The sequence below is a fragment of the Janthinobacterium sp. Mn2066 genome (assembly GCF_049319705.1).
Classification (GTDB): Bacteria; Pseudomonadota; Gammaproteobacteria; order Burkholderiales; family Burkholderiaceae_D; genus Janthinobacterium.
Map to the genome: position 1 here is coordinate 57,672 of NZ_JBMOUF010000008.1, position 55,868 is coordinate 113,539.

A 55,868-nucleotide genomic window follows, 5' to 3' on the forward strand; every position below is an offset into this window, starting at 1 on the left:
TTGTCGGTCAGCATGACTTCATCGGGCGGCTCTTCGCCGGCCAGGGCGCCGTCGATCAAAGGCAAGCCTTCGCCCTTGCGCATCAGCTCATCGCAGCGCTCATAGACATTCGGGCAGCCGGTGGCGGCCATCAGCGCCTGCACGATCGCCACTTTCCAGGCATCGACGCCGCCGGCGTTGAATTCGCAGATCAGGTAACCTTGCGCGCCGCCAAACAGTTGCACCACCAGCCCGGACAAACCTTCATCCTCGCCCTTGATCAGGGTCAATAGCTGGTTTTCACCGGCTTTCTTGATGGCCGGCAAACGCTTTTCGATGGCAGCCTTGACCCGGCGCTTGATCAGCGCGTGGTCGATCGGCTCATCTTCCCTGAAGCTCCAGATGCGGGCGCGGATCTGCGACTTCGAATTGTAGGCGGCGCGGGCAATGAATTGGCGGGACGAGCTTTGCACGATGGCCGTCGAACCGGGCTTCATTTTCTCCTGCGGCTTGCCTTCGACTTTATCAATCGCAGACGCATAGATAAACGATTGGCCCAGCAAGCTTTTTTCCTTGCCTTGTTTGATGGTGATGATCAGCATGTAATTCCAGTGTAGTGAGCGGCATGCGCCGGTCGTCATAATGCCCGCATGATACCTCATGCCAAGCTGTCGCATCAGCTTGCATTCTATGCCTCTCCCGTTGCAGTCTGTCGCAGTCGCGTAGCCACGAGTGTGCACTTGCCTTACTATCGGCTTAACAACTTAATCACAGAAGGAGTTTTTATGGTGCATACGATTTTCCACACCCGCATGTCCGCCGTGATACGTACCCTCCTGCTGGCCATCGGCATATGCGCCATGGCCGTGCCAGCCACACCAGCACTGGCCTCGCCTTTGGACTGGATCGCCGGCAGCAAGATCAAGGGCAGCGGCAAGTTGCAGAAACAGACACGTGAAGTGGGCAGTTTCAATGGCGTGGCGCTCAATGTGCCTGGCCATGTCGAGCTGCGCATTGGCAATACTGAAAGCATCACCATCGAAGCCGACGACAATATCCTGCCCCTGGTCGATACGGCAGTGGAAAATGGCACCCTGCGTATCCGGCCCTCAAAACGCAATACCAATTTCTACGCAACAACACTTAATATCGTCATCCAGACACGCCATGTGGAACGCGTCAGCGTCGGTGGTTCGGGCAGCATCGACGCCACCGGTTTGCGCGGCGACAGGCTGCGCTTCGATGTGGGCGGCTCGGGGACCATCAATGCACGCGACGTAGACAGCCGTAATGTCTCTATCAACATCGGCGGCAGCGGCAGCTTCCAGGTCAGCGGCAAAACGGATCAGTTCACGGCCTCGATCGGCGGCTCGGGCAATATCCAGGCAGGACGCCTGGCCGCCAGGGAAGTGCAAGTGAGCATAGGCGGTTCGGGTGAGGCGCAAGTGTGGGCCAAGGAAGACTTGAACATCAGCATCGGCGGCTCGGGCGAAGTGAGCTACTACGGCGATCCACGCGTCAGCCGGAATATGCGACGCCCGGATAGTGTGAAGCACCTGGGCAGCGCACCTAACTAAACCCTTCCCCATAACAACACAGCCCGGATCAGTCCGGGCTGTGTTGTTCACAAAGCGCGCTTAGCGGGCCGGCTTTACCGGTTCGCGGTCGATCTGCACCGTGGTCACGCTGTCGGTCAGCCAGATCTGGCCATCCTGTATCGTGCATTGCAGCTGCATGGTGCGCTGCGCCAGGCCGCTCATCTGCTGGGCTGCGTCGGAGGGCAGGTTGATCACGGTCAAGTTCTTTGCCCGTTCCAGTTTATTGGCGATCTGTTTCCACCAGATATGGCTGGTGGCGCCATAGCTGTAGACGATCACCTGTTCCGAACGGCCGCAAGCCTTCAGGATGCGTTTCTCGTCAGGTTGGCCCACTTCGATCCACAGCTGGATCGCGCCAGTGAGGTCTTTCTGCCACAAATCAGGCTCTTCCGTATCGAACAGCCCCTTGGTAAATGTCAGCGCCTCGTCGGCGTGGATGGCGAACGCCAGCAGGCGCACCATCATGCGCTCGTCGGTTTCGGACGGGTGGCGCGCCAGGGTCAGCGCGTGATCCTGGTAGTAATTGCGGTCCATATCGGCGATCTGCAGATCGGCTTTGAATATTGTTGCTTTAAGAGCCATCGTGTGTTTCTGTAGGTATAAGTGTAAATAAACAAAAAATTAGGGCAACTTACAACACCTGACAAAACCGTAGCGAGCGGAAGGGAGAGGTGGCTGAGAAGCGCAACCGTACTTTAGTACGGTGAGCATCGCAGGCCGCCTATACCGAGGCGCAGTAGGTTTGGTCAGGTGTTTTAGCGGAAGACGACCGTCTTGTCGCCATTCTGCAGGATGCGGTGCTCGACAAACCATTTGACGGCGCGCGCCAGCACCACGCATTCCACATCGCGGCCGATCGCCGTCAGGGTCTCGACATCCATCGCATGGTCGACCCGTTCCACGTCCTGCTCGATGATCGGGCCTTCATCGAGTTCGCCCGTGACGAAATGGGCGGTGGCGCCGATCAGCTTGACGCCACGGTGATGCGCCTGCGCATACGGCTTGGCGCCCTTGAAGCTGGGCAGGAAGGAATGGTGGATATTGATCGCGCGCCCGGCCAGGGCCTGGCACAGGCCAGGCGACAGGATTTGCATATAGCGCGCCAGCACCACCAGGTCGATCTTGTGCGTGTCCATCAGCTCGATGATGCGCGCTTCCTGCGCCAGCTTGGCCGACTCCGGGGCGCCCGTCGCCAGCGGCAAGTGGTGAAACGGAATATTGTAGCTGGCCGCCAGCTGGTAAAACTCCATGTGGTTCGACACGATGGCAGGGATTTCCACGTCCAGCAAGCCGCTTTTGTAGCGGAACAGCAAATCATTCAGGCAATGGCCGATTTTTGACACCATCAGCATCACGCGCGGCTTGCTGCGCGCATCGTGCAACTGGCCCTGGAAAAGGCCATTCAACTGCATCGCTTGCGACAGTTCGGCAAAGTCGGCACGCAGCTGGAGATCGCTGACAGCGCTCTCTTCCAGCGCGAAATGCACGCGCATGAAAAACAATTTTGATTCCGGATCGCCAAACTGGGCCGAATCGATGATGTTGCAGCCATGCTCGGCCAGGAAACCCGAGACACGATGCACGATGCCGCGCTGGTCCAGGCAAGACAGGGTCAGGATGTATTCAGGATGCATCATGGGTCGATCAAGGAAGTTGAAGTAAGGGCGAGGCCAGCTGCCGCGCAGCCCGATATTGTCGCACGATCAAGCGCCACCAGCCGCATTTTCCATCACCGCCCAGCGCCAGCGGCGACTGGCCGGCGATGGACTGAACTATTGATCTAGCACAAGACCCACGTATTTCCCCATCGCCCAAGGGCAAACATGCCCGATAAACCCGCGTGCCGCGTGGAACCTGATGGCGTATTCGGCGTCTATCTCTTTGCTTGTTTCATCCGTCGCATCCGCACACCGGGTGTCCCACGACCAGATTTTTATTGAGGTAGAACATGTTCCCAACCAGTATCAGCCCCGCCCTGAAATCCCATCTGCAAGCCCAGCTTGATTTCGCTGCCGACTTGTCCCGCAAACTTGTCGACACCGCACAGCAAGTGAGCGAACTCAATCTGCGGGCGGTCCAGGAAATGCTCGAAGAGTTCAACCAGACCCATCAGCAAATGCTGGCAGCGCGCGACCCAAGTGAATTCTTTTCGCTGGCCCTGAACCAGATGCAGCCAGCCGGCAAGCTGCAGCGCTATCAACAGCAACTGTCGCATCTGGTCGCCAATGCCCATGTCGAGATGAACCGCACAGCGGAAACCCATCTCCCTGAAACGAGCCGCACGGCGGCGGCGTTCGCCGACGAAGTGGTGCGCAAGACGGCAGAAGAAACGGAAAAAGCCACGCAGCGCCAGCGCGATCTGATCGAAAAAATGCACGCCGGCGTAGTCGCCGATGGCGTGAGCCATCAGGATGCGGGCAGAGATGCCGGCAAACGGGACTATCCAACGCATTGACAAGCTCGACACCCCGACTTATTCCAAATCAGTGATGTAATCGACAGCAAGGAGAACAACATGGCTAGCAATCAAGGTAATGACGGCAATCAAGGCAATCAAGCTAAAGGCACTGGCAGCAGCCAGAAAACGGAAGGCCAAGGCGCCCAGAAGGTGCCGGCCAAACGGGGTTTCGCGGCCATGAATGAAGAACAGCAGCGCGAAATTGCCAGCAAGGGCGGCCAGGCCGCGCATCAAAAAGGCACGGCGCACGAATTCGATTCGGAAGAAGCCCGTCGGGCAGGCCAGAAAGGAGGCGAAGCTGTCAGCCGCAACCGCGAACACATGGCGGAGATCGGCCGCAAAGGCGGCGAGAGCCGGCAATCGGCCAACCGCGACAATGAAAGCCGCGGCAGCTCGGCCAGCCGTGGCGGCGCGTCCGAGCAATCGTCCAAGGCTGGCCGGCAAGGCGGCAACAAAAGTGACGACAAGCCCTAGGCCTGGCCTGGACCCTGCTGCAAGGTAGCCAGCATGGTGGCATGCACGCCAGCGGGCGCCGCCAGCAGGCTGTGCGATGTCAGCTCATATGGCGCACCTTCTGCCGTCGTGACCAGACCACCCGCCTCGCGCACCAGCAAGGCAGGGCCGGTGCAGTTGTAGCCGTCTGGACCGTAGACCCAAAAACCGTCCAGGCGGCCACACGCTACATAAGCCATCTGCAAAGCGGTCGCCCCCAGGTTGCGCACGGCGATGGCGTGTTCCAGCATGGCGCTCAGCGACTGGCCCGCCTGGCGCAGCGCTTGCGGGTAGCGAAAGGCAAATGGCGGCTGGCTGCTGGCCAGGATGCCTTCATGAAAACTACTGCGGGTGTTGACCGTGACAGGCACGCCATTGCGAAAGGCGCCGCCAGCCGTACCGGCCATAAAAGCAGTGGCAGCCACTGCATGGAACAGTTCTTCATGCATGGCATCGTAGACGACAACCAGCAAGGGCTGGCCATCGCGCAGCAGGGTCAAGGTAGTGCACCATTGCGGAATGGCGCGCAAATACTGCACGGCGCCGTCGATCACATCGCATAGCCAGCAATCACCCACAGGCAGGGCAGCGCTGTCGTCCAGTTCGCCACCAGGCTCACCATCGAACCAGGCGATGGCCGGGTAGAGTTGCGCCAGGCGCTGGCGCAAATCCTCGGCCGCTGCGCCATCGATGCGCTTGAAGGTGGCAAACAAGGCTCCCGTTTCCGTCACCGGCGTCAAGGATTGGAATTGTTGCTTCAATTGCTGGCCTGTCAGGCGTACTTGTTGCAACACCATCTCGATATCGATCTCTGCGGTATTGGCCGTGCTCATTGCATTACTCACTGTATTGCTCACTGCATTACTCATCCTTACACTCCTCTGTCAGAAAAGTGCAGTGTCTCGCCTGCAGCGTTGGCGTGCTAACGCTAAAATGCCAGTTAATAATTGAATCGGGCCAATATCGGCACACCCCCATGACGCTTATTGCAAGCATCCCGGCGTTTCTTGAACGGCGCCTGACGAACGATGCGCCACTGCTGATCCTGCCGCAAACGGCGCAGGATGGCCGGGGCAAGCATTTGCACGTGCATCCGGAGGGTCAGTTATATGTGGCCTTGCAGGGCTTGATCGTGATCGAGGCCGGTGATGTACGTACAGTGCTGCCACCAGGACACATCGGCTGGATACCGCCTGGCCTGCGCCACGGCGCCAGCGCGCACAGCCAGCATGCGGTCGATAGCCTGGTGGGCCTGACCATTTACCTGGCGCCCGCGCTATGCCTGACGCTGCCAGCAACATCGCAGGCGTGGCGCATGACGCCGCTGGTCGAGGCGGTACTGGGCCGCTTGCGCGCACTACCGCCCCACGCCGCACCCGATGCGCGCCAAACACGATTGCTCGACGTCTTGCTCGATGAACTGGCCCATACGCCAGCCGAAGCGCTGCGCCTGGTGATGCCGCGCCACCCGCGGTTATTGCAGATGGCGGCGACCATCGCCCATGATCCGGCCGACGGACGCAGTCTCGACGACTGGGCAAACGCGCTGGGCCTGTCGCGCCGCAGCGTGACGCGCCATTTTCGTGAAGAAACCGGCATGTCGCTGATCGCCTGGCGCCAGCTGGCGCGCTTGCAAAAGGGCATGGAATTGCTGCATGCGGGCGAGACGGTCACCACGGTGGCGCTGGCCCTTGGTTATGACAGCGTCAGCAGTTTTATCGCCCTGTTCCGGCGCGTGCTGGGCACCACGCCAGCCAGGTTTGCCGGCCGATAGCCCACGCTGTGGTACATTCTCGCCTCGCCCCCTGCCCTCCCCGTCCCAGATGCAAGCACCCCTGAAATACCTGAGCGCCTATTCCGAGCAAACTTTATCGCAAGTGCGGCAGCTGATCGCGCAAGACAAGCTGGGCGAAGTGTTACTGAAACGCTATCCGAACGCGCACGATGTGCGCAACGACAAGGCGCTGTACCAGTATGTGCAGGATTTGAAGAATGAATTCCTGCGCAACGCCGAACCGATCAACAAAGTGGCGTTCGATAGCAAGATTCACGTGATCAACCATGCGCTGGGGCTGCACACCTCGATCTCGCGCGTGCAGGGCGGCAAGCTGAAAACCAAGCACGAAATCCGCGTGGCCACCATGTTCAAGGAAGTGCCGATGGAATTTTTGCGCATGATCGCCGTGCATGAATTGGCGCACGTCAAGGAAAAACAGCACGACAAGGCTTTTTATAAACTGTGCACGTATATGGAACCGCAATACCACCAGTACGAATTCGACGTGCGCCTGTATTTGACCCAGCTGGACCTGTCGGGCCAGCGCCTGTGGTCATGATGTAAAAAAGGCCACCCGCATCAACTGCGGGTGGCCCGTTTGCCGCCATCAGCGCCAGGCTCAGGGCGCAGTCTCCTTCAGGCGCTGCACCAGCGCGGCCGGATCGGCATCGGCGTTGAGGAAGGCGGCATGCTGCGGGCGGATAAAACCTTGCTCCTTGCCGTTTTGTACGAAGGCAATCAAGCCATCGTAGAAATGGTCGACATTGAGCAGGCCGATCGGCTTGGCGTGGATGCCCAGCTGGGCCCAGGTCAGCATCTCGAACAATTCTTCCAGGGTGCCATAACCACCCGGCATGGCGATGAAGGCGTCGGCCAGGCTGGCCATCATGGCCTTGCGCTCATGCATGTCCTTCACGACGAACTGGCGCGTCAAGCCCGTATGGCCGACTTCGCGCTCGACCAGCTGGGTGGGGATCACGCCCGTCACCTCGCCGCCCAGGCGCAGCACTTCATCGGCGATCACGCCCATCAGGCCGACCTTGCCGCCGCCATACACCAGCGCAATATTTTCCGATACCAGCACACGCGCCAGTGCACGCGCCGCTTGCGCATATTCGGGGGTCACGCCTGCATTGGCGCCACAGTACACACATAAAGCCTTGATCACAGCGATCCTTACTCTTTCAGTTCATCAATTGCAGCCTCAACTTCAAGGCGCTCCTTGGCGTCCAGCGCCACACAGTCGGCGGCTTTGCCGTACAAGGCGAGCACTTCCGCCAGTTTTTTGTTACCGTCGAGCATGTTCAATGCACGTCCATATTCGCTATGGGCCAGTGCCGAAGTGGGATTGAGCGCCAGCGCCGTCTTGAAGTGCTGGTAGCCATCGTCCTTGCTGGCGCCATAGGTCAGGCTGCCTATCATGCTGCCTACCTTGTCGATGATTTCCGTATGATAAATCCCAAACGCCACATGCGCCTCGGCGTGCAGCGGCGCCAGGGTCACGGTGCGGTTCAAACTATTGCGCACCTTGGCGCCCAGTCCCTGCGCCAGCGCCTTGACGACGGAAATACCGAGCGCATAACGGCCCAGGCTGTAGGCATGCCAGTAAAAGCCGGCCGGATTGTCGGGCTGTTCCTGCTGCTGGCGCTCACAGCGTTCGGCCACTTCTTCGTACAGGGCCAGCCTGCGGCCTTCGTCCATCTCCAGATGGGTGGCGTACACGCAGGTGGCCTTGTGCGCCACGGCATAACCGGGCACGCCGGCCGCCAGGCCCAGCTTGACGGCCCGCTCGAAATCGCCGGCATGGAAGGCGATCCAGGCCTGCACCAGCCTGTCTTGCTGGGGAAAAACCTCTACATCGCCGGTGTGCAAGCGCTTCCAGGCAGCTTCCAAAGTCTGTGGCGTATACACATACGCGTCATCGGGATACGGAAATTGTGTCCAGGCCATGCCGATTCTCCAGTCAGCGAGCGTGTGGTCCGCGTCCACCAGCGTGGACGGCCAGTCAATCGCTCTTCAGTTTAGTCACATACTCTTCAGACAACTTACGAAACAGCAAATGTGTTTCATTGCGTAAATAAGGGCCGATCAGCGACAGCACCTGGTAACAGCCGCGCGCCAGCGCATCGGACATCGACTGCTGCTCCGTGTACTTGCGCGGATTGCGCACATACTCATACGACAGCCAGTAGGTGGCGACCACCACCATATTAGTGGCCATGGCAGCAATTTCCATGTCCGATGCCTCTAGCGACTGTTCGCTGCGCAAATCTTCGCACAGCTGGGTGGCCACCTTGATCTTGTGCGCCAGGATCAGCTTGAAGTGCAATTCCAGCTTGCGGTTGCGCGACAGCAAATCGTTGAGGTCGCGGTAAAAGAAACGGTAGCGCCAGATCAGCTCGAACATCAGGTGCAGATACAGCCAGACATCCTCGATATTCGAGCGGCGCCCGTCCGGCACCGTCAGGATGCGCTCGATTTCCGCCTCGAACTGGACAAAGATCGAATTGACGATGTCATCCTTGTTACGAAAATGGTAGTACAGGTTGCCCGGCGAGATATTCATTTCCTCCGCAATCACGGTGGTCGTGATATTCGGTTCGCCAAACTCGTTGAACAAGCGCAGCGACAACTCCAGGATGCGTTCGCGGGTGCGGCGTGGTACTTTTTGTAGCATGGCGGGCAGTCTCTCTTTGTTCTGCCGCAAGCATACCATCTAAAATAGTTCCAATGAAACAGCACGCAGCGTCGGCACGCAGAAGCGCCAGATCCGCACGGTGGCGAAAAAAAAGCCTGCGCGGGCAGGCTTGGGAATACGGCGCGCTAGTCATCCGTCCCCTTCTTTCGCGCGGCAGGCTTGCTGGCTGGCCTGGCGCGCGCTGTCGCGGCGGGCTTGGTGGCAACCGGGGTCGCCGCCCTGGCGGCTGGCTTGCGTGCGGCCCTGGCGGCCGGTTTGGCGCCCGACAACGCCGCCACCTGGCGGCTCAGCTGGTCGATCCGTTCGTGCAGCGCGGCAATTTCGCCTTGCGTGGGCACGCCGATGGTGGCCAGGGCGCGCGCCACGCGCTCTTCAAATACTTGCTCCAGCTTGTCCCAGGAACCGCTGGCCTGCTTGCCGACGCCACCGGCAATCTTGCTGACAGTGTCGCCAACGTTGGCTGCCCTGGCCCCGGCCCGCTCTTGAAACGCCGTGCCTTCCTGGACCAGCCTGGAAAACACGCGGCCTCCTTCTTGCTGCGCCTTGGCGAAAGCGCCCAGTCCCGCCTGCCAGATCTGCTGCGCGGAGTTGCGCACGGCCTCCGCCAACTCGCTGTCTTCCGCCAGTTCCTTCAGTTTCTTCGCCATCATCGCCTCCTTGCATTCGACTGCCCACGGACACTACGGGCAATTTGATTGTAGTGAGCAAAACTAGAGCGAGGAATCTAATATGATAGAGCGCCGCCACTAAAACTGCGGCAGCTCAGGCGGCGGCGCGCACGGGGCCGTGCAGCAAGCCATGCAGGCGGAAGCCTTCGCGGATGTTTTCGCGCAGGACGGCGCCTTTCCACGGCTTGGTATAGAAGCGGTCGACGGCGCCGCGGTTGATCGCCGCCATGATCGGCGTCAAATCGGAATAGGCCGACAGCATGATGCGGAAGGTGTCCGGACACAGGTGCTTGACCCGTTCCATGAATTCCGTGCCGCTCATCTGCGGCATGCACTGGTCGCACAGGATCACCTGCACCTTGTGGCGCGCCAGGATATCGAAACCCTCGGCGGCCGTCTGCGCCGTCAGGATGCGGTAGCCGTCCTGGGCCAGGAAGTCGCTCAGCACATCGAGCATGAAGACATCGTCATCGACGATCAGCAAGGTCTGCTGTTCATCGCCCGCCAGCTCCTGCGGCGACGGCAGCAGCTTGCCGCCCGTGAGCATTTGCTCGAACTCGTCCTGCGGCACGGGGCGGCTGAAATAATAGCCCTGCATTTCGTCGCAGCCATGGCGCCGCAGATAAGCCAGCTGCGCATCTTTTTCCACCCCTTCCGCGATCACCTGCAGCTTCATGCTGTGCGCCATGCTGATGATGGCCAGCACGATGGCCGCGTCGTCCGGGTTGCTGGTCACTTCGCGCACGAAGGCGATATCGATTTTCAGCTTGTCGATCGGGAAGCGCTTCAGGTAGGCCAGGCTGGAATAACCGGTGCCGAAATCATCGATGGAAATCTGGATGCCCAGCGCCTTCAGGTTGCGCAACACGGCGATGGTTTCCTCGGCATTCGACATCAGCGAGCTTTCCGTCAATTCGAGCTCCAGCAGGTCGGGCGCGATATCGTATTTGCGAATCGCCTTGAGCACCTCTTCTTCCAGGCCACCGACGAAAAACTGGATGCCCGACACGTTCACCGACAGGTGCACCGGGCCGATGCTGGTCGCGCCCCACTCGCTGATCTTCTTGCAGGCCTCGTCGAGCACCCAGTTACCGACCCGCACGATCAGGCCCGTCTCTTCCAGCAGCGGGATGAACAGGGCCGGCGACACCATGCCGTGGCCCGGCCGGTTCCAGCGGATCAGCGCCTCGGCGCCGCTGATGCGGCCCGAACCGATATGCACCTTGGGCTGGAAGAACAGCACGAATTCTTCGTTGTCGATGGCGCGCCGCAGCGCGTTTTCCATGTCCAGCCTGGCCATCGACTGGGCATTCATTTCGGCCGTGAAGAAGCGGAACACGTCGCGGCCCGCCTCCTTGGCGCGGTACATGGCCGTGTCGGCATACTGGATCAGGATATCGGCGTCGCTGCCGTCGTCCGGGTAGACCGAGATGCCGATGCTGACCGTGACGGTCACTTCATGGCCCTGCAAGTCAAATGGTTTGCGCATCGCCTCGCGGATCTTGTCGACCACGCCCACCGCATGCTGCGCGCCTTCGGGCAAGACCAGGATGGCGGCAAACTCGTCGCCGCCAAAGCGCCCGATGGTGTCGCGCACGCGCAGGCATTCGACCAGGCGGCTGGCAAACTGGCGCAGCAGCTCGTCGCCCAGGGTGTGGCCCAGGGTGTCGTTGACATTCTTGAAGCGGTCGACGTCGAGAAACAGCACCGCCACCGCCCACTGGTGCTCCGCCGCCTGCGACAAGGAATGCGTCAGCGATTCATAGAACTGGCTGCGGTTCGGCAAGCCGGTCAGGGTGTCGAAATGGGCCAGCTTCAGCAGGCGCTGCTCGGCATCCTTGCGCTCGCTGATATCGCGCGCCACCGCCACCAGGATCCAGTTCTGGCCCGAACGCACGGTGCGCCGCTGCACTTCGACGGCCAGCCGCGAGCCATCCTTGCGCTGCAACTGCAATTCCGTCATCTGGCCGCTCTGGTCGCCGGCCAGCAGCTTGTTGTACAGCTCTTCGAGTGGTGCTTCGCCTTCGCGCACCTGGCCGGTGCGCAGGCCGAGAAAATCCTCGCGCTCGAAACCGAGCATGCGGCAGGCCGTCTGGTTGACGTCGATGAAGCACATCTCGGCGCGGTCGACCAGGAAAATGGCGTCGGCGGTGGCGTCCATCGCCAGGCGGAAACGGCGCAAATCCTCGTCCAGGCGGATGCGCGCCTCCATGTCCAGGGTCAGCTGCTCGTGGTGGCGCTTGATTTCATCGTACAGCAGCAGGTTGTCATAGGCGACGGCGATTTGCGCGGCCACGGTGGCGGCGACACGCTCATCGACCTCGGAAAACTCGCTGGCGCCCAGCTTGTCGACCAGGTACAGCCAGCCGTGGCTGCGTTCGCGCGAAGCGATGGCCACCCCCAGGAAGGAATGCACGGGCGGATGGCTGGCGGGCAGGCCCAGTGCGCCAGGATCGCCCTGCAAGCCATTGACGCGATATGGCTCGCGCTGTTCCAGCAGCCGGTTCAGGACGCCCGTGCGCGGCGCGTTGGCGATGTCGCCGATATTTTCCTCGCTGCCGCACGAGGAAAAATAACTGAGCTTGCCGGCGCCCTCGTCGAGCACGCCGATGCACGCATATTTGGACACGCAGATGTTTTGCGCCACCTTGCAGCCCGCGGCGATCAGCGCGTGCGGATCGCGCTCGGCGCCCAGCTCGATACCCAGCTCGATCAGCGCGGTCAGGCGCAGGCTGACCGCCTGCAGGCTGGAAAGTGAGCGCGACAGGCGCTCCGTCATGATCGATAAATCTTCCGGCACGGCCACCTGGCCCTCGCCCTGGCTGGCCAGCTGCGAGATCTGCTGGCTGCTCGATTCCAGTTCTTCCAGGTAGCCCGTCACCTGATGTTCGATGCCGCCCAACTTGCCCGGCGGCGTAGCGGCGCGCGGCCGCGACTTGAGCTGGCTCTCCGGCGCCATCAGGCCCAGCGCCTCGTTTACCGTGCGCACGATCACCTCGGGATCTGAGGGTTTCGGCAGCACCCAGCGCACGCCACAGGCCTGCGCCAGCAGGATCGCTTCCTGTTCGCGGTAGGTCGCCGTATAAAAGATGATGGGCACGTCGGCCAGTTCGGGGGTTTCATGCACGCGCGTGACGAATTCGTAGCCATCCATGTTCGGCATCAGGATGTCGGAGATGATCAGGTCCGGCCGCTCGGTGCGCATGATTTCCAGGCCTTCCACCCCGTTGGCCGCTTCCAGCAGGCGGTGGCCGCCATAACCGAGCAGCGCGGTGAGAAATTCGCGGTTCAGCACATGATCGTCAACGATCAAAATCGTGGCAATGTCGTTTTTAACGGGCGTCGACGGCGCCCCGATCAAAAAAGATTCAAGTTCCGCCACAAACAGGTCGGGCTCGATCGGCTTGCCGATATAGCCATTGAAGCCTGCTTCGAGCAGGCGCTCGCGGTCGCCCACCATGGCCAGCGCCGTCACGGCCAGCGCGGGAATCTTGCGCAAGGCCGGGTCTTTTTTCAGTTCCGCCACGACGCCATAGCCATCGAGCTTGGGCAGGTGCACGTCGCAAATGATCAGGTCAGGCACTTCGCTGCGCGCCATGCGCACGCCCTCTTCGCCGTCATAGGCGGCCAGTGGCGTATAACCGAACGCGCGCAACAGATACACCATCAATTCCATATTGGTGGCGTTATCTTCAATAATCAGGATCCGTGCAGACAATTAGCACTCCCACCAAAAACACCTACGATCATGAATGCCTGCCGCGCACTTTCCCATTTGTGCAAGCAGGCTCTACAGCATAACAATCCTACAACAGATTATCGCAAGCCTCAGTATAAATCGCATCAGCCGAATCCGCCGCTGCCGACGCTATTGCCGGCCTCGCCAGGCAGACGCATCAAGAGAAGCTGCTGCCACCAAGCTTAAACCAGTACGCGATTCGGAAATAGCCTTTTCTCCTGCTTGCCCTGTTAAAAAACAGCAACAGCAGAGTCAAGGCAGACACTCTTGCCACGCAGGCAAAATGCCTCAAAATTCAGCCTGAATGGATGCTGCAAACGCCGTTTGCGACTTCGGACACGATAGTGATTTCCTCCAGCACCCGCGCCAGGATGCGCGCATCGCTGGCCAGCGCCACATGGCCGATCCCGCCGAAGGCCGAATTGCGGGCGCCGGGCAGGCAGGCGGAATCCTGCGGCGCGACGATATTGTCGTGATGACTATAAATAGACGTGAAGCGGGCCCGCACTTCGGGTGACTCGCCGGCGGCCAGCTGCACCAGCCACGGAGACGGCTGTCCATGCGGGCGGCTCATCTGGCGCGCATTGCGTCCCAGCCCCAGGTTGGCCAGCGCCGTGCCATGGTGCGGCGTGCCCACCGTGATCACCCGCGCGATCTCTTGCACACCGTATTGGCGCAGATACGCGCGCGCCACCAGGCCGCCCATGCTGTGCGCCACGATGATGACTTGCTGCGCACCGGTGCGCGTGCGCAGGGCCTGCACGGCGCGCCGCACCTGCGGCAAAAAATCGTCGATGCCGGCGCCTATCGGTTCCAGGTCGAGCGCATCATGCACGATGCCGGCCTGCGCCAGCTGCCGGCTCAACTGCGTCCAGTAGCCGCGGTTGCACACATAACCGTGGATCAGCAGCACCGGCAAGCCGCAGGCCGACTGCGCGCCCGGCGGGGCCAGGCGAGGGCGCAGCATGCCCCACGACGAGGTCCGCAAGCCAGCCAGCAGCTCGCCGAAAAACAGCCGCGCGGCGCCAGCGGCATCGAGCCGGAAGGCGGGCGGCACCGGGCTGCCAAAGTGGCGGCTTTGCCAGAAGTGATGGAGCACCAGGACGGCGCGCGCAGCCAGCACGATGACCAGCGCCAATAACAGTGCCAGCCACGGCGCCACCGGCCACTGCAGCAGCAGCCAGGCCAGGCCCAGCACGGCCAGCAGCTGCAGCAGCATCACTGCCTTGAGGAGGCGCGCGATCATGGCCGCGCCTCGCCCGGTTTGTCCCGCCCTTCGCCCCGCATCCTGCCTCCTGATATTTTTGGCAAGTGTATGCCAGCGCGGGCGGCGACGGTAGTTGCACGGTAGAGTGCGGGGTCTAGTCACCTCGCCAGTCACGCCGCTGCGCCACAGGCTTACTTCTTCGCCACGGCCAGGATATGGCGCGCGATGCCGCGCAGGATGTTGACTTCTTCCGTCTCCAGTCCCGTGCGCGAAAACAGACGCTTCAGGCGCGGCATCAGCTTTTTCGGATTGTCGGCATCGAGGAAATCGATCGCCACCAGCGCCTGTTCCAGGTGCGCATACATGCCGTCGACCTGGGCCAGGCTGGCCGCGTCGCCATGAAAACCGATGGCGCTGGCGGCAGGCGCAGCATCCGACGCGTCGAGCGCCGCCATGCGGCATTCATACGCCACCACCTGCGCCGCCTGCGACAGGTTCAGCGACGAATACTCGGGGTTGGCGGGGATATTGATCAGCACATTGCACTGCTCGACGATCTCGTTGGGCAAGCCGAAGCGTTCATTGCCGAAGATCACGGCCGCGTGCAAATCCGTGCTGGCGGCCAGCTGGGTGGATAAAGCGCGCGGCGCCATGACCGGCGGCGAGAATTCGCGCAGCCGGGCCGACACGGCGGCCGCGTAATTGCAGCCTTCCAGCGCTTCGGCGATCGAGCCGACGATGCGCGCGCCGGCCAGGATATCCTGCGCGCCGCTGGCAAAGGCGACCGCTTCCGGGTCCGTCAAGGCGTCGGGAAAGCGCGGATTGACCAGCACCAGTTCGGAAAAACCCATCGTTTTCATGGCCCGCGCCACGGCGCCAATGTTGCCAGAGCGACTAGTTTCGACAAGAATAAATCGCAGGCGAGTAAAAAGAGACGCAAGAGACGTGTTGGTTTCGGGCAGATTCATTTAAAATAGCGCCATTGCGCGGTATCGATACAGGAAATTTCGGGAAGCGACGTCACACAACGCTGACGTCAGGCCGGGATTTTAACCATTTCGCCACCGCTACGCTCTTTAATTCATTCTTGCACACTTGCGCTCCGGTACTGAAAAGCACCGCTGGGCGCTCGCGTGCTTTTAACGGAAGCTCACATGCACCCAATGCTCAATACGGCGATCAAAGCCGCCCGCCGCGCCGCCACTGTCATCAATCGCGCCTCTTTTGACCTCGACCGCGTCGTCGTCACGGAAAAACAACACAACGATTTCGTTACCGACGTCGACCAGGCGGCTGAACAAGCCATCATTGAGGTGCTGTCCAAGGCCTATCCTGACCACGCCTTCCTGGGCGAAGAGTCGGGCGCTTCCGCCAACTCGCACGACGAGAATGAATATCAGTGGATCATCGATCCGCTGGACGGCACCACCAACTTCATCCACGGCTTCCCGCAATACTGCGTTTCGATCGCGCTGGCACAGCGCGGCGTCGTCACGCAATCCGTCATCTACGATCCGGTCCGCAACGACCTGTTTACGGCCAGCAAGGGCGCCGGCGCCTACCTGAATGAAAAACGCATCCGCGTCACCAAGCTCGACCGCATCGCCAACGCCCTGCTGGGCACCGGCTATGTGGCTGGCAGCGTGAAAGCGCTGGACGAATACCTGAAGATGTACCAGATCATGGGCGAACGCAGCCAGGGCGTGCGCCGCGCCGGCTCGGCCGCGCTGGACCTGGCCTATGTGGCTTGCGGCCGCCTGGACGGCTTCTACGAAAAAGGCCTGAAGCCTTGGGACATCGCCGCCGGCGCCCTGATGATCACGGAATCGGGCGGCATCGTCGGTGAATTCAACGGCGAATCGGACTACCTGTACAAGGGCGACATCATCGCCGCCAGCCCGAAAATCTTTGGCCAGATGATCACTTTGCTGACGCCATTCGCATAACTGCTGCGCATGTTGCACCCACAAAAAAACCGGCCCTGGCCGGTTTTTTTGCATTCCAACCCCTAAAGCGACCCTTCCAGCATCAGGCGCACGGTGCGGTAGCTGCCCGTATCGACCGTGCGCACGATGCTGCCGCTGCCGTCGGCATACAGGCTGCGCGTAGGAAACTTCTGCGCCAGCAGGTTGGCGCCCGAGACGCGCAGGCGCAGCTTGTCGCTGAACTTCCATAGCCCGTACAGATCGAGTTCGCGCCTGGTGCCCTGGTAACTCGATAGCTCGCGTGTATCGCGCGAGGCGCCGCCGGCCTGGTAATTGAGATTGCCGCCCAGCGTCAAGGGCAAGCCGGTCAACTGGTAATCGGCGCCCAGGTTGGCGCTCCACGGCAGCTGGCTGTCGAGCCGGTTATCGGGGCCGGGCACGGCATTCACGCGCGACCAGTTGCGCGCCAGGTTGGCCCGCAAGTCCAGCTTGGGTGCACCGGTCAACAGCGCCGTCAAGGGCAGTTTGGCTTCCAGTTCGACACCACGCACCTGCGCCGTGCCGTTGTTGAACGGCGAGCTGACCCAGCGTCCATTATCCTGGTACAGCTTGTCCATCATCACATCCGAGATGCGCCGCATGGTGGCGCTGGCGCTCAGCATCGCGCCTTCCGCCAGATAATATTCATAGGCCGTATCCAGGCCCCAGGCCAGTTCCGGGCGCAGCGCCGGATTGCCCTGCGTATCCGGGTTGGTGGGACTATTGCCATTGTCTATGGTGTAGGGACGCGGTATCAGCTGGAAAACCTGCGGCGCTTTATACGTGCGCGTAACGGCCAGCCGCAGCTGGTCCTTGCCGCCCAATTTCCACAGGCTTTGCAGCACCGGGCTCCACACTTGCGAGCGCACGTCGACCGCTGCAGCGTCACCGGTGGCGCTGGCCGTGCGCAAGGCTTCCCAGCGCAAGCCCAGGTACAGCGACCAGCGGGCCGAGATGTCCCATTCATCCTGCGCGAACAAGGCCAGGCGCCGCACCGTGGCGGCATAGTCTGTGTCATACAGCACCGGTAGCCTGCCCGGCACCAGCTGGCGCTCGCGGCGAAAATCCGCGCGCCGCCGGCGTTCCGCCTCCCAGCCCGCCGCCAGGGTGTGATGTTCGCCGAGCGGCCGGCGATAGGTGGCGCTGAGACTGGCGCCGATGTCGTCCACGCCCGAATCGACCAGGTGCGTGGTACTGCTCCCCGGGCCAGCGCCCTGGAAGGTGTAGTCGCTGCTGCGGTGGTTGTAGTTCAAGCCCAGCTTCAGGTCGAGACTGGCGCCGTGTTCCAGCTTGCGCAGCCATTGCAGGTCGCTGCGCACGGTGCTGCTGTCCTGGTTAAAGTAGGCGTCATTGTCCGGATAGTCGGTATTGCCGCCCAGGTAAGCGGTTTCCACCACATGGCGGGCGCTGGCCAGGCGTCGGAAACTGAACAGGTTTTGCCAGGACAGGCTGTCTTCACCGTCCAGTGCCCATTGCAAACGTGGCGCCAGTTCGATCGCGTCACTGCTCACGCGTTCGGTGAGCGGCAGATGGCGCACCACCGTGGGCCTGCCATCGGCAGCGTATTCGCGGTCCCATTCGTCCAGCAAGCCCTGGCGCCCCGTGTGGCTGAGCGTGCCGGCCAGCGCATACGACAACCGTCCATCCTTGTCGGACAACTGCATGGTGGCGCTGCCGGCCGGCATGCCATGGCTGTGCGATGCACCCAGTTTAAAGGTGCGCTCTGGCTTCCGGGAGACTTTTTTCAGGATGATATTGATGGAACCGGCAATCGCCTGCGCGGAAAATTCGGCCGTGGCGGCGCGCATGATTTCCACCCGCTCAACCAGTTCCGGATCGAGCGAGTCCAGCGAAAAGCCGGCCGGCACGGGCACGCCATTGAGCATGATCAAGGTATAACCCTGGCCCAGTCCCCGTAGCTGGATTTGCGCACCCTGCCCGTTACCCTGCGGCCCGCCGATGCTAATGCCGGGCAGGCGTTTCAGGGCGTCCGACAGGGTACGATCGCCCTGCTGGTTCAATTCCTCGTAGCCGACCACGATGCTGGCTACCGTATCGTTGCGCCGCTGCTGCAGCTTGCCGGCATTCACGGTCACGGAAGGAACGATGGCCTCGCTGGCATCCGTGATGACATCATCGGCATGGGCGTGCGCCGTCAACGGCAGCGCTAGGCTGCACAAAAATAAATTCAATCGCATGGGGGTTCCCGTAAAAGGGTAGTGGTTGCCGGGTTAGCGCTGCGCGCCAACCCGATATTCAGTCCAGGTGTTAAGGCCCAGGATTAGCGGCCAAACTGTGCGCGCCGCATGCGCAGGGCGCGCTCGCTGGCATTGGCGTCCAGGCCGGCCAGCCTGGTTTGCGGATCTTGCCGCTTGCCGTCCTGCCGCACCTGGAAGTGCAGATGCGGACCGGTCGCCGCGCGCCCTGTTGCGCCCACCGTGCCGATGGTCTGGCCCGCCTTGACGATGGCGCCATCGGCCAGCGCAACGCTGTCCAGATGGACATACCAGGATTCCAGCCCGGCGCCATGATCGATGCGCACCAGATTGCCCATCCAGTCATCGTGCGCCACCCTGGCCACGCCATCGGCCACCGCATGCACGGGCGTGCCACGGCTGGCGGCCAGGTCCAGTCCACTCAGCCCCTTGGGTGTAGTGGGACGCACCACGCCAAAAAAACCGGTGACGCGCATGCTGGCCAGCGGATTGCGCCAGGGAACGGTATTAGGTATTGCAGTAGCGGTTGCCGAGGCGGATGCAGCCTCAGCCGGAGCCCAGGCCAGCGCCGGTTGCAGGACGACGCTGCTCGCGCCCAAAGTGCCGAGCACCGTTATCACGGCCAGCTTGACGCCCCACGGCATGCTGCCGGACTGCGGGTCACGCATGCGGGCTACCCGGTCGGCCATGCCGCCGGGTTTGCCGCCAAAGGCCAGGCCGGCAGGAAAACAGGCTTGCACGCTCAACTGGCGCACCAGCGCGGCTGCATACTGTTGCCGCTGCTGCTGGGGACGGCCGGCCAGCACTTGCCGATCGCAGCCCAGTTCCTGCGCCCAGCCCAGTTTCTGGCCCAGCCAGCGCAAGGCCGGATTGAACCACAGCAAGGCATGCAAGCTGGCGGCCAGCAATTGCACGGCCGGATCGCGGCGGCGCGTATGCGTCAGTTCATGTTCGATGATCAATTGCTGCTGTTCTTGCGTGAAGTGCGCCAGATGCGCGGGCAACAGCAAACGCGGCTGCAGGGTGCCCAGCAGCATCGGCGAAATCGGTGCATCGATTTCCAGCACGGCCATGCGCCGCTGTTGCAACTGCTGCCGTTGCGCTTCCGTAAAAGCCCCGTGCGCCTGCAGGGTGGCCAGGTCCAGCGGACGCGCCGCCTTCAGCATCGCCATCACGAGGGCCTGGTTGCGCCGGTAACGCCAGGCCATGCAGGCCACGCCACATGGATACACCAGCAGCCAGGCCAGCGCCAGGCGCTTCAACCAGCTCGCATGGAAGGCAGTCTGCGCATCGTCGGCCGGTAATGCGGGCGCGAGCGTTGCCTGTGCCAAGGGCGTCGGCAGCGCCTGGACTACCGTCGTAGTCACCAGCAAGCTTACTTCCGGCACCACGCTGATACGCTGGCTGTGGGGCAGCAATGACAAGATGAATACCAAGGCCAGCAGCAGCTGCGCCCCCAGCCATACGCCGCGCTGGGCGGCCAGCACGGGCCAGCGCCGTTGCGCCAGGTGCAGCAGGCCCTGCAGCAACAAACCGGCCAGCAGGCAGGCGATGGTCGATTGCAATAATTTCAAGGCAAACAAGGTCATCGCTTACTCCTTGTTGTCGAGGGGCCAGTCGTGCAGCATTTGCTCCAGTTCGGCCAGTTCCTGCTGGTCCACGAGCTTGCTGCCCGTAAACATGCTTACCGGCAAAGGACTGTCGATTTCCATCACCCTGCGGCCGAAATCGTTGGCAAACGCGGCCAGGGTGGCCACCTTGTCCACATGCGCTTCATACACCAGCACGCCATGCAGGCTGCGCTGGGACAACATGCCTTTTTCCAGCATGCGCTCGACCGTCTTGCGGGTCGAGGAAAACGACCAGCCCAGTTCTTCTTCCACGCTGGCGTGCAATTCGCGCGAAGACAAGGGCTGCTGTTTCCACAGCGCCTTCAATAACGATAGTTCGGTAACCGATGGCGTACTCATGATTTTCCCCTTGCCGGATGAATGCGTGACGTTTAAAACAATTATGCGACAATTGTCACATGCAATGCAAGCAAAATTTGCGACAGTTGTCACATGAATTTTCTTTCATGCATCCTTTCATTTGTGAATCAATTGAAACGCTTTTATGCCAGGCTGTTATACTTCGCGTGTGCGGCACATATGACCAGTCCCCTTGCCGCTGTCTTTCGACCCCTAATCTGATTGCCTGCGACTGGCGCCTCACGATGGCGACAGGCCGATCTCACAATAAAGTTATCATGTCCTTTTCCTCCCTCGGATTGTCCGACGCTATCGTACGTGCCGTTACCGAACACGGCTACACCGTGCCGACCCCGATCCAGACGCAGGCGATCCCTGCCGTGCTGGCCGGTGGCGATTTGCTGGCCGGCGCACAAACCGGTACCGGCAAGACGGCCGGTTTCACCCTGCCCGTGCTGCACCGCCTGTCGACCGACGCGAATGGCGCGGCGATTACCAGCAACACGTCCACGCGCCCGATCCGCGCGCTGATCCTGGCGCCGACGCGCGAACTGGCGGCGCAAGTCGAAGAAAGCGTGCGCGCCTACAGCAAGTACACCAAGCTGAACTCGGCCGTGATCTTCGGCGGCGTCGGCATTAACCCGCAAATCAAGCAACTGAAGCACGGCGTCGACATCCTGGTCGCCACGCCAGGCCGTTTGCTGGACCACATGGGCCAGAACACGGTCGACCTGTCGAAAGTGGAAATCCTGATCCTCGACGAAGCCGACCGCATGCTGGACATGGGCTTCATCCGCGACATCAAGAAAGTGCTGGCCGTGCTGCCGCCGAAACGCCAGAACCTGCTGTTCTCGGCCACTTTCTCGGAAGAGATCAAGGCGCTGGCCGATGGCTTGCTGAACAAGCCCGCCATGATCGAAGTGGCGCGCCGCAATTCGACCGTGGAAGTGATCAAGCAAAAAATCCATCCGGTCGACCGCGACAAGAAACACCCGATGCTGTCTTACCTGATCAAGGCGCATAACTGGACGCAAGTGCTGGTCTTTACGCGCACCAAGCACGGCGCCAACAAGCTGGTCGAGCAACTGGGCGCGGACGGTATCGGCGCACTGGCGATCCACGGCAACAAGAGCCAGTCGGCCCGCACACGCGCGCTGTCCGAATTCAAGGATGGCACCCTGCAAGTACTGGTCGCCACCGACATCGCCGCGCGCGGTATTGATATCGATCAATTGCCCCACGTGGTGAACTACGACTTGCCGAACATTCCGGAAGATTATGTGCACCGTATCGGCCGCACGGGCCGCGCCGGCGCCAAGGGCGAAGCCGTGTCGCTGGTCTGCGTGGATGAGCACGAAATGTTGAAAGACATCGAAAAGCTGATCAAGCAAAGCCTGCCGCGCGAAGTCATCCCTGGTTTTGAACCAGACCCGACGGCACGCGCCCAGCCTGTGCAATTGCGCAGCGGCACCGGCGGCCACCGCAACAACAGCCGCGCGCCAGCTGGCCAGGTGGTGCGCGTCAAAACCGGCGGCAGCGGGGCCAAGCCACGCAGCGGCGGCCCATCGGGCGGCGGTAATCGTGGTGGCGGCAACCAGCCGCGCTCGGCAGCATCGCATCGCTCCGGCGGCCGCGGCCGCTAAGCCCTTCCCGGCCACCTAAAAAACCGTTCCAGGAATTGCTTCCGGAACGGTTTTTTTATGCCCGCCACTTTCCTGGAAATTGGGCTAGGATGGTGTTCAACGCTTCCTCATTTCTTAACCGCGCCATGCCCAATTTTTCTGCCAACCTCAGCTTGCTATTTACTGAACTGCCCTTCCTCGACCGTTTCGCCGCGGCCAGGGCCGCCGGCTTCGAGGCCGTCGAATTCCTGTTTCCGTATGCGCTGGAAAAACAGCACATCGCGGCGCGGCTGGAACAGCATCAGTTGCAGCTGGCGCTGTTCAACCTGCCTCCTGGCGACTGGGAACAGGGCGAACGGGGCATCGCCTGCGATCCGCGCCGCAATGAAGAATTTCGCGCCGGCGTGCGCCTGGCCATCGATTATGCGCTGGCGCTGGGCGCGACCCGGCTGCACTGCATGGCCGGTATCGTGCCCGCCGGCATGAGCCTGGAGCGGGCCCGGCAAAGCCTGATCGGCAACCTGCAATATGCGGCCGATGCCTGCCGCCCGCATGGCATCGAGGTCTTGATCGAGCCGATCAACCACTACGACATGCCCGGTTACTTTCTCCATCATAGCCAGCAAGCGGCCGACATCATCGCCGATTGCCAGCGCAGTAATATCTTCCTGCAATACGATATTTATCACATGCAGCGCATGGAGGGCGAGTTGAGCAATACCATCCGCACCTTGCTGCCGCTGATACGGCATATCCAGATCGCCGATACGCCCGGCCGCCACGAACCGGGCACGGGCGAAATCAATTACCGCTACCTGTTCAAGCTGCTCGACCAGGTCGGCTACAGGGGCTGGGTAGGCTGCGAATACCGTCCCGCCGGCGATACCCTCGCGGGACTGGGCTGGCGCACGCACCTGAGCACCGAGTAATAGTCCAAGCTTGCGCCCGCACAAGGCAGATCGCACAGACAGGAATAACAATACCTTTCCATACAGTATTTTCACTGTCGAAAGATATCGTGACTTCCCTTCCCAGCCGCCTGTGCCTTGTGTTCAGCCTGACCTTCACCCTGGCCGGCTGCGCCGGTACGCGCCCCGAACTGGCCCAGGTGCGCGCGCTGGCCGCCGAAGGCAGCGCCCTGAATGCCTTCAGTGAATTGTCGCAGCGCCACCTGGACAGCTACCGGCGCAGCCGCCCTTACCTGTCGCCGCAACAAGATACGCAGGCACGCCTGCTGGCTGCGCAAACGCGCGCCGCGCACGCCGACGTGGCCGCCATCGTGCAAGCCATACGCCTGTATCTGCAAGCCCTGGGCCAGTTGGCGCGCGACGACGCGTTTGACTTGCGCAAGGAGTTGAGCAGCGCCGGCAGCGCCTTGCGCGCCTGGCCAGACAACGGCATCGACGACCGCCACGTCACGGCCTATGCCGCCCTGCTGGGACAATTGTCGCGCCTGGCCGGCCGCAGCAGCCAGCAGATACAGCTGGCGCAAGTGCTGCACGATGGCGATGCCCCGCTGCAAGCCTTACTCGAAGCGCTCGATGGCTTGCTGCGGCTGTACGACAAGAGCGGCGACAACGAACGCGATATCGTGCTCGGTTTGCTGGAAGTGGAAATCGCCTACGCCGATACGCCGCAGCAACGCTTGCCGGCGGTGCTGGCGTCATCGGTACGGCAAGATAAAAGCGAAGAATACCGCTTATACGGCCTGCGCCACACCCTGGCGCGAAAACAGCTGAGCCAGCTGGCGCGCGAACATGGACGCCTGGCCATGGCGATTACTGACACAGCGGGAGCAGCACCATGATGGATACCGTCATCACCGAACGTCGTGAAGCCGCACTCAGCAGCGCCATGCGCGTCGAGCAACTGGCAGACAGCCTGTCGCAGGCGGCCGCCAGCCTGCATGGCGCCGTCATGCGCGCCATCCGCAAGCGGGCCAGCCAGGGCGAGAACGGCATTAGCCAGACCCAGGCACAAGCCGTGTTTGCACTGGAAGTGGCCCTGCGCCAGCAGGCGAACCAGCTATATGCCGACGCGGCCGGCCATACCGTGACGGGACTCGATGCGGCGCAGCGCCAGCTGAGCGGCCTGCTCGATGCGGCCCGCCTGTCGATTGCCCGCAACGATAACGTGCGCCACTGGATCAGCCTGGCGACGGGCTTGCTGAACCTGGGCAGCGCCGTCATCGCCGGCAACCCGGAACGCATACTGGCCAGTGTCGACAAGGTGCGTGAGCGGCTGCAAGCGGCGCCCCACGACTGATTGAAATTGGCTCGCCAGCACCTATACTGGGACGATCATGCATCGCACGGCAATCATGCCGGCGGGACGACCAGGAGACCCATCATGCGTATCGAACCGTATCTACAATTCAATGGCAATTGCGCGCAAGCACTGGAATATTACCGCCAGCATCTGCAAGGCGAAAACCTGTGCCTGATGCCGTTCCGCGGCAGTCCCGGGCAAGATCAAGTCCAGCAAGACTGGTACGACAAGATCATGCACGGCTCGCTGCAACTGGGCGCCACCACGCTGATGGGGTCCGATGGCGGCTGCCGCGAAGATGGCGCCAAGGAAATGTCTGGCTGCTCCGTCTGCCTGAGCGTGGACCAGCCGGACCAGGCGGAGCGCGCGTTTGCCGCGCTGGCGCATGACGGCAACATCCATATGCCTTTGCAGGAAACCTTCTGGGCGCACCGCTTTGGCATGCTGAAGGACCAATTCGGCGTGGCCTGGATGATCAACTGCCTGAAAACACCGGACAGCGCAGCATAAAACGGCCCACCCGCACCTGCGCCGCCTCAAACGCGGCGCGGGCGCCAGCACAAGCAGAGATGGCGCGCATGGACTACCATGGAGAGTGACACTTCGACACGCGAGCTGGCCATGGATGCACTGCAGAAAGAGTTACCGCAAGGATCTGGGCAAGGATTAAGCCAGGCGCAACTTGACCGCTTGCAGGGCGTGCTGGAACAGCGCAAGCAGGCCTTGCTGGCTCAAATCGACCATGAAAACGCCGAAGCGGACGAGCATGGCATGCTGCTCGGCGAGGTCGAAACCTCGCCGGCCGACAACGCCAGCGTGCGCACCCTGAACGCCCTCGTCAGCGAAGCGGCCGAACATCACGTCGCGCAGCTGGCCATCATCAAATACGCGCTGGCCAGGTTTGCCGATGGCAGCTACGGCCTGTGCGACAACTGCGGCGAAGCGATCGGCCCGTCGCGGCTGAACGCCCACCCCGAAGCGCGCCTGTGCATCGATTGCCAGACGCGGCTGGAAAAGCGCGCGGACAAGGGCGGCCGATAAACCGCGCATCGCTGCTCAGCTTGCGGCGACCATGCGCTTGATCGTGTCCGGCGCGATGCGTAACAGCATCGGTAACCACCTGGTCTGGCCCGGCAACGCCATCGGCTGGCGCCGTTCGAGCGCCTTGAGCGTGACGGCCGCCACCTCGGCGGTGGACAATTTCTTTCCAGTCACATTGGCATTCATCCGCGTATCGACCATGGGAGGGATCAGCTCAAGCACATGTGTCCCCTTGGGGGCAAGCTGCCGGCGCAGTCCTTCGGCGAAACCGTGCAAGCCGGCCTTGACGGCGCCATAGGTCGGCGCACGCGTCGGCGAAACCAGGGCGTAGCCTGACGTCACAAAGACGATGGCTTGCAGGGCGGGCCAGCGGTGCAGCACCTCGCCCGTCAACGCGATCGGCGCGGTGAGATTGAGCGCAACCTCCTGCTCCAGGTCTTGCGTGACATCGAGTGCCGTGCTGAAGTTGCGTTCGACGAAAGTGCCGGCATTGCTGATCAAGACGTCAAGCCGGCCGTAGCGCTCGGCGATCCGATGCAGCATGGCGCTGCGCGCCGCACGGTCGGTCACGTCCGCCCGGATCGCCAGGGCATGCGGATACGTACGCGCAAAGTGCTCCAGCGCAAGTTCTGAGCGGCCGCAGACAACCACTTCATCCCCCCGCCGCATGCAAGCTTCGGCCAGGCCCAAGCCTATGCCGGCCGTGCCTCCCGTAATCAGGACAACTTGTTTCATCATGTTTGCATCGCTCCTGGACAGGTAAGGAGATAGAATGATCTCCTTTGGTTACCTACTGTATATTGGAAACCAGACTATGCCAAGGAGGCACTTTTTTGACACAAGGTTACCTGATTGAAACCGAGGATTGCCACCGCGTGACCGATGCGCTGGCCCGTGTCGGCGATAAATGGACGGTGCTGGTGGTGATCCAGCTCGACACCGGGCCGCAGCGCTTCAGTGAGCTGCGCCGGGCCATCGGCGCCATCTCGCACAAGATGCTGGCCGCCACGCTGCGGGGACTGGAGCGCGACGGCTTCGTCACGCGAACCGTGTATCCCACCAAGCCGCCCAGCGTCGAGTATGCGCTGACCGGCCTGGGGCGGGACATGCTGGTGCCGGTGAAGGCACTCGGCACCTGGGTGCTGGACAATCTCCAGCGTATCGAGAGCGCCCGCCACGATTTCGATGCCGCGCTGAACGGAAAGTAAATCATCTGCAGGCCGGGCCAACACAGCGAGGCTGTGCCGCGCATGCCGACATGGCGCGGAAAAAACAGCAAGGGGCAAGACATTGCTGTCCTGCCCCTTGTTTTCCGCCTGTATCACTGTTGCTGCCTTGCTGCTGTCCAGCCACCTGCCAGCCTCTGCGTGCTGGCTCGGTGGCCGGGTCTCCTCCACTGCCGTTGCTCTTTACGCCTGGCCTTGCACCGGTCAGCTCATGTGCTGCCCGCCATTGATGGCGATATTCGCGCCCGTCACGAAGGCCGCCTCGTCCGACGCAAGATACGCCACCAGCGCCGCCACTTCATCGGGTTCGCCCAGGCGGCCCAGCGGAATCTGCGGCAATATCTTGCTTTCCATAATGTCGGCCGGCACGGCAGTGACCATCGGCGTGCGCAGGTAGCCGGGCGAGACGGTGTTGACGGTGATGCCGTGGCGCGCCACTTCCAGCGCCAGTGCCTTGCTGAAACCATGCACGCCCGCCTTGGCTGCCGCATAATTGCATTGGCCAAACGCCCCCTTCTGGCCATTCACGGACGAGATATTGATGATGCGGCCCCAGCGCTTGAGCAGCATCGGTTCCAGCACCTGCTTGCTCATGTTGAACAGGCTGTCGAGGTTGGTGCGCATCACGTCGGCCCAGTGCGACAACTCCATCTTGCGCATGCTCTGGTCGCGCGTGATGCCGGCATTATTGACCAGCACATCGATGCGGCCAAACTGCTCCAGCACCCGCCCCACGGCCGCCGCACACGAAGCGAAGTCGGCCACGTCGGCTTCCAGCGCATGAAAATAATACTTGTCGTGCTGCTGTGCTTCCAGCCAGGCGCCAACGCGCTGGTTGCCAGGCGAGTGCACGGCCACCACGGCAAAACCGGCGCCGTGCAGGCGGCGGCACAAGGCCGTGCCCAGGCCACCCATGCCACCGGTCACCAATGCCACTTTTTTTTGTTGCGTATTCTGATTCATGTCCCTGTCTCCCCGTCTTTGATTGTTTTTTCTGCGAGGAATCAAGTGTAGGAGCAGTTTTTCTCCGCTGCCTTGCGCAATATCAAGTGCCGAGCCTGCTGCATTCGTGCGCAGGCGAGCAAGCCTCCTGTGCCAGAATGGACACTATCTCCACACAAGAAGGGCTGGCCATGACGTATAAAACCGTGCTGCTCCACATCGACGATAGCGCCAGCCGCGATGCCCGCATCGCCGTCGCCGCCAGCATCACGCAGGCCTGCGGCGGCCACCTGACGGGCGTCTCGCTGACGGGCGTCTCGCGCCTGCTGTACCAGAACCAGTCCGAGCTCGATGCCGACCCCAACCTGGCGCTGCACCTGGACTTCCTGCGCGAGCGGGCCCGGCGCGCGCTGGATGGGGTCGAGCAACAAGTGCGCGCGGCAGGCGTGACGTCGTTCGAGCAGCGCGTGGTCGATGACGAGGCCGCAGGCGGCATCAGCCTGCTGGCCCGCTATGCGGACCTGGTGGTGATCAGCCAATACCATGCGCAAGACAAATCGCCGTCCGTGATGCGCGACTTCCCTGCGTATGTGCTGCTGCATGCGGGCCGGCCCGTGCTGATCGTGCCGTATGCCCAGGCACAGCCGGCATTGGCGCCCCCGGCGGCGGCCCGCACTGTACTCATTTCGTGGAATGCCAGCAAGGAAGCGAGCCGTGCCGTCAGCGCCGCCCTGCCCCTGCTGCAGCGGGCAGAACAGGTGCACGTGGCCGTCTTCGACGCCAAACTGCATGCGGCCGAGCATGGCGAACAGCCCGGTGCGGAACTGCTGGAATATCTGTCGCGGCATGGCGTGGAAGCCAAACTGCTGCTGCTCGACGGCGGCGGCACGCGGCGCGGCGATATCGGCGACGCGCTGCTGTCGCAGGCGGCCGACCTGTCGGCCGATTTGCTGGTGATGGGAGCCTACGGACATTCGCGTTTGCGCGAAACGATACTGGGCGGCGTGACGCGCACCGTGCTGCACAGCATGACGATTCCCGTGCTGATGGCGCATTAAGCGACAGTCGCTCTAGCCTTCCGACTGCCAGGGCAAATTGCGGATCTTGGCTACCTGGCGCTGCGCCAGCCACTGCCACAGCTGCAGCGCATCGGCCTGCTTCAGGGCCGACATGCGGCGTGGGCTGGCCAGGGCGATTTCGCAATCGCGGTCCGACCATTCCTCGAAAGTGACTTCGCCTCCGCTAGCGACCTCGACCTGGTACATCAAGCCATCGTCGTAGCCAAAACGCAACAATACGGCGGCCGGACCACCGTCTGCCGTGGCGGCGGGCTTGCCAGGTTTGCCGTACACCTCGGCCAGCGCATCGGCCAGCTGGGTCGGCGACGGCGCACAGATGTCGCGCCCGTCGGCCCGCGTAAGAATGAACCATGCCTGTGTCATGACGCGCCCTCCTATCCATACTCATTAGCATGCGAGGCATTCGATGGACAGTCACGCTGGTGCTGTGCTGCCAGCACGGAAACCATCCCTATCGGCATTACCGGTAATAAAGACTGGATACTGACAAGGATAATACCTAAATTTCGTGCAGTGCGGCATTTTTGGTGCCGGCAGCGTTTTTTATGCCACTCAAGCCACCAGCACGGGGATGCTGAGCGGATCGAAATCATGCCAGTCGCCATTGGCGATCGTGCCCTCGGCCTCTTCGATATGCTGGGCGCCCAGCCGGTGCAGCGCTTCGAGCGCCCGTTCGCGCTCATACAGGCCGCTGAGCGCCACGGCGATCAGCATGCCGGGATGACGCGGCTGCCGGCGGTTTTCACCGTTTTTTTCAGACTCGCCCGCATCCTTCATTTTATTGAAACTGTAGAGTGAACCGACGTGGCCGCCCACCAGCGCGCCGACCACCACCGGGCCCAGCGGTCCCGTCGCCAGGGTGGTGGCGGCGCCGATGCCGGCGCCCACCGCCGCGCCGACCGCCACGCCTTCGGCGATGCCTTCCGGGGTTTCCTTCGCGCCCGGCGAAGCATCGCGGTCGCCGCCCAGCGCGTGTACATCGTGCTGGCCAGGCTGGTTGACAAAAAAGGAACTGATGCGGCTGTCGGGAAAGCCCGCCTGCTTCAACGCTACGCGTGCAGCGGCGACCTCATCCTGCAACTGAAAATGACCTGCAATAATGCGTGACATGATCTCCCTCCTATGGCTTGCCGGCGCGCCATGCGCCACCGTGCCAGCGTGCGCCTGGCGGACGGCATTGACCGTTCGCTTGCGCACGCAGCAGAGAAAATCAGGCGGCAGCAGACGCCGTGAAGGGGCTGCGGATATCGGACAGGAATTGCTGCGCGCGCGGATGCTGTGGGCTGCCAAAGAAAGCCTCGGGCGAACCGCGCTCCAGTACTTGCCCGTGGTCCATGAACCAGACCCGGTCGGCCACCTCGCGCGCGAAACCCATTTCATGCGTGACGCACACCATGGTCATGCCGCCATGCGCCAGGTCGCGCATCACTTGCAGCACTTCGCCCACCATTTCCGGGTCCAGCGCGCTGGTCGGCTCATCGAACAGCATCAGCGGCGGCTGCATGGCCAGCGCACGGGCAATCGCCACCCGCTGCTGCTGGCCGCCGGACAAGGCGGCCGGCATGGCGTGCGCCTTGTGGGCCAGGCCCACGCGGTCCAGCAAGGCCAGCGCGCGCTCTTCCGCTTCGTGCTTCGACAAGCCGCGCAGCCGCTGCGGCGCCAGCGCGCAATTGGCCAGCACCGATAAATGCGGGAACAGGTTAAATTGCTGGAAGACAAAGCCGATATGCGAACGGAAGGCGTTCACATCGAGCCCCGGCGCATGGATATCCTGGCCCGCCACCGTGATATGGCCGGAAGCGATCGGTTCGAGCCGGTTGATGGTGCGGATCAGGGTCGACTTGCCCGAGCCGGACGGGCCGCACACCACCAGCACTTCGCCTTTCGACACATGTTCGCTGATGCCGTTCAAGGCGTGGTAATGGCCATAGTATTTATTGACGTTGTCAAAGGTGATCATGCGGCGGCTTTCAAAACGCGGGCCTGGCGCCGCTCGAGCCAGAAGGCGGCGCGCGACAGGCTGAAACAAAGAATGAAGTAGGTCAAGCCCAGCAAGAAATACACTTGCACCGGCTTGGTCAGCACCAGGCCATTGACTTGCGACGCGACGAACGATACTTCGGCCAGGCCGATGATGTAGCCGAGCGAAGTTTCCTTGATGGTCGAGACGAACTGGTTCACCAGCGAGGGCAGCATATGGCGCAGCGCCTGCGGCAGGATCACCGTGCGCATGGCGGACAGGTACGGCAAGCCCAGCGACCGGGCCGCTTCCAGCTGCCCCCTGGGCACGGCTTGCACGCCGGCCCGCACGATTTCCGCCAGATAAATGCCATCGAAGATGACCAGCGCCACCAGCATGGTGGTAAATTGCCCGCTTTCATGGCCCGTCAAATTCGGCAGGAAAAAGTAAGCCCAAAAGATGACCAGCAGCAAGGGAATGCCGCGCACCACGTGGATCAGCGCAGTGACCGGCCAGCGCAGGGCGCGCCAGGGACTGATGCGCGCCAGGCCCAGCAGCAAGCCTAAAGGCAAGCTCAGCACCAGCGCCAGTCCCGCCAGCAGCACCGTCAGCGCCAGGCCGCCCAGCGGCCCTTCCGGGTAGCGGCCGACCAGGAAATACAGCCAATAATCTTGTAGCACTTCCAGCATCAGGCAGCCCTCCTTTGCAGCAAGGCCGCCAGGCCCGAGATCAGCAGGGAAACGGTCAGATACGCCACGCTGGCAAACGCAAACGCTTCCACGCTGCGGAACGACGCCGTTTCCACGCGCTGCGTCTGGTACATCAGCTCGGCCACGCCGATCACGGTGGCGATGCTGGTGTTTTGCCACAGGTTCAGGGTTTGCGACAGCAGCGGCGGCAGGGACAGGCGCAAGGCTTGCGGCAAGATGCACAAACGCATGGTTTGCAAGAAACTCAAGCCCAGCGCCCGACCCGCTTCGAATTGCTGGGCAGGAATGGCGCGGATGCCGCTGCGGATGTCTTCCGCCATGTAGGCGGCCGTGTACAGGGTCAGGGCGACGATGGCGCTGATGGCCTCGATATTGCCCGCATACAGACGCTCCTTCCATTGTTGCGGCAGCAATTCGGGCGCGCCGAAATACCAGAACAGGAAATGCGCGAGCAAGGGCACGTTACGGATCAGTTCGACGTACGCCGCACCCACGGCGTTCAGGAAGCGCGACGGCGCCAGGCGCAGCATGGCCACGCCGCACGCCAGGGGCAAGGACAGCAGCAGGGTGATGCCCATCAATTGGAGGGAAAGCAGCAGTCCGGAGAGCAACCAGTCGTGGTAGTCGCCGGACAGCAAGAGATGCAGATCGAATTGAAGCATGGAGATGACAACGGTGGTGCGGCCGCCGGTCAGGCCGCGCCGCAGATTTGCTTAAAAAAGCAGATGCAGGGAATCAGGATTCGATCTTGTCGGAATCAAACTTGAAGGTGCGTTTCTGGAATTTGACGTTGCTGGTCGGGCCATACCATTTGAAGAACAATTGTTCCGCTTCGCCCGACTTTTCCAGGCTGCGCAAGGTATCGTCGACGGCCGCCTTCAAGCCTTTTTCGCCCTTGCGGATGCCGAAGGCAAACACTTCCGTGCTGATATTTTGCGGCAGCACAAGGTAATCTTTTTGCGCGGCGCCCAGCTTGGCGTAGTTATTCAGCAAGGACACTTCATCGTCGACATAGCCGGCGCCCTTGCCTTGCTGCAAGCCCAGGTAAGCCTGGCCCGCCGTCTCGAACGTCACCACGTCCACGCCCGGCACGGCCTTGCGGATATTCGGTTCCTGCGTGCCGCCCTTGACGGTCAGCACCTTTTTGCCGGCCAGGCCAGCCACGCTGGTGATATTGCTGCTCTTTTTCACCAGCACGCGCTGGCCCGTATAAAACGTGGACAGCGAGAAATCGATCAGGCTTTCGCGTTCCTTGTTATGCGTCAGGGACGCCGTCAGGATATCGATGCGGCCTTGCTGCAATTCAGGAATGCGGGCGGCCACGGCCAGCTGCTTGATCACCGGTTTCACGCCCAGGCTCTTGGCTATCGCGCGGCACAGGTCCACTTCATAACCGACCAGCTGGCGCGACTTGGCGTCGATAAAGCTGTTTGGCTCATCCGTGCCCAGGGTACCGCAGACCAGTTCGCCCTTGGCCTTGATCGTGGCCAGCTGGTCCGCTTGCGCTACCTGGACAAAGGCAACAGTGGTAAGAACGAGCGCGGCAAGGTGAAGACGGGTCTGCATGGAAGTCCTGTGATGGCTGAAAGATGCCGTCATTAAACCCTGTCCGTCTTATTTCCAAAAAGGAATCTTTTCACCGTTGCTTATGCAAAAAACTTATAAGGCTTGCCGCTTTTCCCGGCGAGCGCGCCCTGCCGTCAGCCACGCAGGTAGGGATAGGTCAACACCAGGAACTGCACCGCGTTGACGATGAAGTGAGTGGCGATGGCCGCCTCGATTCTTTTGGTCTGGCGATAGGCAAAACCGTAACCGAGGCCAGCCAGGGTCGCCAGCAACACCACGCGCCAGCCACCGGCCGCATGCGTGAGTCCGAACAGCACGCTGGCGACCAGCACCGCCACCATCTCGCCGCTGCGGGTGTCAGCCAGGAAGGCGGCCATGCGCCCTTGCAGCAAGCCACGGAAAAAAGCTTCTTCGGCAACGCAGGTGAACAGCAGATTGACCAGCAGGAATTGCAAGGTGATGTCCGGGAATTTGACATCCGGCTTCACAAAGCCGATCGCCAGCGCGGCGCCCACCACCACGATCAGCGTGACGGCCATCACCGGCACGGCCCGCTGCATGGCTAACACGAATTGCGGCCCATCCTGCGCGCGGGTGCAAAACAGGGCCAGCAAGACCAGCCCGGCCAGGCCCTTGTCGAAATTCAGGTACTGGGTGTACGGCGCGCCGCCAGGCGACAGGACCAGCTTGTCGATGATGCGCGGATTATGGAAACCCGGCAAGAGGTGCATGGCCAGCGCCAGGGCGGCCAGCATGGTCAACAGCAGCAGCAAGCGGCCCAGCCATTTCGCTTCCGGCCTGCGGCCGCTACGCTGCGCCGACACGGCAAGCGCGATGAACACGGCGATGGACGGCAGCGCCAGCGGCGCCAGGATGCCGCTGGCAAGGCCGCTGGCGATGGCCGCCAGCAATAACACGCCCCAGGCGGGGAGCCGCAGCGATGATCCCAGGCGCACATCAGGGAACCAGACGGACAAGATGGCCAGACCCAGCAGGCCGTAAGTAATCAACATGGAAAGCCCTGTCAAATGAAGAAGCGGCCACCACTATAAATGACTTACGACAATATGACAGATGCAATCGTTTCCATTGCAACCAAAATGACGCACCGGCAATTCAATGTGTTTCGGCCAGGCGGCTGATCACCTCCCTGGCGCCATCCGCTCCCGGGTAGTCCGGGTCCAGCCGCAAGGCTTGCCGATACGCCTGCACCGCCTGTGCCGGGAGGCGCTGTTCAACATAAAAGCTGCCGAGGGTGTCGTGCAGATTGGCGTCGCGCGGATGCAACTGGATCGCCGCCTGCAACAGGGCCGTGCCCGCAGCCACCGCACCACCGGCCTTCAGACGATAGGCGGCATTATTCAGGGCCGTGGCGCTGGCGGCGCCCTGCGGATCGCGGGCCAGCGCCAGGCGCAGCGCAGCCATGCTGGCGACGCTATCGCCTGCACGCATCAACAGTATGCCGTGCAAGGCTTGCGCGCGGTCGCTGAGCGGATACAGCGCCACCGCCAGCCCTCCTGCCGCCAGGGCCTCAGCGCTATCGCCGCGCCCGCTTGACGCCTGCGCCAATTCATTGATTTCGGTCATGAAGTCGGGATAGGCCAGCTGGCCCCGGAAAGCCGTTTCCAGCTGCTGGCTGAGTTGCGCCACCGAACTGGCCTGCTCAGGCCAGGCCACCGCGCCGGTGCGGTCCCAGCTGGCGCCCAGCTTCAGCATGGCTTGCTCGAAGGACAGCTCGAAGCGGGGCATGCTCCCGGCCGGCGCCGCTTGCGACAGCACAATATAGTCGCGCACAAAGGCCAGCGGGCCGCCATGGGCGTATTGATCCAGGTCAAAACCCGCTTGCCGCAGCCGGGCGGCCATGCTCGATCCCGCTGTCAGCAAGACGCGTCCGCCTGCCGGATGGCGGCCCGCTGCAATGAACAGGCTGGCTGCTTTGGCGTCATCCTGCTTCAGTGCCTGGCGGTTGATCTGCTCGAAGGCCTGCGTTGCCGCCTCGCTGGCATAAGGCTGGCCCGTTTTTTCCAGCTGGGCGCGGCCCTCTTCGAACAAGACCCTGGCCAGCTGTGCATAGGGCTGCGCGTTGGCCTGGGCGATATAGGGTTTGAGTTGCCACGGCTCGCCCGTGACCACCTCGAACAGACGCTCGGCAAACGCCGCCGTATTGACTCTTTCCAGGTTGGACGCCACCGCAATCGTCAGCTGGCGCGACGGAAAACTGAACAGATAGGTGGCTGTTTCCGGCTGCTGGCCACTGTGCGACATTACATAACGCCCGCCCGTCGGATAAACCTCCCAGCCCATGCCGTAGTCGCTCAAGCGCCCTGCGCGCGTGACCATCGATTCCTGCATCAGCGCCAGGCTGGCCGGCGACAGCACCTTGCCGCCCAGGATGCCCTTGCCGAAAGCCAGCATGTCGGGCACGGTCGAGCGCGTGCCGCCGGCCGAAAAGCGACTGCTGACATCGACGAATTCCGAATTTTTCACTTCCTTGCCGACCAGCCCGTAGCCGCGCACCCGGTGCGCGATCACGGCTGCAGGATCATCCATGATGGTGGCCGCCATGCCCAGCGGGCCCCACACGTGGCGCTGCATGTAATCGCCATAACGTTCGCCCGAAACGTTCTCGATGACGGCGCCCAGCAGATTGTAGCCATAGCTGGTGTAGCGGTAACGCGTGCCGGGTTCGGCGATCAGGTCGAAATGCTCGAACACGGCAATCGACTCGCGCGTGGTTTTATGTTCCTTGAAATGCTGCTCCAGCTTGCGGTCGCGGTAGGCGTCGATGCCGGCCAGGTGGCCCAGCAGCAGTCTCACCGTAACGGGAAACGGTTTCACGGGAAAATACGGCACATAGGTTTGCACGGGCGCATCGAGATCGACCTTGCCCTGCTCGACCAGCTGCAAAATCGCAGCCGCCGTCATCGGCTTGGTGACCGACGCCAGGCGATAACTGGAGACGGCCGTCATCGGCACGCCGTTCTCCAGGTCGGCATAACCGTAACCCTTTACCCATTCCACATCGCCGCGCGTAAAGCCGATGGTCATGCCGGGCATGCGCTCCATGGCCATGCGGCTGCCGACCCAGCCATCGAAGGCCGCCAGCCGCGCAGCGAGGGCAGTATCAGGCGCCGCCGCCTGGGCCTGGGGGAAAAAGAAAAATAGCGCGGCAGTGAATCCATATTTTTTCCAGCTAGGCATCGTCAATCATTCCGTAGTGAGCGTTTGTTGACGACGATGGTAAGCATATTTCTTCTCTTTTTGGACAGCATTGCACGAAATGCACCCAGCTTACATGAATGGCACGGCAGGCTGGTCGCTAACCGCTACAATGCCCGGCATGCCCTCCTTGTCATCCCTCCTCACTTGCCTGCTGCTGTGCTGCCTGGCCCTGGCCAGCCCCGCCATGGCACGCAGTCCGGCCATGGCGCTGGACGATGGCTGGCGCAGTTGCGGCGCCCCGCCTTCCGCCACGGCATCGCTGCACAACCTGCTCAAGCGGCAACAACTGTTGTGCCTGGAACGCGAGCTGGTCCTCCCCGCCACGCCGCAATCGCCGCAAGTGCTGGTGCTGTCGGCGCTGGCAGCCAGCACCTTGTGGCTCGATGGCCTGCAGATCGCCGGCAATGGCCAGCCTGCCGCGCAAGCCGCCGGTGAAATCGCCGGCCAGATCGATCTGGTCGTGCCCCTGGCGCCCGCGCAACTGGCCCAGGGCACGCACCACTTGCGGCTGCTGCTATCGACGCAGCAGGTGCCGGCCCGCCTGGATGCGCCGTTTTATGGCGTCTTCCTGCAAGACCAGCAAGCGTATCAGGCGGCGCAAGCCTGGCGCACTCTGCTGCCGTTGCTGCTGGCCGGCGCGCTGGCCAGCGTCAGCCTGCTATTTTTCGCCTTGAACCTGCTGTATCAGCGGCGCTTGCATTGGGTTGTGTTTACGGCGCTGTGCCTGGCAGCGAGCCTGTTGCTGGTGGCGGAAACCTGGCGCAGCCTGGCTGGCTACGCCTATCCGCTGCACAGCGTGCGCCTGCATGCCATCAATCTGCTGACCTGGCTGTTCGCCGCGCTGCTGCCGCTGTACTTTTTCTGCGCCTATCATCGCCGCCACTGGCTGCTGGCCGCTGCCCTGATACTGGCTGGCGTCGCCGTGGCCGGCGCGCTGCCGGCCCATTTCGACAACCAGTGCAGGTCGATGTTTGTCACGGGATTGATGCTCAGCCTGTTTCTGAACCTGGCCGCCCTGTGGCGCCGCTTGCCGGGCAGCCGGGCCGGCACCGCGATTGCGCTGGTTTCGTGCGCCATGTACCAGCTGGCCGGTAACGGTTTTGCCGAAGGCGGCTTTGCGCTGGTGGTCTGCTTCCTGCTGCTGCCCCTGTGCTTTCAATTGCTGTCGCAACTGATGCGCGACCGGCAAAAGGCGGCGCGCGCCAGCCAGCTGGAAAACCAGCTCCTGCGCAAGAGCCTGCAACCGCATTTCCTGATGAATTCCCTGAGCCTGATCAGCGAATTGAATGCGCAATCGCCGCAGGCGGCAGAAGACTTCATCGTCGCACTGGGCGCCGGTTTCCGCATGCTCAACGACTACGCGCAGCAGCCCAGCATCGCCCTGGCGCAGGAACTGGCCCTGTGCCATAACTACCTGGCCATCATGAGCACGCGCTTGCAGCAGCCATGCATCCTGGAAACGGAAGGCGACACCAGTGCCATCATCGTGCCGCCCGCCACCCTGCTGACGGCACTGGAAAACGCCTTCAGCCATCACCGCTACCGGCAGGGAGCCACTTTCCGGCTAGAAATCGAAAGGAATGGCCACACGGATATCCTGCGCCTGCTGCTGCCGGCCGGTGAATCGCGGCCCCATGCGGGCAGCGGCATCGGGGAGCGGTATATCCGTTCCAGCCTGCAAGCCGTGTTTGGCAGGCACGCCCGCTACGACATCACGCTGCAGCCAGGCGGCAGGCAGCTGACACTCACCTTGCCGGCGGCGTCATGAAGATCGTGATACTGGAAGATGAACCGCTGATCGCGCAGCGCCTGGAGCGCGAGGTGCGCGCGTTTTTCGGCGCGCGCCTGACGCACCTGGCGCAACATGACGACCTGGAACAGGCGCTGGCCGAGCTGCAGTCCGGCCCCTGTGATTTATTGCTCCTGGACTTGAACCTGCATGGCGCCGATGGCTACGACTTGCTGCGGCTGGTGGATAAACGCCGCTTCCGGACGATTATCGTTTCGGCCCATGCGGAGCGCTCGATCACCGCGTTTGACCTGGGCGTGCTCGATTTCGTCGCCAAGCCCTTCAGCCGCGAGCGCCTGCAGCAAGCCTTGCAGCGCTATACGGATCTCAGCGGGCCACCGCAACTTTCGCTGGCAGTAAAAAAGCGGGGCGCGCTGGAATGGATCGCCATCGCCGAGATCGACCATGTGCAGGCCGACGGCCATTACAGCAATATCGTGCTGCGTAGTGGCGAACAATGTTTCCACGACTTGCCGATCGAAAAGCTCATGACCCTGCTGCCGCCGCATTTCTTGCGCGTGCACCGCTCCTACCTCGTCAACAGCCTGTTTTTCCAGCGCCTGCATATCGCCGCGGGCGGCAAGTACGCGCTGGACACGCAGACCAGCAGCGGTATTCCTGTGTCGCGCAGCAACTATGCGCTATTGAAACAAAGGCTGCTGGGCTAAAGCTACCAGTGCGGCGCGTAATTGGGGAAGGGCGAGGCCATGTGCTCGGGTTCGCTCGGCGGCGACATCCACTCGCGCGGGTCCACCTTGTAATACTTGAGAAACTCCATGTACAGCTCTGCGTGATGTTCGGCCATCTGGTACGGCTTTTCAAAGAAGGTTTCGGTCGCCACGGCAAAGAATTCGGCAGGATTGGTGGCGCCGTAATGGTCCATCACGCTTTGCTGCTGATAAATGGCGTCATGGCGCAAATTGGCGAAATCGCGCGACAGCACCGTGGCCCAGCTGCGGTAGCTCGAGACATTCGGCAAGTATGGCGCGCCGTTGGGGGCGCCCGATTCGCTGTCGAGCTGGTGCGCAAATTCATGCAGCACCACATTGTGGCCATCGGTCCAGTCGGCCGCGCCGCGCTGCACATGGTCCCAGGACAATACCACCCGGCCATCGCCCCACGATTCACCGAGCAAGCCATTGACCGCCGGCGTCACCACGCCGCCCGGCCCCACTTCATTGCGCGTGACCACAAATTCGGTCGGGTAGACCAGGATGGTGGCGAGCTGCGGATAGACCTGGGTCTGGCGGTTCAGCAACAGCAGGCAAGCCTGGCCGGCAATGGTGTAGCGCATCTCGTCCGTGACTTCCAGGCCGCCGCAGCCGACGAATTTCTTTTGATACAGAAACTGCACCACCAGCCGCTGCAATTGCTGCTGCAACAACGCCGGCATGCGCCGGTAGACGGGAATATTGCGCTCCAGAACAGCCAGGCCTTCCGCCGGCAACGGTTTGGCCAGCGCCCGTTTCAGGCGCCAGCCTGGAAACCACAGCGCAAGCACGATGGCGGCGATGACCAGGGCGATCCACAGCAGCGGGTTCATGTCGATACCCGTTTCAGGACAGCGGAAGCAAAAGGGGCGCAGGCGAGGTAGGCAGGCAAGGACAGACTCCTTCGAGTGGGCCCGCGCCGGTACGGGCAGGCAGTCCAATCCAGATGGGGCTGCTTGATATCTTTTCAATCAGCAATTACGAGATGCCCTCGTATGTTTCTAAAACACCAAAAGCCGGGCTAAAACCCGGCTTTATTAATTACACAGTCACAACGCCTGACCAAACCGACGCGCAGTCGGTTTGGTCAGGTGTTTACTATTCAGCGGCTTTTTGTTGTGGCGCACCGAATAGCGCTGCCACCAGCGGATCGCGCATCACCGGGCCGCGGTTGACGCGGATGGCGTAATGCGTGTCATCGGCCAGGATATGGAAGTGGCGGCCGCTGCCTGCCATGCTTTGCTCGCGCAGGCCCGGACGGTCCTTGCGCGGTGGCGCGCCTTCGCGTTTCGGTTGCACGATGGCAGCCAGGAAAGCTTTCACGCGTTCCGGATCCGGCGTCAGCTGATATACGGCCTTGCCCAGATAAGTGGCCGTCCCTTCGATATAGCGGGCCAGTTCGATCACGCCCGCTTCGCGCAGGTCGCGGATGTATTTGCGGGCGCCCGATGGCGAAAACTTGAGGAACCAGGCGATTTCATCAGCCAGCATCTCGTGCAGCGACAATTCGGCGATCAGCTTTTGCATGTTTTCGATGCGGCGCAAGGTGGCGGACGTCGAACGCACGCGTTCGATCGGCGCCATGGAAATTGGGTTCATGCGCTCCGGGGGAATCGGAGCCGCACGCTCGACCATTGCCATTTGGGGACCTTTTTCAGGGCCACGAAGTTCCTGGTGCGCTGCCTTCATTTCGCTCTTCACGTGAGACTGAGTCATTGCATGCATTTGAACACTCCTTTTTAAACGATTGCCGGTAGCCCGAATTATTAAATTCTTGGCAATTTCTTTGCCAGAAAGCCACAATTCCTAGGCGTCTGACTAAAGAATGCCTGCGTGAATGGTGTTGGTCTGTGCGTTATCGAACATTAGGATGAAGATTCGTGGTTGGAAGAGAGAAATATTGCATCTCGGTATTTTTTACAACAGCTTACATATTCCCGGTCCGATAGCACGCACAAGGTGAGATGGCGAACAGAGGCGGCACGGGCATTGCCATAAATTTAAGCCGAGCGCTTTCATTCATGTCTTCGTTGATCTTTTTATTCATGTTTTCATTCATTTTCATTCACCAAGCAAAGGAACCATCATGACCATCCTGAAAAAAGCCCCCGTCATGCTGTCTGCCGCAGCCTTGATTACCGTCAGCCTGGCCTTGAGCGCCTGCAAGAAGCCAGCCGATGCGCCGCTGCCGGAAGCAGCGCCACCGGCAATGGCCCCTGCCACGCCAGCCACCACGCAGCCAGCGCCCGCGCCCTCTTCCGATCCGAACGCTCCGCCTGCGGCGCCGCTGACCGATCCGGCCACGGCGCCTGCCGTACCGCCAGCCGGCGCACCTGGCACGGAGCCGCCCGCCACGCCGTCCAAATAAGTTCCAGAACCTGGCTCCCGTCTGGCCATATCCGTGTTGTCGTTGGGGGATTTGCGCGCTATCGCAGTGTCAGCTGCCATAGCGCGTTTTTTTACTTGGAGTGCTTGCGCGCCAACTTGGTTCAGCCCTGCTGCGTGATACAGCGCAGTAGCAGGCCTGTGCGGGATTCCAGACGCGCAGCAGCGGTAGCGTGCGGGAAAGCAGAAACCGCGCAGCCACAGATTTTTATGGATAAAAATTAAACCTTTAGAAACAATTACTTGCAATAAACTCCAAAATACAGTCCACTGGCACGGAAGATGCTTTTACATTCTCAGCGCCGCCATCAGAGCAGCCGCACGTAGTTGCAACAAGCAGAATAAAAACATCTATCTTTGGAGACAATCGCATGATCAGCAAATCTGTTCGCACCTTCCGTATCTCGTCCTTCCTGAACACCAAGGCCCTGGCCGTGGCGGTCGCCCTGGCGGCCCAGTTCCCGCTGTCGGCCCACGCCGCCGATCTGGTGCGCTTGGGCAACCTGAAATTCGCCCATTACGGCGCCGTCGCCTACATGAAGGAAATCGCCCCGCAATATGACTTGAAGATCGAAGAGCGCGTGTTCGCCAAGGGCCTCGACATCGTGCCAGCCATGATCGCCGGCGAGATCGACGTCTCGGCCAGCGCGCTGGAAGCGGCGATCACGGGCCGCGCCACCGGCTTGCCCGTGTACCTGGTGGGCGGCTTCGCCAAGGGCGGCGTGCAAATCGTCGGCCGCCCCGACCTGAACATCAAGGGCATCGCCGATCTGAAAGGGAAAAAAGTCGGCGTCACGCGCGGCGGCCCGCAGGAAATCCTGCTGTTCGCGGAACTGGCCAAGGCCAAGCTGACCTGGTCCGACAAGAAGGGCAAGGACGTGCAGATCCTGTACATGGGCTACCCGGACCTGAACCAGGCCCTGCTGACCAAGGAAATCGACGCCATGAGCCAGTCCGAGCCTTATTCGACGCAGGCGATCCACAAGAAATACGGCACGCAGATCATGAAGCCGTATGACACCCCGCTGGGCGAACCGGTGCGCGCGCTGGTGATGACGGAAAAAATGTACAAGGAAAAACCTGCCGTGGCGCAACGCTTCATGGATTGCTTCGTGGCCGCCACGCGCGCTTTCCTGGCCGACCCGAAACTGGCGGAAAAATACGTGCGTGAATCGATGTTCAAGAACCAGATCACCTCCGAGGATTACCGCGACGCCATCGACAACGCCATCTTCACGGAAGATATCTCGCAAAGCCACGTGCAGCTGACCACCGATTACATGGTGCAGTTCGGCGTGGGCCGCATGGCCAAACCGCCTGCCGCCAAGGACTGGGTCAAGCTGGACCTGCTGGAAAAAGCCAAGAAGTCCTACGTAGCACGCTAAGGGGAAAGCCTCACCATGAATCTGCAAACCATGAAACGTGCCTTGCATGGCGCCCTCGTGCCGGTAGCCGTGCTGTTGATCTGGCAAGCCATGTCCACCTTCGGCTGGATCAACCCGCAAATCCTGCCTTCGCCCGTTGCCGTGCTGGTCAAGTGGTATGAATACCTGATCCCGATGGAAGCCTACACGCCGGAATCGGGCAATTACCTGCTGTGGATGCTGTCGGGCGAATTGCCGCATGACGCCTGGGCCAGCCTGTCGCGCGTGCTGGGCGGCTTTGCCATCGGCGCCGGCCTGGCCTTGCCGCTGGGCTTGCTGATGGGTACGAATAAAACCATCTACAAGCTGTTCGATCCGCTGGTGCAAGTGCTGCGCCCGATTCCGCCGATCGCGTATATCCCGCTGGCCATCCTGTGGTTCGGCCTGGGCAACCCGCCGGCCTTCTTCCTGATCAGCATCGGTTCTTTCTTCCCCGTCCTGATGAATACCATCGCCGGCGTGCGCCAGGTCGATGGCATCTACATTCGCGCCGCGCGCAACCTGGGCGCCAGCCAGATGACCATGTTCCGCCGCGTGATCCTGCCGGCAGCCACGCCCTACATCCTGGCCGGTGCGCGCATCGGCATGGGCACGGCCTTCATCGTCGTGATCGTGGCGGAAATGATCGCCGTCAACAGCGGCCTGGGTTTCCGTATCCTGGAAGCGCGCGAGTATTTCTGGTCCGACAAAATTATCGCCGGCATGTTCACCATCGGCCTGTTCGGCCTGGCCATCGATATCGCCATGAATGCCCTGAATAATCATTTGCTGCAGTGGCACCGCGGCCTGGAACACTGAGAGGAACGGCCATGACCACGATCAATATTAATGCAGTCAATAAAGTGTTCAGCACGGGCGGCAACGACGTCATCGCCCTGAAAGACATCAACCTGGAAATTGCCAGCGGCGAGTTCATCTGCCTGCTGGGGCCGTCCGGCTGCGGCAAGTCGACCCTGCTCAACGCCATCGCCGGCTTTTCCCATCCCAGCTCGGGCCAGATCCTGGCCGGCGGCAAGCTGATCACCGAACCCGGTCCCGACCGCGGCATGGTGTTCCAGGAATACGCGCTGTTCCCGTGGATGTCGATCGAGCGCAATATCGCGTTCGGCCTGGAAATCGCCGGCAAGTCCGCCGCCGAGATCAAGGAGCGGGTCGACATGCTGCTCAAGATGCTGGGCTTGTCGGAGTTCCGCGCCCGCTATCCGAAAGACTTGTCGGGCGGCATGCGCCAGCGCGTGGCGATTGCCCGCGTGCTGGCCCTCGATTCGCCGATCATGCTGATGGATGAACCGTTCGGCGCGCTCGACGCCTTGACGCGGCGTAACCTGCAAGACGAGTTGCTGAAGATCTGGAAAGTCTTCGGCACCACCATCGTCTTCGTCACCCACTCGATCGAGGAATCGATCTACCTGGCCGACCGCACCATCGTCATGACCTACCGCCCCGGCACCATCAAGCGCGACGTGGCGATCGACCTGCCCCGCCCGCGCGACCCGAGCGACCCCGAGTTCAACCGCTTGAAGCGCATGCTGGGGGAAATGGTGATGGAGGAGCAGCAGCGTCACCATAATGCGGAAACCATGGCCAGTACGGCCGATTAAGCACTGGGGTCAGACCCGGCGGGTCTGCCCCCAAATTACTGCCCGTGCACATATAAACACACCAACGGAACCCCATGGCACTGGCCAGATGGACAATAAGACAGCCGTTTGGCACTGTGCTGGCCATCGGTGCGCTGGTCGCGCTGACCTGGGGCACGCACGCCTGGGTCAGGCAGGGCCAGCTCGATGACCTGCACCGCACGCTCGATTCGCGCGCCGAGCTGTATGCGGCGTCGATCGGCGGCGCGCTCAACAAATATGAATTCCTGCCGCTGGCCGTGGCGCAAAGCGATGCGGTAGCGCGGCTGCTGGAAAAACCGGACGCAAAACAAGTCGGGCAGATCAACGCCTACCTGGTCGACATGAACCGCCGCGCAGGCGCGTTTGCCGTGTATGTGCTGGATGCACGCGGCACCACCGTGGCGTCGAGCAACTGGCAGGACCGCAACTCTTATGTGGGCGTCAACTACAGTTTCCGGCCCTATTTCAAGAATGCAATCGCGGGCGGCATCGGCCGCTTCTACGGCATCGGTGCGTCCACGCTGGAAGCGGGCTATTTTATTTCGCAGCCGGTAGTGCACGACGGCCGCATCATCGGCATCGTGGCGGCCAAGGTCAACCTGGACTGGATAGAACAATCGTGGCGCGGGCCAGGCACGGGCGAGCAGATCTGGGTCAAGGATGCCAATGGCGTGATCATCCTGGCCAGCACGCCCGGCTTCAAGTTCAAGACGCTGGCCCCCTTGTCGCCGGCCGCGCAGAAAGACATCAGCGAACAGCGCCAGTTCTTGCAAGAAAACCTGCCCATCCTGCCGCATCGCGTGCGGCGCCAGTTCGCCGATGGCGCCAGCGTGCTGACCCTGGAACGGCCGCAGGCGGATGATGCGCCCACGCTGTCGGGCAGCGCAGATTACCTCGCCGTCAACCGCGCGCTGGGCCCGCTGCGCTGGCAAATCACCGTGCTGGCCGAACTCGATCAGGTGGAAGAAGCGGCCCGCAATGCAGCCATCGGGGCGGCGCTGGGCTGGGCGCTGGCCTTGCTGGCCCTGATGTATGCGCGCCAGCGCCGGCGCCGCATCGCCGAACGCCTGAAGGCACAGCAAACCCTGGCGCAGGCTTATGAACAGCTGGAAATCAAGGTAGAACAGCGCACGGCCGACCTGGTGCATGCCAATGGCCGCCTGCAGGCCGAGGTGGCCGAACGCGAGCGGGCCGAGCAGACCTTGCGCTACGCCCAGGCGGAACTGGTGCAAAGCGGCAAGCTGGCTGCAATCGGCCAGATGGCGGCCGGCGTCACGCATGAGCTGAACCAGCCGCTGGCCGCCCTGCAAACTTTTTCCGACAATACCAAGGTCTTGCTGGACCGGGGACGCATAGCCGATGCGCTCGATAACCTGTCGACCATTTCCGACCTGGTCAAGCGCCTCGGTTATGTCACCTCGCAACTGAAAGGCTTTGCGCGGCGTAGCGACGATGCGCGCAAACCCGTCAACGTGCGCCAGGCGTTTGCGCAAACCATGTTGCAGATCCGCACGCGCCACGGCTCGCAGCGCCTGCTGCTGCATGAAAACTGGCCGCAGGAAGACATCATCGTGCTGTGCAACGCCATCGGCCTGGAACAGGTATTTACCAACCTGATCACCAACGCCATGGACGCCGTGCCGCCAGGGCAGGACGTGCACGTGTGGCTCAGCGTGCGGCGCGAAGGCCCGCTGGCCATCATATTGGTCACCGACAATGGCCCCGGCATTCCCGTGACCTCGATCGACCGCATTTTCGATCCCTTCTACACCACCAAGGAAGAGGGACTGGGACTGGGCCTGTCGATCAGCGCCGGCATCGTGCGCGCGGCGGGCGGCACCCTGAGCGCCCGCAACCGCTCTCTCACCGAAGGAGGCGGCGCGCAGTTTACAATCGCACTGAGCACCGGGGTATCACAATAGGTGCAACAATAATTAAACAGAGACAGGGTCACATGCACGAACACAATTTCGCAGGCTTGCAGGTATTGCTGGTCGAAGACGACGCCGTCGTGCGCAAGGGCGCAAAACAGTCGCTGGAACTGGCCGGCCTGCAAGTGACAGCCTGCGCCACGGCCGAGGAAGCACTGCCGCACCTGGTGCCGGAATTTGCCGGCATCTTATTGAGCGATATCAAATTGCCCGGCATGGATGGCTTGCAGCTGCTGGACCTGGCCGTGGCGCAAGACGCCAGCCTGCCCGTGATCCTGGTGACGGGCCATGGCGATGTATCGATGGCGGTGGGCGCCATGCGCCGCGGCGCCTATGATTTTATCGAAAAACCGTTTTCGGCCGACCTGCTGGTGGAAGTGTGCCGGCGCGCGCTCGACAAGCGCCACCTGGTGCTGGAAAACATGAATCTGCGGCGCCAGCTGGAACAGCGGGCCGGCATCGAAGCGCGCATCGTGGGCCGCAGCGCAGCCATGGCCAAGGTGCGCCAGCTGGTGCTGAACCTGGCGCCCAAGTCGGCCGACATCATCATTCTCGGCGAAACGGGGACCGGCAAGGAATTGATCGCCCGCTGCCTGCACGATTTCAGCGAGCGGCGCGACCACCCGTTCGTGGCGATCAATTGCGGCGCCCTGCCCGAATCGATGTTTGAATCGGAACTGTTCGGCCACGAAGAAGGCGCGTTCACGGGCGCGCAGCGCCAGCGCATCGGCAAGATCGAATACGCAAATGGCGGCACTTTGTTCCTGGACGAAATCGAAAGCATGCCGCTGGCCCTGCAAGTGAAACTGCTGCGCGTGTTGCAGGAACGCAAGGTGGAGCGCCTGGGATCGAATAAATTGATCTCCGTCAATTTCCGCGTGATCGCCGCCGCCAAGGAAGACTTGAATCTGCTGGCCGAGCAAGGCAAGTTCCGCGCCGACCTGTATTACCGCCTGAACGTGGCCAGCCTGACCCTGCCCGCCCTGCGCAACCGGCGCGAAGACATCCCCTTGCTGTTCGAATTTTTCGTGCTGCAGGCAGCGGTGCGCTATGGCCAGCCGGCAACACTGGTCAGCAGCGAATTGCTGGCTTCGCTGATGGCCCAGCGCTGGGCCGGCAATGTGCGCGAATTGCACAATGTGGCCGACCGCTTCGTGCTGGGCTTGCTCGACGACACCCTGAGCCCGGCCGGCGTACGCGAAGCATCGCTGGCCGAACAAGTGGACACGTTCGAAAAATCCATCATCGAAGAAGCCTTGCGCCGCCATAACGGCAACGTGATCGACGCTGCTACCGCGCTGAATATCCCGAAAAAAACCCTGTACGACAAGCTCAAGCGTTTTGATATCTCGACCGAGCAATTCCGTTAATCAAAGGTTGCCGGTCCAGCCCGATGTCGATAACCATGGCGTCCCTTACAAACTGGCAATGATGCAAAAGAAAAATCACTTTTCGGCATCATTGCGCTACACTGAAAGACATCTCATCTTCCGAGAAAGCCATGTCTCCGATTGAACGCAAGTGGTGGTTTGCCTTTCCCCTGATGGCCGTGGCTGCTATCGCCACCTCCCTCCTGCTCGATAGCGCGCAAGTGCCGTCCACGACATCGCTTGCGCGTGCCGTGATTTTCGGCCTGTGTTTTGAAGCCCTATACCGTGGCTTGTCCTTTAGCATCTGGCTATTGCTACTCTGGGCAGCGCCGGGAGTGATAGACAAGAAACTGCTCAACAAAGCCAGCACTTAAGCGCCATCCCGCAGCATCCTTAAACATGTAGCTTGTTCAAGCGCAAGGAATCCGCCCTCCCGCCTCCCGCCTCCTGCACTGTCCTGTCTGGCCAGCAAGGAGCGGCGATGGTGTATCCCAAGATTCCTTATGTCAGCGGCAGCAATAGCGCGCTGCTGCAATGCGACCGCTGCAGCGACGCCATCGTGCGCATCCGGCCCGACATGTGGAACAAAGGCCTGTTCTCGCCATTCGATGTAGGTGGCGATCCCGTATGCCCGCTGATGACGGCGCCGGGCCGCATGTATATGGTGCTGGCAGCCAAGCGGCTGGCGGTGCTGATCAGCATGATCCGCGACTACGACAGCAATGAAGCCGTGTCGATCGTGGCGCACAAGACGTATTTGCCTTTTTCGACGCCAACCCTGACGGGCCTTACATTGTGCTCAATTCCGAGGACAGCATGCCAACACGCGACCTGTACAGCGCTGACAACTCTCCTCCACTCGTCGAGAACGGCCACTACATCCCCGAAATGCCCGACGCCTCCGCTCTGTTCGTGCTGGCGCGGCGTGAAGGTTTGCCTACGACGATGCGCCACCTGAGGACAGCGTTGATGACCTCAACACCTACGGCGTGGCACGGCGGCTGTATCTCGCTTACGACCAGTTGATGCGGGCAGTTCCCCATCCCCGCAAGAGGGAAGACCCGAATGCCTTTACCCAGCGCCAGCCTACGATAGAAGAATGGCTCCCCGCCGCCGCACAATTTGCCCAACGCCCCGATATCCGTGGCACAGGCACCTTCAGCATGTTTGACAAGCTCAATCCCAGGACCTATTTTCCGCCCAGGGACTGGCAGCCCACGCCATGGTTTCCCCTGCCGTTTAACAAGGAACAACTGGCGCAGATCGACCGGCTGCCTACTTTGGGTTTTATCCACCGGCCGACCTTCGTCAAGCTGACGGATGCCGATGGCAAGAAGCGCTGCACAAGACGCTGCTGAAACATGCGCAAGACGGCGGCCCGGAACTCGACAGCGGCAAGCCACAACAGTGGATCGATACCGATAAACGCCTGGGCAATACGGGCGCGGCCACCCTGTTCGTGCAAATGGCCCCCGGCGTGATGGGCAGCTACCGCGATGGCGGCGTCAGTGCGGTGGTCAATCTGCGCGATCCCGAGGAAGCGTCGATCGTCCTGATCAGCCCACCATCCGACGAACCACGCCGCACCCAGCATCATCCGCACGGCGGCGACGTGTTCCGGCACCGCGTTGTGCCCGCCATCGATCCGGCCAATTATCCGGCGAATTGACACCTGCTTATTTCAGCTGCGCCAGCGCATTGCCGCGTACCTGGAAACCCGCTTGCGCCAGCGTCTTGCCTTCGCCATCAACCAGCGCCAGCACATGCTTGCCCGGCGCGGGGCGCCAGCTGACACTGTCATCGGCCGGTCCTAAATCCTCTCCGTCCAGCACCCAGCGCAAGCCCTGGCTGCCCTGGGCCTGGAAAAACACGCGCTGCAAGCCTGGCGGGATATCGGGGTCGATGGCCAGGATGCTGTCGTCGGCCGGGTACACGATGACAGGGGCGCGATGGGCGTCGCCCACCACCGCGAAGACGGGGCTTTCGGTGCCGGCGATGAACCACTCGCGGCGCGGCGCTTCCAGCGCGGGCTGGTACGCCACCTGCTGCTGCAGCAGGCCTTTCGGTGCTGGCGGCGCATGGCTGGCGACATTCTTGTGCAGGTAATCCATCACATCGCGCCACACGGGCGCGGCCCCCGTCACGCCCGACACGTCCCACATGGGCTGGCCGTCGAAGTTGCCGACCCAGACGCCCACCGTGTAGCGCTGCGAATAACCGACGCACCAGTTGTCGCGCATATCCTTGCTGGTGCCTGTCTTGACGGCGCTCCAGAAATTCGTGCCCAGCTCATTGCGCAAGCCAAAAGTGACGCTGCGCGCGGCGCGGTCGGCCAGGATATCGCTGACGATAAACGCCGCGCCCGCGTCCATCACGCGGCGCGCGCCGCCGCCCTGGCCCGGCTGCAGGCTGGCGGCACTGAATTGTCCGCCGTTGGCCAGCACGCGGTAGGCGTTGGCCAGTTCCAGCAAGCTCACTTCCGAGGCGCCCAGCGCCAATGAAGGGCCATAGTATTCGGCCGGTTCCGTCAGGCTAGATAGCCCCACGTCTTTCAGGCGGTTGTAAAAGCTGTCCTGCCCTGTCAGCAGCACCGTGCGCACGGCGGGGATATTGAGCGAACTGGCCAGGCTGGTGCGGACGCTGACATAACCCTTGAAATTGCGGTCGTAGTTTTGCGGCGCATACAGGCCGGAACCGGTGGCGATGTCGAGCGGCGTGTCGTCCATGATGGAGGCGGCCGTCATCAAACGGCGCTCGATGGCCAGTTCGTATAAAAACGGTTTTAACGTGGAACCGGCCTGGCGCAGCGCCGTCACGCCATCGACTTCCTTGCCGCCCGCGTTGCCGACGTAGGCGAGGATTTCGCCGCTGCGGTTATCGAGCACGATAATGGCGCCATCGTTGACATTGCGCTCGCGCAGGGACGCCAGTTGCTGGCGCAGATTGGCTTGCGCAAAACGCTGCAGCGGACCATCGAGGGTGCTGCGCACGGCCACGCCGGGCTGCTTGAGCAATTGCCGCGCCACTTGCGGCGCAGGCGCCAGGTCCGCATAAAAGGCATTGCGCTGCAGGGCCGTCAACACGCGCTGGCCGATCAGCTGGCAGCTGCTGTCCATGCGGCTCTCTTTCGCCAGCGCGCAGGCGCGCCGCGTGACGGCCGCCGGCGCTGCATTCGGCGCGCGCACCAGGCTGGCCAGGATGATGCTGTCGGTCTGGTTCAAGCCCGAAGGCGCCTTGCCGAACAGGCCATAAGATGCGGCGGCCACGCCCTGCAGCTCGCCGCGGAACGACACCAGGTTCAGGTAGGCTTCGAAAATCTGCGCCTTGCTCCAGCTTTGCTCGATGACTTGCGCAGCGCGTATCTGGTCCCACTTCTGGCGCAGGCTGCGCCCGCCCGCCTGCGCCTTCAAATCGGCGTCGAGCTGGCCGGCCAGCTGCATGGTGATGGTCGAGGCGCCACGCGGCTTTGCTGCAAACAGATTATCCCAGGCGGCCGTCGCCAGTGCCGAGAAATCGACCCCGCCGTGGCGCATGAAGCGCTGGTCTTCCGCCAGCAGCACGGCTTGCTGCAAGGCGGGCGAAATATCGGCCAGCGCCACCCACGGCAGCCGGCGCGCCTGCATGTCTACCCGCAGCGATTGCAGCGGCTGGCCTGTGCGGTCCAGCAGCTGCGCTTCCGAACTGCGATAAGCCGCCTGCACCTGGCCCGGCGTCAGGGTCGCTTGCGCCAGGGCCGCAGCAGATAAGGTGCACGCCATGATAAAGATCAGGGACTTCACTGCCCCACCTTCACGTTGGCGTTCGGCGCCGCGCCAAACAGTTCGGGCGAGTACATGGCTTCCACCCGGCTGGCCGGCAATTGGAAGTCGCCCGCATTATTCAGGCGCACCGTGTATTCCACGCTCCACGCGCCTTTCGGCACGAAGGCATAGTAGGCGCGGAAGGCGTCGACGGCGCGCTCTTCGAATGTGGGCCAGACCCAGCCCGTGGATTTTTCGCCGGCCGTGGACAATTGAGAATCGCGGCCCAGGCCATTGCCCAGCACCGTGGCGCTGGCCGGTATCGGATCGTCGACTACCACCCAGCTCATGTCCGTTTGCGCCGTCAAGTCCAGCCGCACGCGGTAGACATCGCCGCGCGACCACACGCCCGCCGTTTTCTGCTCCACCGGCGTGATGGTTTTCTTCACGGTATAGCCACTGGAAACAGGTGCCGCGAGCGGTATCGCCGCCACGCTTTGCACCGTGGCCCAGGGTTTGCCCGTGCCATCGTGCGACAGGCTCAAGGTGTCAGCTCCTTTTGGCCAGGCTTGCAGCACGGGGCCGGCCTTGGCGGCATCGTTCCAGGCCAGCGTCTGCGTATCGCTGCCCAGCTTGACACTGCTGCTGCCCGTCACTGGCGTGGATTCAAACCTGGCCGAGAACTTGGCCATCGCCAGCGTGCCCCAGGCATTGGCGACCGTGGTATCCCAGCGCCCCTGCTTCTGGCGGCCCATGGCGCCACGGGCCAGGCGGCCGATATCGTCTTTCCACGCGGGGTTGTCCAGCACGGCCAGCAGCAAGCGGTTGGCGTTGACGTCGCCAGAGACCATCAGCCACCACCAGTTATCCTTGCGCTCGGTGGAAAAGCCCATGCTCGTGCCCTGGAAGTTCAGGCGCGAACGCAAGATCTGCTGCACTTCAGCCAGCTGGGCATCGCGGCGGGCCAGCTTCGGCGTGCGCTGCAACAGCAAGCTCCAGTCGATCAGGGCCGAGGTCGGCCACAGGTTCGGGTTGATGCTGATTGACTCCAGCGCATCGGGCGGCACCTTGTTCGAGCGCGACAAGGCTTCCAGCGCAGCCAGCTTGCGCACGGCCAGGTCGGTCGTCGCCAAAGCGGAATGGCGCACGATGCGGCCCTGCACGAAGGCCGTCAAGCCTTCTTCCATGCGGTTTTTCGTCTGTTCGGGTATCACATAACCCGCTTCCGCCGTAGCGGACAAGACATAGGCCGTCAGGGTATCGCTGCCCTGCTCCATCATCGGGAAGTATTTCAGCAAACCGTCGCCATCGAGATAGGCGGGCAAGCTGGTGGCCAGCTTGTTCCAGGCCGCCGTGTCGCGCAAGGCGATCGCTTTCGAGGTATTTTGCTCGAAGCAGGTGTAAGGGTAAGCCGCCATATACTCGCGCACGCCGGGCAGCTCGCCACCCAGGCTGGCCGCAAAGCTGGTCTGGATGCCGCCGCGGCCGGGAAGCGCGCCAGCCGGCATCTGCACCGACATATTTTTTGCCTGGTCCAGCTGCAGCAGGGTCGCCTGGTAGGTGCGCAGCGGCGTAGCCTGGCCCACCTTTTGCGTGATCTTCAGTTTATCCGTGTGATTGCCCGCCCTGGCGCTGAGCTCCCACACGATGCTGGCGGCCCCCATCGGCACCTGGTAATTCCAGCCGATCTCGCGCGCCTCGCCCGCCGCCAGGCTCACACTCTGGCGCGGCAAGGCTTTATTGGCTGCGCTGGCGTTCAGCTCCACGTTCAGCGAGGCATTCGAGGTATTACGCACCGTAAAACCGGCGCGCAGCTGGTCGCCTTCACGCACCAGCTGCGGCAAGCCGGATAATAAGATCAAGTCTTGCGACGTGCGGATATCGGTGCTACCGGTGCCAAACAGCTGCTGGCCGGCGCTGGCGACGGCAACGATGCGAAAACCCGTCAGCGAGTCGTTCAGCGGCACTTGCACGGTTGCCTCGCCCCTGGCGTCGAGCTTGACGGTGGCCTTCCAGAACAGCAGGGTGTCGAACAGTTCGCGGCTGGCGCCCTTGCCGCCGCCACCGCCGGCCGGGAAGGCCTTGCGGCCGAAATGGCGCTTGCCGATCACCTGCATTTGCGCGGTCGAGGTTTCCACCTGCAGGCTGCGCTGCGCCATCATGGTGTCCAGCAGCTTCCAGCTATCGTTGGGCATCAGTTCCAGCAGACCCGTATCGACGGCCGCCAGCGCCACTTCCGCACCGGCTGGCAGGGCCTTGCCATCGGCGCGGCGCACGCGCACGGATACCTCGGCTTTCTCGCGCGTGCGGTAGACCTCCTTGTCGGATACCACCATCACCTTCAACTCATGCGCCTGCCAACCCACGTTCAGCGGCGCGATGCCCATCTTGTAGGCGGGCTTGCCCAGGTCGACCAGGGCAGTCGGCTGCACGCCATCGACCCGGCCCCGCACCACGAACACGGACACATACACATTCGGTGCATAGTTGGCCTTCACGGGAATATTCACCACCGGTTCGCGGCCAGTCAAAGGCCGCACATAGGTGTCGAGGATGCCTTCGCGCTCCACCGTGATAAGGGCCGTGCCCTCGCGGAAAGGCATGCGCACTTGCAGGCTGGCCTGCTCGCCCGGTTCATAGCGCTTTTTCTCGGGCAGCAGATCGATACGGTCGCTGTCGCTGGCGCTGAACCACCAGTCTTCGCTGCCGGCCACCCAGGTTTCGCGGTTGGTCACCGCCGCCCTGCCCTGGCCATCTTCGGTACGCGCGCGCAGGATCAGATTGCCGCTGGCCGGCGCCTTTACGTCGCAGATCAACAGGCCCTTGTTATCGGTCTGGCCGCTGCAGGCGGGGCCCAGCTTGACGATTTCACTCTCGTTTTCATACGCATAAAAGCCGCCGATCAGGCGCCGGCGGTGCGAATAGCTATTGCGCTGGAAGAAATCGACGGCGACGGCCGCATTGGGCACGGGCTTGCCTTCGGTGGACAGCACCGCCACCGTGAACTTGAATTGGTCGCGGCTCAAGGCCCAGGCGTCGGGCTTGACGCCGATCACATAGCTCGATGGCCACAAGGGCACGCGGGTGGCGACTGACGCCGTCTCGCCATTCGCGTCCTGGAACGCCATTTCCGCCACCAGATCGCGCGGCGTCGCTGATTGCGGCAACTGGTCGATCACGACACGCGCGCCGCCCGCCTGGTCCAGGGTCAGGTTTTGCGTGCGTGCCGCGGCCGCTCCCGCCGCCGCGCTGCCTTCATCCTGCCATGCATTCTCATCGTCGTCATAACCGGCACCCTGCTTGACCAGGCCTTCTTTCACATCGCCATTGCTGAAGCTGAAATCGGCATAGTCGGCAAAACTCACGCTTTTATCCTGCAACACCGTGCGCAGCTTGACGGGTGCATTGGTGGCGGCGCCGCCCGCCAGGTAATTGATCTGCGCGTCCAGCGCCACTTGCGACACCTGCACCGCTGGCGTTTTCGGCCCCTGCAGCACGGCTTTCATGGTCGGCACGCGGAACGCTTCCACGCGGAAGCTGCCCGATGGCTTGCCGGCCATGCTGACTTGATATTCACCCTGCTTGGCGTCCGCCGGGATGGTCCATTCATTTTCCGCCGTGCCGCTGGCCGACCAGCGCAGCGGCAGCTGGTACGTCTGCTCGCTGCCCTGGTGCGTGATGACGACCGCCGTGGCGCTGCCAGGGCCGTTATGCTTGTCGACCAGACTCAGGCCCTGGTCCGTGTGGCGGCGGATGAAATGCTTCATGTGCACGGTTTCGCCGGCGCGCAGCAAGCTGCGGTCGAACACGGTGGCCAGCAAGGTGCTGTCGGCGCGCGTGTCATCGGTGGGCAAATTAAACCGCCAGGATTCGATGCCGCCCACCCAGTCCGACATGGTAAACGTCATGTCGCCGCCGCTGCGCGCACTGATAAAATAACTGCCATTGTTCTTGCACGTCGAGCGCGCCAGTTCGCCGTCGATACGGGCCACGCCGTCGGCCCCCGTCAGACCTTGCCACAATAGCTTGCCACTGCAATCGCGCACCGCCACCTGCGCCTTGGCCACGGGCGCGCCCTTGTCCAGCGAGGTGACCCACACCAGCGACGATGCGGCGCCATGCTTGAAGTGGGCCGCCAGGTTGGTCACCAGCGCAGCCGTATGGATGTAGGCGGTCGCGGGTTTGGCCAGCAAGGCCTTGCCCAGGATGGGACTGGCCAGTTCCACCACATAAAAGCCCGGCTTGACCAGGGGAATGCCGATCACTTCAAAGGTTTTCTTGCCATCGGGGCGCGGTAATTTAAAAGCACGCGTGCCGGCTGCGCCATTCAGCACGGACTTGCTCATATTGCCCGCATATTGTTCGCCGGGCTGCCAGTTTTCATTTTCCCCGCCGCCACCCGACAAACGCCGCATCCAGTCGATGATGAATTTGTCGTCATTGTCGGGCAGGCGCAAGGTCGCGCCCGATGCCGCTTCCCTGCCCGTCAACACAG

54 protein-coding genes (2 of these 54 cut by a window edge) are annotated in these 55,868 nt (G+C 62.1%); 26 read left to right on the top strand and 28 right to left on the bottom strand.

Features of this window, described 5'->3' with window-relative positions; all coding sequences use genetic code 11:
* Positions 1 to 581, bottom strand: partial view of an SAM-dependent methyltransferase gene (locus tag ACL9RI_RS16470; protein WP_422727598.1) — the 5' portion only. 55 nt of this gene lie to the left of the window's left edge; the window shows 581 of its 636 coding nt (coding positions 1-581); it begins with the start codon at positions 579 to 581; its stop codon lies off the left edge, out of view.
* Between the two features lie 183 nt (positions 582 to 764).
* Here ACL9RI_RS16470 and ACL9RI_RS16475 point away from each other — a divergent pair, with 183 nt between their 5' ends.
* The gene (locus tag ACL9RI_RS16475) at positions 765 to 1,556 is read left to right on the top strand and encodes a head GIN domain-containing protein (protein WP_422727599.1); all 792 of its coding nucleotides are present in this window, start codon (positions 765 to 767) and stop codon (positions 1,554 to 1,556) included.
* A gap of 60 nt (positions 1,557 to 1,616) precedes the next feature.
* On the opposite strand, the gene ACL9RI_RS16480 is transcribed toward ACL9RI_RS16475, so the two are convergent.
* Positions 1,617 to 2,159: a YaeQ family protein gene (locus tag ACL9RI_RS16480; protein WP_300753419.1), complete on the bottom strand. Its 543-nt coding sequence runs from the start codon at positions 2,157 to 2,159 to the stop codon at positions 1,617 to 1,619.
* Between the two features lie 173 nt (positions 2,160 to 2,332).
* Positions 2,333 to 3,214, bottom strand: a complete 882-nt coding sequence (purU, locus tag ACL9RI_RS16485; protein WP_422727600.1) for a formyltetrahydrofolate deformylase — start codon at positions 3,212 to 3,214, stop codon at positions 2,333 to 2,335.
* A gap of 311 nt (positions 3,215 to 3,525) precedes the next feature.
* Between purU and ACL9RI_RS16490 the strand changes: the two genes are divergently transcribed.
* Positions 3,526 to 4,032, top strand: a complete 507-nt coding sequence (locus ACL9RI_RS16490) for a phasin family protein (RefSeq protein WP_422727601.1) — start codon at positions 3,526 to 3,528, stop codon at positions 4,030 to 4,032.
* Between the two features lie 60 nt (positions 4,033 to 4,092).
* Positions 4,093 to 4,509 carry a KGG domain-containing protein gene (locus ACL9RI_RS16495; protein WP_422727602.1) on the top strand — a complete coding sequence of 139 codons (417 nt, stop codon included), beginning with the start codon at positions 4,093 to 4,095 and terminating at the stop codon, positions 4,507 to 4,509.
* Here ACL9RI_RS16495 and ACL9RI_RS16500 read toward each other — a convergent pair.
* The gene (locus ACL9RI_RS16500) at positions 4,506 to 5,396 is read right to left on the bottom strand and encodes an inositol monophosphatase family protein (protein ID WP_422727603.1); all 891 of its coding nucleotides are present in this window, start codon (positions 5,394 to 5,396) and stop codon (positions 4,506 to 4,508) included. The two genes, ACL9RI_RS16495 and ACL9RI_RS16500, sit on opposite strands and share 4 nt — an antisense overlap.
* Before the next feature lie 107 nt (positions 5,397 to 5,503).
* Here ACL9RI_RS16500 and ACL9RI_RS16505 point away from each other — a divergent pair, with 107 nt between their 5' ends.
* Positions 5,504 to 6,301, top strand: a complete 798-nt coding sequence (locus ACL9RI_RS16505) for an AraC family transcriptional regulator (protein WP_422727604.1) — start codon at positions 5,504 to 5,506, stop codon at positions 6,299 to 6,301.
* 49 nt (positions 6,302 to 6,350) lie between these two features.
* The gene (locus ACL9RI_RS16510) at positions 6,351 to 6,863 is read left to right on the top strand and encodes a YgjP-like metallopeptidase domain-containing protein (protein ID WP_422727605.1); all 513 of its coding nucleotides are present in this window, start codon (positions 6,351 to 6,353) and stop codon (positions 6,861 to 6,863) included.
* A 60-nt stretch (positions 6,864 to 6,923) separates the two neighbouring features.
* On the opposite strand, the gene ACL9RI_RS16515 is transcribed toward ACL9RI_RS16510, so the two are convergent.
* The 7 genes from ACL9RI_RS16515 to ACL9RI_RS16545 all read right to left on the bottom strand — a co-directional run bounded on the left by ACL9RI_RS16515 (position 6,924) and on the right by ACL9RI_RS16545 (position 15,584).
* Positions 6,924 to 7,469, bottom strand: a complete 546-nt coding sequence (locus tag ACL9RI_RS16515; RefSeq protein ID WP_422727889.1) for a TIGR00730 family Rossman fold protein — start codon at positions 7,467 to 7,469, stop codon at positions 6,924 to 6,926.
* Between the two features lie 11 nt (positions 7,470 to 7,480).
* The gene (locus tag ACL9RI_RS16520; RefSeq protein ID WP_422727606.1) at positions 7,481 to 8,254 is read right to left on the bottom strand and encodes a hypothetical protein; all 774 of its coding nucleotides are present in this window, start codon (positions 8,252 to 8,254) and stop codon (positions 7,481 to 7,483) included.
* A 55-nt stretch (positions 8,255 to 8,309) separates the two neighbouring features.
* Positions 8,310 to 8,981, bottom strand: coding sequence for a TetR/AcrR family transcriptional regulator (locus ACL9RI_RS16525; protein WP_422727607.1), 672 nt, complete (start codon positions 8,979 to 8,981; stop codon positions 8,310 to 8,312).
* Between the two features lie 146 nt (positions 8,982 to 9,127).
* Positions 9,128 to 9,649: a phasin family protein gene (locus tag ACL9RI_RS16530; protein ID WP_422727608.1), complete on the bottom strand. Its 522-nt coding sequence runs from the start codon at positions 9,647 to 9,649 to the stop codon at positions 9,128 to 9,130.
* 115 nt (positions 9,650 to 9,764) lie between these two features.
* Positions 9,765 to 13,388 (bottom strand): EAL domain-containing protein, encoded by a 3,624-nt coding sequence (locus ACL9RI_RS16535; protein WP_422727609.1) that lies wholly within the window; start codon positions 13,386 to 13,388, stop codon positions 9,765 to 9,767.
* Between the two features lie 316 nt (positions 13,389 to 13,704).
* Positions 13,705 to 14,655, bottom strand: coding sequence for an esterase/lipase family protein (locus ACL9RI_RS16540; RefSeq protein WP_422727610.1), 951 nt, complete (start codon positions 14,653 to 14,655; stop codon positions 13,705 to 13,707).
* A gap of 152 nt (positions 14,656 to 14,807) precedes the next feature.
* Positions 14,808 to 15,584: an RNA methyltransferase gene (locus ACL9RI_RS16545; protein ID WP_422727611.1), complete on the bottom strand. Its 777-nt coding sequence runs from the start codon at positions 15,582 to 15,584 to the stop codon at positions 14,808 to 14,810.
* A gap of 195 nt (positions 15,585 to 15,779) precedes the next feature.
* Between ACL9RI_RS16545 and ACL9RI_RS16550 the strand changes: the two genes are divergently transcribed.
* Positions 15,780 to 16,562, top strand: a complete 783-nt coding sequence (locus ACL9RI_RS16550) for an inositol monophosphatase family protein (RefSeq protein WP_422727890.1) — start codon at positions 15,780 to 15,782, stop codon at positions 16,560 to 16,562.
* 62 nt (positions 16,563 to 16,624) lie between these two features.
* Here the strand turns inward: ACL9RI_RS16550 and ACL9RI_RS16555 are convergent, their stop codons facing one another.
* From ACL9RI_RS16555 to ACL9RI_RS16565, 3 genes are all read right to left on the bottom strand, one after another.
* On the bottom strand, positions 16,625 to 18,778 hold the full coding sequence (locus ACL9RI_RS16555; protein ID WP_422727612.1) for a TonB-dependent receptor plug domain-containing protein: 2,154 nt from the start codon (positions 18,776 to 18,778) through the stop codon (positions 16,625 to 16,627).
* A gap of 83 nt (positions 18,779 to 18,861) precedes the next feature.
* Positions 18,862 to 20,385 (bottom strand): M56 family metallopeptidase, encoded by a 1,524-nt coding sequence (locus tag ACL9RI_RS16560; RefSeq protein ID WP_422727613.1) that lies wholly within the window; start codon positions 20,383 to 20,385, stop codon positions 18,862 to 18,864.
* A gap of 3 nt (positions 20,386 to 20,388) precedes the next feature.
* Positions 20,389 to 20,766: a BlaI/MecI/CopY family transcriptional regulator gene (locus tag ACL9RI_RS16565; RefSeq protein WP_422727614.1), complete on the bottom strand. Its 378-nt coding sequence runs from the start codon at positions 20,764 to 20,766 to the stop codon at positions 20,389 to 20,391.
* Positions 20,767 to 21,044: 278 nt separating this feature from the next.
* Here ACL9RI_RS16565 and ACL9RI_RS16570 point away from each other — a divergent pair, with 278 nt between their 5' ends.
* The 6 genes from ACL9RI_RS16570 (at position 21,045) to ACL9RI_RS16595 (ending at position 25,697) form a co-directional block, all read left to right on the top strand.
* A complete protein-coding gene (locus ACL9RI_RS16570) occupies positions 21,045 to 22,409 on the top strand; it encodes a DEAD/DEAH box helicase (protein WP_422727615.1) in 1,365 nt (454 codons plus the stop codon).
* 125 nt (positions 22,410 to 22,534) lie between these two features.
* A complete protein-coding gene (gene otnI, locus ACL9RI_RS16575; RefSeq protein ID WP_422727616.1) occupies positions 22,535 to 23,317 on the top strand; it encodes a 2-oxo-tetronate isomerase in 783 nt (260 codons plus the stop codon).
* An 89-nt stretch (positions 23,318 to 23,406) separates the two neighbouring features.
* Positions 23,407 to 24,195 (top strand): hypothetical protein, encoded by a 789-nt coding sequence (locus ACL9RI_RS16580; protein WP_422727617.1) that lies wholly within the window; start codon positions 23,407 to 23,409, stop codon positions 24,193 to 24,195.
* A complete protein-coding gene (locus ACL9RI_RS16585; protein ID WP_422727618.1) occupies positions 24,192 to 24,653 on the top strand; it encodes a hypothetical protein in 462 nt (153 codons plus the stop codon). Before ACL9RI_RS16580 ends, ACL9RI_RS16585 begins: the two co-directional genes overlap by 4 nt.
* Before the next feature lie 84 nt (positions 24,654 to 24,737).
* Positions 24,738 to 25,166 carry a VOC family protein gene (locus ACL9RI_RS16590; RefSeq protein WP_422727619.1) on the top strand — a complete coding sequence of 143 codons (429 nt, stop codon included), beginning with the start codon at positions 24,738 to 24,740 and terminating at the stop codon, positions 25,164 to 25,166.
* A 78-nt stretch (positions 25,167 to 25,244) separates the two neighbouring features.
* Positions 25,245 to 25,697, top strand: a complete 453-nt coding sequence (locus ACL9RI_RS16595) for a TraR/DksA family transcriptional regulator (RefSeq protein WP_422727620.1) — start codon at positions 25,245 to 25,247, stop codon at positions 25,695 to 25,697.
* A gap of 15 nt (positions 25,698 to 25,712) precedes the next feature.
* On the opposite strand, the gene ACL9RI_RS16600 is transcribed toward ACL9RI_RS16595, so the two are convergent.
* Entirely contained in the window at positions 25,713 to 26,432 is a 720-nt protein-coding gene (locus ACL9RI_RS16600) for an SDR family NAD(P)-dependent oxidoreductase (RefSeq protein WP_422727621.1), read from the bottom strand.
* A 98-nt stretch (positions 26,433 to 26,530) separates the two neighbouring features.
* Here ACL9RI_RS16600 and ACL9RI_RS16605 point away from each other — a divergent pair, with 98 nt between their 5' ends.
* The gene (locus tag ACL9RI_RS16605; RefSeq protein WP_422727622.1) at positions 26,531 to 26,905 is read left to right on the top strand and encodes a winged helix-turn-helix transcriptional regulator; all 375 of its coding nucleotides are present in this window, start codon (positions 26,531 to 26,533) and stop codon (positions 26,903 to 26,905) included.
* Positions 26,906 to 27,127: 222 nt separating this feature from the next.
* Here the strand turns inward: ACL9RI_RS16605 and phbB are convergent, their stop codons facing one another.
* A complete protein-coding gene (gene phbB, locus ACL9RI_RS16610) occupies positions 27,128 to 27,886 on the bottom strand; it encodes an acetoacetyl-CoA reductase (RefSeq protein WP_422727623.1) in 759 nt (252 codons plus the stop codon).
* Positions 27,887 to 28,056: 170 nt separating this feature from the next.
* Between phbB and ACL9RI_RS16615 the strand changes: the two genes are divergently transcribed.
* A complete protein-coding gene (locus tag ACL9RI_RS16615) occupies positions 28,057 to 28,923 on the top strand; it encodes a universal stress protein (RefSeq protein ID WP_422727624.1) in 867 nt (288 codons plus the stop codon).
* Positions 28,924 to 28,935: 12 nt separating this feature from the next.
* On the opposite strand, the gene ACL9RI_RS16620 is transcribed toward ACL9RI_RS16615, so the two are convergent.
* The 8 genes from ACL9RI_RS16620 to ACL9RI_RS16655 all read right to left on the bottom strand — a co-directional run bounded on the left by ACL9RI_RS16620 (position 28,936) and on the right by ACL9RI_RS16655 (position 36,381).
* On the bottom strand, positions 28,936 to 29,307 hold the full coding sequence (locus ACL9RI_RS16620) for a hypothetical protein (RefSeq protein ID WP_422727625.1): 372 nt from the start codon (positions 29,305 to 29,307) through the stop codon (positions 28,936 to 28,938).
* A gap of 189 nt (positions 29,308 to 29,496) precedes the next feature.
* On the bottom strand, positions 29,497 to 30,054 hold the full coding sequence (locus ACL9RI_RS16625) for a hypothetical protein (protein ID WP_422727626.1): 558 nt from the start codon (positions 30,052 to 30,054) through the stop codon (positions 29,497 to 29,499).
* Between the two features lie 100 nt (positions 30,055 to 30,154).
* Positions 30,155 to 30,904 carry an amino acid ABC transporter ATP-binding protein gene (locus ACL9RI_RS16630; protein WP_422727627.1) on the bottom strand — a complete coding sequence of 250 codons (750 nt, stop codon included), beginning with the start codon at positions 30,902 to 30,904 and terminating at the stop codon, positions 30,155 to 30,157.
* Positions 30,901 to 31,593 carry an amino acid ABC transporter permease gene (locus tag ACL9RI_RS16635; RefSeq protein ID WP_422727628.1) on the bottom strand — a complete coding sequence of 231 codons (693 nt, stop codon included), beginning with the start codon at positions 31,591 to 31,593 and terminating at the stop codon, positions 30,901 to 30,903. The genes ACL9RI_RS16630 and ACL9RI_RS16635 overlap by 4 nt, the downstream gene beginning before the upstream one ends.
* Positions 31,593 to 32,276 (bottom strand): amino acid ABC transporter permease, encoded by a 684-nt coding sequence (locus ACL9RI_RS16640; RefSeq protein WP_422727629.1) that lies wholly within the window; start codon positions 32,274 to 32,276, stop codon positions 31,593 to 31,595. The genes ACL9RI_RS16635 and ACL9RI_RS16640 overlap by 1 nt, the downstream gene beginning before the upstream one ends.
* 73 nt (positions 32,277 to 32,349) lie before the next feature.
* Entirely contained in the window at positions 32,350 to 33,180 is an 831-nt protein-coding gene (locus tag ACL9RI_RS16645; protein WP_422727630.1) for an ABC transporter substrate-binding protein, read from the bottom strand.
* A 134-nt stretch (positions 33,181 to 33,314) separates the two neighbouring features.
* On the bottom strand, positions 33,315 to 34,193 hold the full coding sequence (locus ACL9RI_RS16650; protein WP_422727631.1) for a lysostaphin resistance A-like protein: 879 nt from the start codon (positions 34,191 to 34,193) through the stop codon (positions 33,315 to 33,317).
* Positions 34,194 to 34,296: 103 nt separating this feature from the next.
* Positions 34,297 to 36,381, bottom strand: coding sequence for a serine hydrolase (locus ACL9RI_RS16655; protein WP_422727632.1), 2,085 nt, complete (start codon positions 36,379 to 36,381; stop codon positions 34,297 to 34,299).
* A 148-nt stretch (positions 36,382 to 36,529) separates the two neighbouring features.
* Between ACL9RI_RS16655 and ACL9RI_RS16660 the strand changes: the two genes are divergently transcribed.
* Positions 36,530 to 38,170, top strand: coding sequence for a histidine kinase (locus tag ACL9RI_RS16660; RefSeq protein WP_422727633.1), 1,641 nt, complete (start codon positions 36,530 to 36,532; stop codon positions 38,168 to 38,170).
* On the top strand, positions 38,167 to 38,859 hold the full coding sequence (locus ACL9RI_RS16665) for a LytR/AlgR family response regulator transcription factor (RefSeq protein ID WP_422727634.1): 693 nt from the start codon (positions 38,167 to 38,169) through the stop codon (positions 38,857 to 38,859). Before ACL9RI_RS16660 ends, ACL9RI_RS16665 begins: the two co-directional genes overlap by 4 nt.
* Before the next feature lie 2 nt (positions 38,860 to 38,861).
* Here ACL9RI_RS16665 and ACL9RI_RS16670 read toward each other — a convergent pair whose 3' ends face one another.
* A complete protein-coding gene (locus ACL9RI_RS16670) occupies positions 38,862 to 39,734 on the bottom strand; it encodes a zinc-dependent peptidase (protein ID WP_422727635.1) in 873 nt (290 codons plus the stop codon).
* 265 nt (positions 39,735 to 39,999) lie between these two features.
* The gene (locus ACL9RI_RS16675) at positions 40,000 to 40,500 is read right to left on the bottom strand and encodes a winged helix-turn-helix domain-containing protein (RefSeq protein ID WP_260174087.1); all 501 of its coding nucleotides are present in this window, start codon (positions 40,498 to 40,500) and stop codon (positions 40,000 to 40,002) included.
* Between the two features lie 487 nt (positions 40,501 to 40,987).
* On the opposite strand from ACL9RI_RS16675, the gene ACL9RI_RS16680 reads away from it, so the two are divergent.
* The 10 genes from ACL9RI_RS16680 to ACL9RI_RS16725 all read left to right on the top strand — a co-directional run bounded on the left by ACL9RI_RS16680 (position 40,988) and on the right by ACL9RI_RS16725 (position 49,302).
* Complete coding sequence (locus ACL9RI_RS16680) at positions 40,988 to 41,269, top strand: hypothetical protein (protein WP_422727636.1); 282 nt, start codon at positions 40,988 to 40,990, stop codon at positions 41,267 to 41,269.
* Positions 41,270 to 41,657: 388 nt separating this feature from the next.
* Positions 41,658 to 42,671 (top strand): ABC transporter substrate-binding protein, encoded by a 1,014-nt coding sequence (locus ACL9RI_RS16685; RefSeq protein ID WP_422727637.1) that lies wholly within the window; start codon positions 41,658 to 41,660, stop codon positions 42,669 to 42,671.
* A gap of 15 nt (positions 42,672 to 42,686) precedes the next feature.
* Positions 42,687 to 43,508, top strand: a complete 822-nt coding sequence (locus ACL9RI_RS16690) for an ABC transporter permease (RefSeq protein ID WP_422727638.1) — start codon at positions 42,687 to 42,689, stop codon at positions 43,506 to 43,508.
* A gap of 11 nt (positions 43,509 to 43,519) precedes the next feature.
* Entirely contained in the window at positions 43,520 to 44,311 is a 792-nt protein-coding gene (locus tag ACL9RI_RS16695) for an ABC transporter ATP-binding protein (RefSeq protein ID WP_422727639.1), read from the top strand.
* Between the two features lie 74 nt (positions 44,312 to 44,385).
* Entirely contained in the window at positions 44,386 to 46,254 is a 1,869-nt protein-coding gene (locus ACL9RI_RS16700; protein ID WP_422727640.1) for a sensor histidine kinase, read from the top strand.
* A gap of 32 nt (positions 46,255 to 46,286) precedes the next feature.
* Positions 46,287 to 47,633, top strand: coding sequence for a sigma-54-dependent transcriptional regulator (locus ACL9RI_RS16705; protein WP_422727641.1), 1,347 nt, complete (start codon positions 46,287 to 46,289; stop codon positions 47,631 to 47,633).
* Between the two features lie 131 nt (positions 47,634 to 47,764).
* Complete coding sequence (locus ACL9RI_RS16710) at positions 47,765 to 48,007, top strand: hypothetical protein (protein WP_422727642.1); 243 nt, start codon at positions 47,765 to 47,767, stop codon at positions 48,005 to 48,007.
* Between the two features lie 107 nt (positions 48,008 to 48,114).
* Positions 48,115 to 48,591 carry a T6SS effector phospholipase Tle3 domain-containing protein gene (locus ACL9RI_RS16715; protein ID WP_422727643.1) on the top strand — a complete coding sequence of 159 codons (477 nt, stop codon included), beginning with the start codon at positions 48,115 to 48,117 and terminating at the stop codon, positions 48,589 to 48,591.
* Positions 48,592 to 48,658: 67 nt separating this feature from the next.
* On the top strand, positions 48,659 to 48,991 hold the full coding sequence (locus ACL9RI_RS16720) for a hypothetical protein (RefSeq protein ID WP_422727644.1): 333 nt from the start codon (positions 48,659 to 48,661) through the stop codon (positions 48,989 to 48,991).
* Positions 48,988 to 49,302 carry a hypothetical protein gene (locus tag ACL9RI_RS16725; RefSeq protein ID WP_422727891.1) on the top strand — a complete coding sequence of 105 codons (315 nt, stop codon included), beginning with the start codon at positions 48,988 to 48,990 and terminating at the stop codon, positions 49,300 to 49,302. The genes ACL9RI_RS16720 and ACL9RI_RS16725 overlap by 4 nt, the downstream gene beginning before the upstream one ends.
* A gap of 7 nt (positions 49,303 to 49,309) precedes the next feature.
* Here the strand turns inward: ACL9RI_RS16725 and pbpC are convergent, their stop codons facing one another.
* Together pbpC and ACL9RI_RS16735 are read right to left on the bottom strand one after the other, a co-directional pair.
* Positions 49,310 to 51,391 carry a penicillin-binding protein 1C gene (gene pbpC, locus ACL9RI_RS16730; RefSeq protein WP_422727892.1) on the bottom strand — a complete coding sequence of 694 codons (2,082 nt, stop codon included), beginning with the start codon at positions 51,389 to 51,391 and terminating at the stop codon, positions 49,310 to 49,312.
* Positions 51,392 to 51,408: 17 nt separating this feature from the next.
* Positions 51,409 to 55,868: the 3' portion of an alpha-2-macroglobulin family protein gene (locus ACL9RI_RS16735; protein ID WP_422727645.1), read on the bottom strand. Its footprint extends 1,270 nt past the window's final position; the window shows 4,460 of its 5,730 coding nt (coding positions 1,271-5,730); the start codon falls outside the window, past its right edge; the stop codon is at positions 51,409 to 51,411.

What these genes read in the sequence shown, in the direction of transcription:
- ACL9RI_RS16600 (WP_422727621.1), bottom strand. Translation starts at nt 26,432, where the DNA reads ATGAAACAAGTTGTCCTGATTACGGGAGGCACGGCCGGCATAGGCTTG.
- ACL9RI_RS16570 (WP_422727615.1), top strand. Translation starts at nt 21,045, where the DNA reads ATGTCCTTTTCCTCCCTCGGATTGTCCGACGCTATCGTACGTGCCGTT.
- ACL9RI_RS16675 (WP_260174087.1), bottom strand. Translation starts at nt 40,500, where the DNA reads ATGAACCCAATTTCCATGGCGCCGATCGAACGCGTGCGTTCGACGTCC.
- ACL9RI_RS16490 (WP_422727601.1), top strand. Translation starts at nt 3,526, where the DNA reads ATGTTCCCAACCAGTATCAGCCCCGCCCTGAAATCCCATCTGCAAGCC.
- ACL9RI_RS16540 (WP_422727610.1), bottom strand. Translation starts at nt 14,655, where the DNA reads ATGATCGCGCGCCTCCTCAAGGCAGTGATGCTGCTGCAGCTGCTGGCC.
- ACL9RI_RS16695 (WP_422727639.1), top strand. Translation starts at nt 43,520, where the DNA reads ATGACCACGATCAATATTAATGCAGTCAATAAAGTGTTCAGCACGGGC.
- ACL9RI_RS16545 (WP_422727611.1), bottom strand. Translation starts at nt 15,584, where the DNA reads ATGAATCTGCCCGAAACCAACACGTCTCTTGCGTCTCTTTTTACTCGC.
- ACL9RI_RS16530 (WP_422727608.1), bottom strand. Translation starts at nt 9,649, where the DNA reads ATGGCGAAGAAACTGAAGGAACTGGCGGAAGACAGCGAGTTGGCGGAG.
- ACL9RI_RS16625 (WP_422727626.1), bottom strand. Translation starts at nt 30,054, where the DNA reads ATGTCACGCATTATTGCAGGTCATTTTCAGTTGCAGGATGAGGTCGCC.
- ACL9RI_RS16595 (WP_422727620.1), top strand. Translation starts at nt 25,245, where the DNA reads ATGGAGAGTGACACTTCGACACGCGAGCTGGCCATGGATGCACTGCAG.
- phbB (WP_422727623.1), bottom strand. Translation starts at nt 27,886, where the DNA reads ATGAATCAGAATACGCAACAAAAAAAAGTGGCATTGGTGACCGGTGGC.
- ACL9RI_RS16585 (WP_422727618.1), top strand. Translation starts at nt 24,192, where the DNA reads ATGATGGATACCGTCATCACCGAACGTCGTGAAGCCGCACTCAGCAGC.
- ACL9RI_RS16505 (WP_422727604.1), top strand. Translation starts at nt 5,504, where the DNA reads ATGACGCTTATTGCAAGCATCCCGGCGTTTCTTGAACGGCGCCTGACG.
- ACL9RI_RS16655 (WP_422727632.1), bottom strand. Translation starts at nt 36,381, where the DNA reads ATGCCTAGCTGGAAAAAATATGGATTCACTGCCGCGCTATTTTTCTTT.
- ACL9RI_RS16640 (WP_422727629.1), bottom strand. Translation starts at nt 32,276, where the DNA reads ATGCTTCAATTCGATCTGCATCTCTTGCTGTCCGGCGACTACCACGAC.
- ACL9RI_RS16650 (WP_422727631.1), bottom strand. Translation starts at nt 34,193, where the DNA reads ATGTTGATTACTTACGGCCTGCTGGGTCTGGCCATCTTGTCCGTCTGG.
- ACL9RI_RS16665 (WP_422727634.1), top strand. Translation starts at nt 38,167, where the DNA reads ATGAAGATCGTGATACTGGAAGATGAACCGCTGATCGCGCAGCGCCTG.
- ACL9RI_RS16615 (WP_422727624.1), top strand. Translation starts at nt 28,057, where the DNA reads ATGACGTATAAAACCGTGCTGCTCCACATCGACGATAGCGCCAGCCGC.
- ACL9RI_RS16685 (WP_422727637.1), top strand. Translation starts at nt 41,658, where the DNA reads ATGATCAGCAAATCTGTTCGCACCTTCCGTATCTCGTCCTTCCTGAAC.
- ACL9RI_RS16590 (WP_422727619.1), top strand. Translation starts at nt 24,738, where the DNA reads ATGCGTATCGAACCGTATCTACAATTCAATGGCAATTGCGCGCAAGCA.
- ACL9RI_RS16635 (WP_422727628.1), bottom strand. Translation starts at nt 31,593, where the DNA reads ATGCTGGAAGTGCTACAAGATTATTGGCTGTATTTCCTGGTCGGCCGC.
- ACL9RI_RS16620 (WP_422727625.1), bottom strand. Translation starts at nt 29,307, where the DNA reads ATGACACAGGCATGGTTCATTCTTACGCGGGCCGACGGGCGCGACATC.
- ACL9RI_RS16480 (WP_300753419.1), bottom strand. Translation starts at nt 2,159, where the DNA reads ATGGCTCTTAAAGCAACAATATTCAAAGCCGATCTGCAGATCGCCGAT.
- ACL9RI_RS16680 (WP_422727636.1), top strand. Translation starts at nt 40,988, where the DNA reads ATGACCATCCTGAAAAAAGCCCCCGTCATGCTGTCTGCCGCAGCCTTG.
- pbpC (WP_422727892.1), bottom strand. Translation starts at nt 51,391, where the DNA reads ATGGCGTGCACCTTATCTGCTGCGGCCCTGGCGCAAGCGACCCTGACG.
- ACL9RI_RS16475 (WP_422727599.1), top strand. Translation starts at nt 765, where the DNA reads ATGGTGCATACGATTTTCCACACCCGCATGTCCGCCGTGATACGTACC.
- ACL9RI_RS16700 (WP_422727640.1), top strand. Translation starts at nt 44,386, where the DNA reads ATGGCACTGGCCAGATGGACAATAAGACAGCCGTTTGGCACTGTGCTG.
- ACL9RI_RS16495 (WP_422727602.1), top strand. Translation starts at nt 4,093, where the DNA reads ATGGCTAGCAATCAAGGTAATGACGGCAATCAAGGCAATCAAGCTAAA.
- ACL9RI_RS16555 (WP_422727612.1), bottom strand. Translation starts at nt 18,778, where the DNA reads ATGCGATTGAATTTATTTTTGTGCAGCCTAGCGCTGCCGTTGACGGCG.
- ACL9RI_RS16565 (WP_422727614.1), bottom strand. Translation starts at nt 20,766, where the DNA reads ATGAGTACGCCATCGGTTACCGAACTATCGTTATTGAAGGCGCTGTGG.
- ACL9RI_RS16710 (WP_422727642.1), top strand. Translation starts at nt 47,765, where the DNA reads ATGTCTCCGATTGAACGCAAGTGGTGGTTTGCCTTTCCCCTGATGGCC.
- ACL9RI_RS16670 (WP_422727635.1), bottom strand. Translation starts at nt 39,734, where the DNA reads ATGAACCCGCTGCTGTGGATCGCCCTGGTCATCGCCGCCATCGTGCTT.
- ACL9RI_RS16520 (WP_422727606.1), bottom strand. Translation starts at nt 8,254, where the DNA reads ATGGCCTGGACACAATTTCCGTATCCCGATGACGCGTATGTGTATACG.
- ACL9RI_RS16715 (WP_422727643.1), top strand. Translation starts at nt 48,115, where the DNA reads ATGGTGTATCCCAAGATTCCTTATGTCAGCGGCAGCAATAGCGCGCTG.
- ACL9RI_RS16560 (WP_422727613.1), bottom strand. Translation starts at nt 20,385, where the DNA reads ATGACCTTGTTTGCCTTGAAATTATTGCAATCGACCATCGCCTGCCTG.
- ACL9RI_RS16510 (WP_422727605.1), top strand. Translation starts at nt 6,351, where the DNA reads ATGCAAGCACCCCTGAAATACCTGAGCGCCTATTCCGAGCAAACTTTA.
- ACL9RI_RS16720 (WP_422727644.1), top strand. Translation starts at nt 48,659, where the DNA reads ATGCGGGCAGTTCCCCATCCCCGCAAGAGGGAAGACCCGAATGCCTTT.
- purU (WP_422727600.1), bottom strand. Translation starts at nt 3,214, where the DNA reads ATGATGCATCCTGAATACATCCTGACCCTGTCTTGCCTGGACCAGCGC.
- ACL9RI_RS16500 (WP_422727603.1), bottom strand. Translation starts at nt 5,396, where the DNA reads ATGAGTAATGCAGTGAGCAATACAGTGAGTAATGCAATGAGCACGGCC.
- ACL9RI_RS16690 (WP_422727638.1), top strand. Translation starts at nt 42,687, where the DNA reads ATGAATCTGCAAACCATGAAACGTGCCTTGCATGGCGCCCTCGTGCCG.
- ACL9RI_RS16705 (WP_422727641.1), top strand. Translation starts at nt 46,287, where the DNA reads ATGCACGAACACAATTTCGCAGGCTTGCAGGTATTGCTGGTCGAAGAC.
- ACL9RI_RS16630 (WP_422727627.1), bottom strand. Translation starts at nt 30,904, where the DNA reads ATGATCACCTTTGACAACGTCAATAAATACTATGGCCATTACCACGCC.
- ACL9RI_RS16550 (WP_422727890.1), top strand. Translation starts at nt 15,780, where the DNA reads ATGCTCAATACGGCGATCAAAGCCGCCCGCCGCGCCGCCACTGTCATC.
- ACL9RI_RS16525 (WP_422727607.1), bottom strand. Translation starts at nt 8,981, where the DNA reads ATGCTACAAAAAGTACCACGCCGCACCCGCGAACGCATCCTGGAGTTG.
- ACL9RI_RS16645 (WP_422727630.1), bottom strand. Translation starts at nt 33,180, where the DNA reads ATGCAGACCCGTCTTCACCTTGCCGCGCTCGTTCTTACCACTGTTGCC.
- otnI (WP_422727616.1), top strand. Translation starts at nt 22,535, where the DNA reads ATGCCCAATTTTTCTGCCAACCTCAGCTTGCTATTTACTGAACTGCCC.